53 protein-coding genes and 1 pseudogene (2 of these 54 running past the window's edge) are annotated in these 57,268 nt (G+C 59.3%); 28 read left to right on the top strand and 26 right to left on the bottom strand.

Translation table 11 applies throughout. The annotated features are described in order from the left end of the window. The 4 genes from VJU77_13415 to metG form a co-directional block, all read left to right on the top strand. Positions 1–1,386 carry the 3' portion of an amino acid permease gene (locus VJU77_13415; GenBank protein ID HKP04345.1) on the top strand. Its footprint begins 441 nt before the window's first position, so 1,386 of the gene's 1,827 nt are visible here — the last part of the coding sequence; its start codon lies beyond the left edge, outside the window; the stop codon is at positions 1,384–1,386. An 8-nt stretch (positions 1,387–1,394) separates the two neighbouring features. Next, positions 1,395–2,066, top strand: coding sequence for a class I SAM-dependent methyltransferase (locus VJU77_13410; protein HKP04344.1), 672 nt, complete (start codon positions 1,395–1,397; stop codon positions 2,064–2,066). Between the two features lie 171 nt (positions 2,067–2,237). Continuing rightward, positions 2,238–4,034: a M2 family metallopeptidase gene (locus VJU77_13405; GenBank protein HKP04343.1), complete on the top strand. Its 1,797-nt coding sequence runs from the start codon at positions 2,238–2,240 to the stop codon at positions 4,032–4,034. Between the two features lie 77 nt (positions 4,035–4,111). Beyond that, the gene (gene metG, locus VJU77_13400) at positions 4,112–5,803 is read left to right on the top strand and encodes a methionine--tRNA ligase (protein HKP04342.1); all 1,692 of its coding nucleotides are present in this window, start codon (positions 4,112–4,114) and stop codon (positions 5,801–5,803) included. Positions 5,804–5,814: 11 nt separating this feature from the next. On the opposite strand, the gene VJU77_13395 is transcribed toward metG, so the two are convergent. The 4 genes from VJU77_13395 to VJU77_13380 form a co-directional block, all read right to left on the bottom strand. Then, positions 5,815–6,093: a hypothetical protein gene (locus tag VJU77_13395; protein ID HKP04341.1), complete on the bottom strand. Its 279-nt coding sequence runs from the start codon at positions 6,091–6,093 to the stop codon at positions 5,815–5,817. Positions 6,094–6,129: 36 nt separating this feature from the next. After that, the gene (locus tag VJU77_13390; protein HKP04340.1) at positions 6,130–8,955 is read right to left on the bottom strand and encodes a fused MFS/spermidine synthase; all 2,826 of its coding nucleotides are present in this window, start codon (positions 8,953–8,955) and stop codon (positions 6,130–6,132) included. 80 nt (positions 8,956–9,035) lie between these two features. Then, positions 9,036–12,029 carry a TonB-dependent receptor plug domain-containing protein gene (locus tag VJU77_13385; protein ID HKP04339.1) on the bottom strand — a complete coding sequence of 998 codons (2,994 nt, stop codon included), beginning with the start codon at positions 12,027–12,029 and terminating at the stop codon, positions 9,036–9,038. A 78-nt stretch (positions 12,030–12,107) separates the two neighbouring features. Further along, the gene (locus VJU77_13380; GenBank protein HKP04338.1) at positions 12,108–13,184 is read right to left on the bottom strand and encodes a hypothetical protein; all 1,077 of its coding nucleotides are present in this window, start codon (positions 13,182–13,184) and stop codon (positions 12,108–12,110) included. Between the two features lie 1,196 nt (positions 13,185–14,380). Between VJU77_13380 and VJU77_13375 the strand changes: the two genes are divergently transcribed. The 3 genes from VJU77_13375 (at position 14,381) to VJU77_13365 (ending at position 18,342) form a co-directional block, all read left to right on the top strand. Then, positions 14,381–16,081 (top strand): FAD-dependent oxidoreductase, encoded by a 1,701-nt coding sequence (locus VJU77_13375; GenBank protein ID HKP04337.1) that lies wholly within the window; start codon positions 14,381–14,383, stop codon positions 16,079–16,081. Positions 16,082–16,633: 552 nt separating this feature from the next. Further along, positions 16,634–17,350 (top strand): dipeptidase PepE, encoded by a 717-nt coding sequence (pepE, locus tag VJU77_13370; GenBank protein ID HKP04336.1) that lies wholly within the window; start codon positions 16,634–16,636, stop codon positions 17,348–17,350. Next, positions 17,347–18,342 carry an ornithine cyclodeaminase family protein gene (locus tag VJU77_13365; GenBank protein ID HKP04335.1) on the top strand — a complete coding sequence of 332 codons (996 nt, stop codon included), beginning with the start codon at positions 17,347–17,349 and terminating at the stop codon, positions 18,340–18,342. Before pepE ends, VJU77_13365 begins: the two co-directional genes overlap by 4 nt. A 758-nt stretch (positions 18,343–19,100) precedes the next feature. Here the strand turns inward: VJU77_13365 and VJU77_13360 are convergent. The 7 genes and pseudogenes from VJU77_13360 to VJU77_13330 form a co-directional block, all read right to left on the bottom strand. Further along, positions 19,101–19,613 (bottom strand): EamA family transporter, encoded by a 513-nt coding sequence (locus tag VJU77_13360; GenBank protein ID HKP04334.1) that lies wholly within the window; start codon positions 19,611–19,613, stop codon positions 19,101–19,103. A 15-nt stretch (positions 19,614–19,628) separates the two neighbouring features. Beyond that, positions 19,629–19,814 (bottom strand): annotated as a pseudogene (locus tag VJU77_13355) (EamA family transporter). Positions 19,815–19,829: 15 nt separating this feature from the next. Next, entirely contained in the window at positions 19,830–20,045 is a 216-nt protein-coding gene (locus VJU77_13350; protein ID HKP04333.1) for a hypothetical protein, read from the bottom strand. A gap of 64 nt (positions 20,046–20,109) precedes the next feature. Further along, positions 20,110–22,776, bottom strand: a complete 2,667-nt coding sequence (locus VJU77_13345) for an ABC transporter permease (GenBank protein HKP04332.1) — start codon at positions 22,774–22,776, stop codon at positions 20,110–20,112. Continuing rightward, positions 22,773–23,114 carry a PadR family transcriptional regulator gene (locus tag VJU77_13340; protein HKP04331.1) on the bottom strand — a complete coding sequence of 114 codons (342 nt, stop codon included), beginning with the start codon at positions 23,112–23,114 and terminating at the stop codon, positions 22,773–22,775. Before VJU77_13340 ends, VJU77_13345 begins: the two co-directional genes overlap by 4 nt. Positions 23,115–23,159: 45 nt before the next feature. Further along, a complete protein-coding gene (locus VJU77_13335) occupies positions 23,160–23,633 on the bottom strand; it encodes a DUF1203 domain-containing protein (GenBank protein ID HKP04330.1) in 474 nt (157 codons plus the stop codon). A gap of 60 nt (positions 23,634–23,693) precedes the next feature. Further along, positions 23,694–24,716 (bottom strand): hypothetical protein, encoded by a 1,023-nt coding sequence (locus tag VJU77_13330; protein HKP04329.1) that lies wholly within the window; start codon positions 24,714–24,716, stop codon positions 23,694–23,696. A gap of 51 nt (positions 24,717–24,767) precedes the next feature. Here VJU77_13330 and VJU77_13325 point away from each other — a divergent pair, with 51 nt between their 5' ends. Further along, complete coding sequence (locus VJU77_13325; GenBank protein ID HKP04328.1) at positions 24,768–25,661, top strand: aminotransferase class IV; 894 nt, start codon at positions 24,768–24,770, stop codon at positions 25,659–25,661. Between the two features lie 23 nt (positions 25,662–25,684). Here VJU77_13325 and VJU77_13320 read toward each other — a convergent pair whose 3' ends face one another. Beyond that, positions 25,685–25,897 (bottom strand): DUF2283 domain-containing protein, encoded by a 213-nt coding sequence (locus VJU77_13320; GenBank protein ID HKP04327.1) that lies wholly within the window; start codon positions 25,895–25,897, stop codon positions 25,685–25,687. A 13-nt stretch (positions 25,898–25,910) separates the two neighbouring features. Further along, entirely contained in the window at positions 25,911–26,054 is a 144-nt protein-coding gene (locus VJU77_13315; GenBank protein HKP04326.1) for a hypothetical protein, read from the bottom strand. A 409-nt stretch (positions 26,055–26,463) separates the two neighbouring features. On the opposite strand from VJU77_13315, the gene VJU77_13310 reads away from it, so the two are divergent. From VJU77_13310 to VJU77_13295, 4 genes are all read left to right on the top strand, one after another. Next, entirely contained in the window at positions 26,464–26,712 is a 249-nt protein-coding gene (locus tag VJU77_13310; protein HKP04325.1) for a hypothetical protein, read from the top strand. Between the two features lie 63 nt (positions 26,713–26,775). Then, positions 26,776–27,165, top strand: a complete 390-nt coding sequence (locus VJU77_13305; GenBank protein HKP04324.1) for a hypothetical protein — start codon at positions 26,776–26,778, stop codon at positions 27,163–27,165. Then, positions 27,162–27,596, top strand: a complete 435-nt coding sequence (locus VJU77_13300; GenBank protein HKP04323.1) for a hypothetical protein — start codon at positions 27,162–27,164, stop codon at positions 27,594–27,596. Before VJU77_13305 ends, VJU77_13300 begins: the two co-directional genes overlap by 4 nt. A 130-nt stretch (positions 27,597–27,726) precedes the next feature. Beyond that, positions 27,727–30,597, top strand: coding sequence for a hypothetical protein (locus tag VJU77_13295; protein ID HKP04322.1), 2,871 nt, complete (start codon positions 27,727–27,729; stop codon positions 30,595–30,597). 47 nt (positions 30,598–30,644) lie between these two features. Here the strand turns inward: VJU77_13295 and VJU77_13290 are convergent, their stop codons facing one another. Continuing rightward, positions 30,645–31,001 carry a VOC family protein gene (locus tag VJU77_13290; GenBank protein HKP04321.1) on the bottom strand — a complete coding sequence of 119 codons (357 nt, stop codon included), beginning with the start codon at positions 30,999–31,001 and terminating at the stop codon, positions 30,645–30,647. Positions 31,002–31,063: 62 nt separating this feature from the next. Here VJU77_13290 and VJU77_13285 point away from each other — a divergent pair, with 62 nt between their 5' ends. The 3 genes from VJU77_13285 to VJU77_13275 all read left to right on the top strand — a co-directional run bounded on the left by VJU77_13285 (position 31,064) and on the right by VJU77_13275 (position 32,808). Beyond that, positions 31,064–31,516 (top strand): SRPBCC family protein, encoded by a 453-nt coding sequence (locus tag VJU77_13285; GenBank protein HKP04320.1) that lies wholly within the window; start codon positions 31,064–31,066, stop codon positions 31,514–31,516. Positions 31,517–31,525: 9 nt separating this feature from the next. Beyond that, positions 31,526–32,137, top strand: a complete 612-nt coding sequence (locus VJU77_13280) for a hypothetical protein (protein ID HKP04319.1) — start codon at positions 31,526–31,528, stop codon at positions 32,135–32,137. Positions 32,138–32,256: 119 nt separating this feature from the next. After that, a complete protein-coding gene (locus VJU77_13275) occupies positions 32,257–32,808 on the top strand; it encodes a DinB family protein (protein ID HKP04318.1) in 552 nt (183 codons plus the stop codon). A gap of 80 nt (positions 32,809–32,888) precedes the next feature. Here VJU77_13275 and VJU77_13270 read toward each other — a convergent pair whose 3' ends face one another. Next, the gene (locus tag VJU77_13270; protein ID HKP04317.1) at positions 32,889–33,452 is read right to left on the bottom strand and encodes a YceI family protein; all 564 of its coding nucleotides are present in this window, start codon (positions 33,450–33,452) and stop codon (positions 32,889–32,891) included. Positions 33,453–33,560: 108 nt separating this feature from the next. Further along, positions 33,561–34,460, bottom strand: coding sequence for a transcriptional activator NhaR (gene nhaR, locus VJU77_13265; GenBank protein HKP04316.1), 900 nt, complete (start codon positions 34,458–34,460; stop codon positions 33,561–33,563). Positions 34,461–34,547: 87 nt separating this feature from the next. Between nhaR and raiA the strand changes: the two genes are divergently transcribed. Together raiA and rnk are read left to right on the top strand one after the other, a co-directional pair. Continuing rightward, positions 34,548–34,928 carry a ribosome-associated translation inhibitor RaiA gene (gene raiA, locus VJU77_13260; protein HKP04315.1) on the top strand — a complete coding sequence of 127 codons (381 nt, stop codon included), beginning with the start codon at positions 34,548–34,550 and terminating at the stop codon, positions 34,926–34,928. A gap of 226 nt (positions 34,929–35,154) precedes the next feature. After that, positions 35,155–35,616, top strand: a complete 462-nt coding sequence (rnk, locus tag VJU77_13255) for a nucleoside diphosphate kinase regulator (GenBank protein ID HKP04314.1) — start codon at positions 35,155–35,157, stop codon at positions 35,614–35,616. A gap of 80 nt (positions 35,617–35,696) precedes the next feature. Here the strand turns inward: rnk and VJU77_13250 are convergent, their stop codons facing one another. Continuing rightward, a complete protein-coding gene (locus VJU77_13250) occupies positions 35,697–36,299 on the bottom strand; it encodes a C39 family peptidase (GenBank protein ID HKP04313.1) in 603 nt (200 codons plus the stop codon). A 202-nt stretch (positions 36,300–36,501) separates the two neighbouring features. Here VJU77_13250 and VJU77_13245 point away from each other — a divergent pair, with 202 nt between their 5' ends. From VJU77_13245 to VJU77_13235, 3 genes are all read left to right on the top strand, one after another. Continuing rightward, positions 36,502–38,253, top strand: a complete 1,752-nt coding sequence (locus VJU77_13245) for a DUF885 domain-containing protein (protein HKP04312.1) — start codon at positions 36,502–36,504, stop codon at positions 38,251–38,253. 374 nt (positions 38,254–38,627) lie between these two features. Beyond that, positions 38,628–38,798 (top strand): hypothetical protein, encoded by a 171-nt coding sequence (locus tag VJU77_13240; protein HKP04311.1) that lies wholly within the window; start codon positions 38,628–38,630, stop codon positions 38,796–38,798. Between the two features lie 124 nt (positions 38,799–38,922). Next, positions 38,923–39,408, top strand: coding sequence for a hypothetical protein (locus VJU77_13235; GenBank protein ID HKP04310.1), 486 nt, complete (start codon positions 38,923–38,925; stop codon positions 39,406–39,408). A gap of 646 nt (positions 39,409–40,054) precedes the next feature. Here VJU77_13235 and VJU77_13230 read toward each other — a convergent pair. From VJU77_13230 to VJU77_13210, 5 genes are all read right to left on the bottom strand, one after another. After that, on the bottom strand, positions 40,055–40,879 hold the full coding sequence (locus tag VJU77_13230) for a hypothetical protein (protein ID HKP04309.1): 825 nt from the start codon (positions 40,877–40,879) through the stop codon (positions 40,055–40,057). A 209-nt stretch (positions 40,880–41,088) separates the two neighbouring features. Continuing rightward, on the bottom strand, positions 41,089–43,161 hold the full coding sequence (locus VJU77_13225) for a M13 family metallopeptidase (GenBank protein HKP04308.1): 2,073 nt from the start codon (positions 43,159–43,161) through the stop codon (positions 41,089–41,091). Positions 43,162–43,241: 80 nt separating this feature from the next. Continuing rightward, positions 43,242–44,492, bottom strand: a complete 1,251-nt coding sequence (locus VJU77_13220; protein HKP04307.1) for an MFS transporter — start codon at positions 44,490–44,492, stop codon at positions 43,242–43,244. A gap of 195 nt (positions 44,493–44,687) precedes the next feature. Further along, on the bottom strand, positions 44,688–45,146 hold the full coding sequence (locus tag VJU77_13215; protein HKP04306.1) for a DUF5069 domain-containing protein: 459 nt from the start codon (positions 45,144–45,146) through the stop codon (positions 44,688–44,690). A gap of 18 nt (positions 45,147–45,164) precedes the next feature. Continuing rightward, positions 45,165–45,914 carry a glucose 1-dehydrogenase gene (locus VJU77_13210; GenBank protein ID HKP04305.1) on the bottom strand — a complete coding sequence of 250 codons (750 nt, stop codon included), beginning with the start codon at positions 45,912–45,914 and terminating at the stop codon, positions 45,165–45,167. A gap of 132 nt (positions 45,915–46,046) precedes the next feature. Here VJU77_13210 and VJU77_13205 point away from each other — a divergent pair, with 132 nt between their 5' ends. From VJU77_13205 to VJU77_13170, 8 genes are all read left to right on the top strand, one after another. Continuing rightward, on the top strand, positions 46,047–46,421 hold the full coding sequence (locus tag VJU77_13205; protein HKP04304.1) for a helix-turn-helix domain-containing protein: 375 nt from the start codon (positions 46,047–46,049) through the stop codon (positions 46,419–46,421). Next, on the top strand, positions 46,405–46,689 hold the full coding sequence (locus VJU77_13200; protein HKP04303.1) for a helix-turn-helix domain-containing protein: 285 nt from the start codon (positions 46,405–46,407) through the stop codon (positions 46,687–46,689). The genes VJU77_13205 and VJU77_13200 overlap by 17 nt, the downstream gene beginning before the upstream one ends. A gap of 176 nt (positions 46,690–46,865) precedes the next feature. After that, complete coding sequence (locus VJU77_13195) at positions 46,866–47,960, top strand: DUF2971 domain-containing protein (GenBank protein ID HKP04302.1); 1,095 nt, start codon at positions 46,866–46,868, stop codon at positions 47,958–47,960. 335 nt (positions 47,961–48,295) lie between these two features. Beyond that, on the top strand, positions 48,296–48,694 hold the full coding sequence (locus tag VJU77_13190) for a cupin domain-containing protein (protein ID HKP04301.1): 399 nt from the start codon (positions 48,296–48,298) through the stop codon (positions 48,692–48,694). 245 nt (positions 48,695–48,939) lie between these two features. Beyond that, positions 48,940–50,055 (top strand): response regulator, encoded by a 1,116-nt coding sequence (locus VJU77_13185; protein HKP04300.1) that lies wholly within the window; start codon positions 48,940–48,942, stop codon positions 50,053–50,055. 392 nt (positions 50,056–50,447) lie between these two features. Further along, complete coding sequence (locus tag VJU77_13180) at positions 50,448–50,957, top strand: universal stress protein (GenBank protein HKP04299.1); 510 nt, start codon at positions 50,448–50,450, stop codon at positions 50,955–50,957. A 7-nt stretch (positions 50,958–50,964) separates the two neighbouring features. Next, a complete protein-coding gene (locus VJU77_13175) occupies positions 50,965–51,453 on the top strand; it encodes a cyclic nucleotide-binding domain-containing protein (protein HKP04298.1) in 489 nt (162 codons plus the stop codon). Continuing rightward, complete coding sequence (locus VJU77_13170; protein HKP04297.1) at positions 51,450–52,412, top strand: helix-turn-helix domain-containing protein; 963 nt, start codon at positions 51,450–51,452, stop codon at positions 52,410–52,412. Before VJU77_13175 ends, VJU77_13170 begins: the two co-directional genes overlap by 4 nt. Positions 52,413–52,783: 371 nt before the next feature. Here VJU77_13170 and VJU77_13165 read toward each other — a convergent pair whose 3' ends face one another. The 4 genes from VJU77_13165 to VJU77_13150 form a co-directional block, all read right to left on the bottom strand. After that, a complete protein-coding gene (locus tag VJU77_13165; GenBank protein HKP04296.1) occupies positions 52,784–54,262 on the bottom strand; it encodes a NapC/NirT family cytochrome c in 1,479 nt (492 codons plus the stop codon). Positions 54,263–54,283: 21 nt separating this feature from the next. Beyond that, complete coding sequence (locus tag VJU77_13160; GenBank protein HKP04295.1) at positions 54,284–54,595, bottom strand: cytochrome c; 312 nt, start codon at positions 54,593–54,595, stop codon at positions 54,284–54,286. A gap of 110 nt (positions 54,596–54,705) precedes the next feature. Next, positions 54,706–56,610, bottom strand: a complete 1,905-nt coding sequence (gene ccsA, locus VJU77_13155; GenBank protein ID HKP04294.1) for a cytochrome c biogenesis protein CcsA — start codon at positions 56,608–56,610, stop codon at positions 54,706–54,708. After that, positions 56,607–57,268, bottom strand: the 3' portion of a protein-coding gene (locus tag VJU77_13150; GenBank protein HKP04293.1) for a cytochrome c biogenesis protein ResB. The gene runs 493 nt beyond the window's last position; 662 of the gene's 1,155 nt are visible here — the last part of the coding sequence; the start codon falls outside the window, past its right edge; it ends in the stop codon at positions 56,607–56,609. Before VJU77_13150 ends, ccsA begins: the two co-directional genes overlap by 4 nt.

The raw sequence follows: 57,268 nt of genomic DNA, 5'->3' as shown, positions 1-57,268 counted from the left end.
AGCGTTTCCATCTGGCTGGCGATCCCGGCGGTGATCGTGGTCGCGACAATCATCCTTTTGGCGGCGCCCCATCTCAACACGGACTACCTCGAGCCGCCCCACGAAAATCTGGCCCACACCTGGGTCGCGTTTGTCGGCGTAATCCTGGCGCTGAGCGGTGTCGAAGCCATCGCCAACATCACCGGCGTGATGAAGGCCGATCCGGATTCGACCCCGGAGCACCCGAAGGTTACCCGCACCGCGACCAAGGCGATCGTGCCGGTCGCCATCGAGGTGGTGGTGGGCACCGCGCTCCTCGGCTGGGCGATGCTCTCGTTTCCGCGAAATCTTTTGCCGCAGTTGACGGCGCACAAGGAAGACATGTTGCGCTACCTCGGCGAGGTCTACGGCGCGATGGCGGGAGGGCTCGTCGTCGGCCACGTCTTGAGCGTCATCGTCGGGATCGTGTTCGGTTTGCTCCTGCTGAGCGCGGTGAACACGGCGGTGGTCGCACTGATCGGCGTGATTTACATGATGGCGCAGGATGGCGAGATGCCGCGGCCGCTCGCTAAGCTCAATTCGCACGGCGTGCCCCAGATCCCGTTGCTGATTGCCGTTGTGATTCCGATCATCGTCCTGGCGGTCACGAAGGATTTTGAATCTCTCGCCGGTCTATACGCGATCGGGGTCGTCGGCGCGATCGCGGTCAATCTTGGATCGTGCACGTTCAACAAACGGCTCGGCCTTCCCTGGTATCAACGCCTCATCATGGGGGCGACCTTCGTGGTCCTGGCGGCGGTCGAAGTGACCATCGCCAAGACGAAGCCCGAAGCGCTTTTCTTCGCTGCATGCGTCCTCGGCGCCGGGTACGCGTTGCGGGCCTATTCGCATAAAGTCTCGGGGCTACGAACGATGATCGTGGCGAAGCAGGTCGCGGAGATGGTGACACCCGATCTCGCCGCGACGATGGCGCCACGCTTGTCCGAGGGCCAGAAAATCATGGTGGCCGCACGCGGCGTCACGCCGGCGCTCGCCTTCGCCCTCGAGGAAGCCCAACTGCGCAAGGCGACTCTCTGTGTTCTCTACGTGAAGGAAATCTCGGTCTATTTCACCGGCGCACCGACGAATCTCGGCCGCGCGAAATGGCAGGACGATCCCGCGGCGAACGCGATCATGTCGTTGACCATGCGCCTCGGCGCCGAGCGCGACATACCGGTGCAACCGGTTTACGCGGTCAGCGAAGACGCTGCCGCCACGATTCTCGATCTTTCGGCAACGCTGGGCGTCGATTACCTGATCATCGGCGCTTCGCAACGCACCGCGATGGCGAAACTGCTCGGCGGCAGCGTCGTCACGAACGTGGCGCAGCAGTTGCCCGATTCGATCCGGCTCGTGATCTACGGCTGAGCCCCGCCATGAATCCGCGCGACCAGGTCGCTGAATCCTTTGAGCTGATGCAAAAGCTCATCGGGTATCGCTACGAGAAGGCGTTGCACCACCAGATTATGAAGGCGGCCGACTACTCGATGCTGTCGGAGGATGTCCTCGTCCTGATTTATCACATGGCTAAAGTCTGTGAGGGCAGCATTCTCGAGATCGGATCATTCCTCGGCGCGTCGACCGTGGCCGCCGGCATGGGCGCGCGCGATTCCGGCCGAGTGAAAAAGTTCGTCAGCATTGAGCCCGGCGGTGCACTAAAGGATCACAAACTCGCCACGAAAAACATTTTCAAAGACCTGACAAAGCATGTCTCCCGAGCCGGCTTATCCGACGCTGTTACTCTCCTGAATGGCTCCTCGTTCGATCCAAACATCGTCGCGACGGTCAAAGCAAAGCTGGCTCCGGGAGAAGTTGGCTTTTTCATTTTCGACGCCGACGCAAACGTCCGGCGCGACATCGATTGCTACGGCGACCTGCTCGCGGACGGCTGCTGGGTGGTGATCGACGACTACATCAGCGCGACCGACAAAGCCGGTCCGACCCGCGCGCAGGTGGACGAGCTCGTCGGGGCTGGGCGCCTGGTGCCGCTCGGGTTTTACGGCTGGGGCACGTGGATGGGCCGCTGGAGCAGCGGAGCTGTTCTGTAGCCGCTTCGCTGTGCGAAGCGCTGTAGTGTCCGCTGTCTCAGAGGATTCTCGTTGGATGCGCTGGTGCCAGCGCACGCTACAACGTCGCCCACAGGGCCAGGCTACAGAAAGGCACGCACGAAGCGAAAAGCGGCGCTTCACAAGCTCGCGCCGCGCCGCTAGGTTGCGCCCATGCATTACCGATTGCTTTCGATCTCCAGGACGATTGCGCTCCTCTGTGTGACCGGCGCGGTCGCCGCGCTGGGCGCGCCGTCCCAGGTTCAAGACCGGGCTGACCGGTTTCTCTCCCTGGCCAACGCCGGTTACCAGGGTTTGTATCGCGTCTTCAACGAAGCGCAGTGGCTCGCTGTCACCGACGTGACGCCGGAGCACGATGCCGCTGCTGAAGCGGCAGGGAAAGCTTACGCGGCGTTCAACGGAAACCCCGCCTTGATCACGGAAGCGCGGGAGCTGCTGACGCACGAGAAGGCGTTGAATGAGATCACGGTCCGGCAGTTGAAGCAGTTGTTGCTGAACGCGGCTGAGGGACCGATGACCAATCCCGAACTGGTCGCCAAACGAGTCGCGGCGGAGACGAAGCAAGCGTCCATTCTCAACAGCTTTGAGTTCAAGCTGAACGGGAAAACGGTCACCGCGAACGACATCGACAATTCGCTCGAGAAGAGCACCGATCTGGCCGAGCGCAAAGCCGTCTGGGAAGCGTCGAAGCAATCCGGCCCCGCGTTAAAGCCGAACCTGGTCACGCTCCGCGACCTCCGGAACGGCGTGGCCAAGGAAATGAAGTATCCCGATTACTTCACGCTCCAAGTTTCAAACTACGGGATGACCACCGACGAGATGCTCAAAATGCTGGAGAGCTGGATGACGACACTTCGCCCGCTCTATCTCCAGCTCCACACCTGGACGAAATACAAACTCGCTGAGAAATATCACCAGCCCGTCCCGAAAAAGATCCCGGCGCACTGGATCAACAATCGTTGGTCGCAGGAATGGGAAGGACTCGTCGAAGCGGCGAATATCGATAAATTCTTTGAGGGCCGGCAACCGGAGTGGGTCATCAAGACGGCGGAGCAGTTTTACACCGGGCTTGGGTTCGGCCCGTTGCCGCAAACTTTCTGGGAAAGATCTGACCTCTATCCGCTGCCGGCCGACTCCAAGCGGAAGAAAAACACCCACGCCTCCTGCTGGCATATCGACCTGGAGAACGACATCCGTTCGCTCCAAAGCATCGAGCCGAATTCGCGCTGGTTTTATACCGCCCACCACGAGCTGGGACACGGCTATTATTTCAAGGCCTACACGCGGCCAGAGGTGCCGCCGCTCCTGCGCACCGGCGCCGCGCCTGGCTTCCACGAAGGCATCGGCGATCTGATCTCGCTCGCCTCCAGCCAGGTGCCGTATCTTCAGTCCCGCGGAATTTTGCCGAAAGATTTCAAGGCGGATACGACGGCGTTCCTGCTCGACGACGCGCTTTCCCGCGCCATTCCGTTCATCTTTTTCTCGTGCGGGACGATGCCGCATTGGGAAGCCGATGTGTATGCAGAGAATCTTCCAGCGGACCAATGGAACGCGCGCTGGTGGAAATACGTTTCCGATTTCCAGGGAGTCGAGCCCCCCGCCCCGCGCGGCGAGGAATTCTGCGACGCGGCGACCAAGACGCATATCAACGACACCCCGGCCTACTATTACAACTACGCCTTTGCCACCGTGTTCAAATTTCAACTGCACGACTACATCGCGCGCAAGATCCTGAAGCAGTCGCCGCAATCGTGTAATTACGCCGACAACAAGGAAGTCGGGAAATGGCTGGATAACATTCTCAAGAAAGGCAGCACCGAAGACTGGCGAAAAGTGTTGAAGGAAGCGACCGGCGAAGATATTTCGACCCGCGCGATGGCGGAATACTTTAAGCCTTTGCAAACCTGGCTCGAGGAACAAAACAAAGGCCGCCAGATCGGGTGGGAGTAAACAAGGATGGGCGCTTTCCAAACCGCCCTTCTTTGGCGGTCGCCGCCGCTCCTTGATCGCGAATTCCGACTAACCGAATGAACCGCTACCTCATCACGTCCGCGTTGCCCTACATCAACGGGGTAAAGCACCTGGGCAATCTGGTTGGCTCAATGTTGCCGGCAGATGCTTATGCGCGCTTCCAGCGGGCCCGCGGCCACGAGGTCCTGTTCATCTGCGCCACGGACGAACACGGCACCCCGGCTGAGCTCGCCGCCCACGAGGCCGGTCTTCCCATCGACGAGTACTGCGCGAAGATGCACGCCGTCCAGAAAGACCTGGGCGATCGCTTCGGCCTTTCTTTCGATCATTTCGGCCGTTCTCACTCACCGCAGAACCACGAAATCACCCAGCATTTTTATCATGTGCTCGACCAAAACGGCCTGCTCGAAGAGCGCACCACGCGACAGGTCTATTCGATCGACGACAAGCGATTTTTGCCGGACCGCTACGTGATCGGCACCTGCCGGCATTGCGGATACGAACGCGCCCGGGGCGACCAATGCGAAAACTGCACCCGCGTGCTCGATCCGGCCGACCTGATCAACCCGCGCTCCGCCGTCTCCGGTTCGACCAACATAGAGCTGCGCGATTCGAAACACCTTTTCCTGAAGCAATCGCAGATGGTCGGACGATTGCGCGAGTGGATCGATTCCAGGAAAGACTGGCCCGTGCTCGTTACGTCGATTGCGCGCAAATGGCTCGATGAAGGATTGAAGGATCGCAGCATCACCCGCGACCTGGAATGGGGAATCCCGGTGGCTTACCAGGGCCAGGTTCGTCCCGGCTTCGAAGGAAAGGTTTTCTACGTCTGGTTCGATGCTCCCATCGAATACGTCGGCGCCACGATGGAATGGAACGACCGCGATTGGAAACGCTGGTGGCGCGAAGACCAGGGCGCCAGCGACGTTCGCTACGTCGAGTTCATGGGAAAGGACAACGTGCCGTTTCACACCGTGGGCTTTCCGGTCACGTTGTTCGGCTCCGGCGAACCGTGGAAAGTCGTCGACTACATCAAAGGTTTGAACTGGATGAACTACTACGGCGGCAAGTTCTCCACCTCGGGCCATCGCGGGATTTTCATGGACCACGCCCTCGAATTGTTGCCGGCTGATTACTGGCGCTGGTATCTCCTCGCGAATGCTCCCGAGTCCGACGACTCCAATTTCACCTGGGAACATTTCCAGGCGACGGTAAACCACGAGTTGGCCGATGTGCTCGGCAACTTCGTCAACCGGATCGCGAAGTTCTGCCATGCGCGTCTCGGTGGAGTCGTCCCGGCGAGCGGCGAATACGGCGCGCTCGAAGCGGAAACGACTGCGGCTCTCGAGCAACGTCTCAGCACCCTCACCGCGCAAATGGAAGCGATGGAGTTCCGCAAATCGGCGATCGAGCTGAGATCGATGTGGGTAATCGGGAACGAATATCTCCAGAAGGCCGAACCGTGGATGAAGATCAAGTCGGACCCGGCCGCGGCGGGAGTGTCGATTCGCTACGCCTTAAACCTGGCGATGGTGTTCGCCGCGCTGGCTGAGCCTTTCATTCCGCACGCGTCGGCCATAATCTCCGGCGCCCTCGGGAAAAAGAAGAGTTCGCTGCCGTGGCCTGACAAAATAGCAGATTCACTCGAACCGGAGGCGGCCATCACGGTCCCCGACGTCCTCTTCGCCAAGATTGAGCCCGAACAATTAACCGCCTGGATCGAGCGCTTTGGCGGAGCCGACAGCTAGGTCATCCCGCCTCAGGGGCCGGTTACGCGAATGGAAGGATCTACGACCAACACTCCCCGGATTGTCTGACGTCCAGTCGAGTCTATTTCCCGACGATCGATAATTCGGATTGGTGAAACCGTGTTTGTGCCGACCGCCTTCAACCTGACCCGCTGCGGAATCAGCGAGCCAGTCACGAATACCGCGCGTTCGTTGGACTGTTGCTCGATCGGCTTTCCGGCAAACACAGCGGGAGCAAGCAAGAGAGCCGCGGTGAGACCCATGACAAAGACAGGAAGCCTGATGATCACATCTGACTTTACAACTCGTGGGACGGAGCGCAAACCTCAACGCGGAGGTCGAAAGCCAAATTCCGCCTGCAATTCTCCCCAGAGCCAGCTAACAAAACCGTCCCTGGAGATTGAGCCCGCCTGGCTCTGCGCGAGGCCTTCCGCCTCCTCCACTTTCCCCGTGTGACAGTAGAGATAAATGAGAAGGAAGCAGTCGTTGATATTCGAGAAACCTCGATCCCTTTCTCCCTCGAGCAATCGAATGGCAGCGCCAAAATCTCTCTGGGCGAGCGCGTCCGCCACGAGATCACGGACGGCCTCGGCCGGCAAGGAAGACGAGGTGGCCGCTAATTTTTTCGCGAGGGAAACGCGAAGTGGATCTGTTTTGAGGACCTCCAGGACCGGGGCCCGGAGTTGCGAATGCCGCAGGTAAAAATCAAGCTCGGCCAACCAGTTGCTGCCGGCGAGCTCCGCGCGAAACCGCACTTCACGAATGAGGAAAAGCGGCTCCAGCGCCTCCTTTTGTTCGTTAGGCCACAGCTCACGGATGAACGAGGAGGCAAAGAAGCGCTCCAAGGCGGCAGGGCCCAGAAGATAATCGTTGGCCAGCCGATAAATCGGTTTCATGTCCGGCTGGGCATCAGTCAGGCGCTTGGGATAAAAGTCGTCCAGCGGGGCGACCCCCTGGGTCAACCGGTCGATTTCCTCACCGTCCATCAGGAACAAAGCGGGTATTTGCTCGGGGACTTCGATGCCGGTTCGAGCCAGGTCCGGTCCCAAAGCGGCGTCGGTAAGGAGTTTCCGGGCCAGCGCTTCATCGGGCTTTCCGATTGGCGGTTTCATTCCGATCATGACCCATTCCAGATCGGAGGTCGCCCAAAGTGAAGCATTCGGGAAAACGTTGTGGAAAGCCCGAAGGATTGCCTTGGTTTCGTCCACCGTGACCTGGTAAATGGGCAACCAGAAGCTGACGATTCCGCCCTCCTTGAGCCGCGCCTTCATCAGCGAAAAGAATTGCTGAGTATAGAGATTGACGGCTCCTGCGACCTTCAAGGGCGGCGGTTCCCCCGTGATGATGTCATAGCTCGTCGGCGAAGCCTGGAGAAAAAAGCGGCCATCCTGGACAAGGGGCGTGACCCGGGAATCACGCAGCGGATTTGGATAGCCTGCGCCTGGGTATGAATCAGCGAGGTCGAAGATCTCCTTCGAAATATCGACGATGTCGAGGTGCCTGAGATGTGGATCGCGCGTAAAGGCATCCGCCGTCACGCCGACGCCATAGCAAATCAAAAGGGCATTCTCGCTTCCGGGCCGCAAGATAAGAGGCAAGTAGGCAAACATCCGCATGTAACGTTGCGTGCGCGGCGCGGTTCCCGACATGGAATACGAGTTGGTGACCAGCCGGTAGGAGTAGGGTTGACCGTGAAGATCGCGACGGAGCAGCTGGTAGGTGTCCGCCGTGCCTTCGATCTTCCGGGAGAGGACCGAGCCGTCGCCTTCGTAGAGGCGACGCGCATTCGCGAGATGGGTATCGTCGCGATGGTAGGGAAAGATCGCGAGGATCAAAATGAAGAGGGCGCTGAACGAAGGCAGCGCAATTCCAGAGAGTCGTCGCAGAGACCAGCTCTCTTTTTTGCTCACGAACACAGCGAGCGCGGCGTAAACGGCCGCGCAAAGAATCAAACTCGACTGAAATCCGAGCCGAGGGAGAAAGACGAATCCGGCGAGCAAAGGGCCGCAGGCCGCACCGATGGTATTGAAAAGGATGGTGAGGCCGGTGCTATTCATTCGGCCGGCCACCTCGAATTGCACACCGGTGGCGATCGCTGGGAGCAGAGCTCCTGAGAGAAAGGCAACTGGAAACATCAAGGCCAGAGAGAGGAGCCCGACTTGCAGCGCGAAAGCTCGGTCGAAGGTAGGAATGTTAGGTGGGCGAACTGGGACCGGGAAAAAGACATAAGATAGAAGCGTCGCGCTGGCAGCGAGGATCAGGAGCAGGGGCATCAGGTGCTGTCGGCGAAGGGCCCGGTCCGGAATCAGGCTGCCGGCAATGCTCCCGAGGCCGATACCGGCCAGGACGACCGCGAGCACGATAGAAAAGGCGATGGAAGTGGACGCGACGTAGAGACGGAGGAAGCGAACCCAGATTACTTCGAGGCCAAGAAAAACGGCGCCGGCCGCCAGGCTAACCAGGAGTACTTTCCAAGGCGGCCTGGATTCGAACGAAAACCGGACGCGCAGCCGCATTCGAGCTTTCCTGGCCGACTTCGGCTCAGCCCGGGCGAAGATCCAGGCCAGAGCGGCTGCCGCACAGCCCAAGGCAGCCGCAGCCCATGCGGTTCCCAAAAGTCCGAACCGCTGGACCAGATAGATTTCGCCGAGCAGCGCGCCGGCCATGGCCCCGAGCGTGTTCCCTCCATAAAGCAAGCCGATGCCGCGGCCGAACTCCTGGCGTTTTAGAACCGGATCTTCCAGCAACACGGGCAGGGTTAAACCCATCGCCGTCGTCGGAAGAAGGAGAATCAGAAACGAGACCGTGAAACGAATAACGTTGAGCAATTCCTGGTGATCCCAGAGGGCTTGAAATCCCGCGCGCATCCATTCCCCCAGGACGGGGATTCCAAAAACCAGGGTGCAACCAAAAATCGCCACGCTCATTTCCAATCCGGCATAAACCCGCAGCGGGCGAAGACGTCCCAAGGTACTCGAAGCCGCGACGGCACTTCCAAGGGCGAGGCCGGCCATGAAGCTCGAAAGAATCAGGGCGGCGGACCAAACCGAATTTCCGAAAGCCAGACCGCTCAGCCGGAGCCAGAGAGTCTGGAAGAGAAGCGCGCTACATCCTGAAAGGAAGAGAATGGCGGAGACAATCGCGACACGCACTTATCCAAGCCCTATACGTTCCCCGCTGGCGCCGCAAGAAGGGCGCTACGGGGCGTCGCTGATTATCGTCCGTTCGGCGCTCAGAATTTCTTCGTCAGACGCAGGTAGTAGAAACGGCCGGTCGCATCGTAGGTGAAGCCGGGATAACCCACTGAGTTTCCACCCTGACCGGATGCGAACGGCGGATCGGTGTCAAAGACATTGTTACAGCCGACCGTAAACGTAGTGCCCTTCAGGAGGGTATCCCAGAAGCTCAGCCGGCCGGACGCCGATGTGGAAACGGTGGTTTTGCTGTCTTTTGAACTGCTCGGGCTTTCCGAAGTTTCGTGAACCAGAGAGCTGAAATCGTAGGAGGCCTGAAGGTCAAAGAGCCACCGCCGGTCCACGTTCCGGATGTTCAGGTCGGGATCCTGCTCGATAAAGCCGCTAATCAAGCGAACCCTTCCGAGGAGATCGAATCCGTTCCAGGCCCAGTCGAGACTGGTGTTGCCTCTCCACCGATAATAACCCTCCTGGGACTGTCCCGGATCGGTCGTCACTCCGGCCAGTTGTTCCGTCACACCGCCTTCGACCCGCTGGATTTCAAACGAGTTGAGATAGGTGAGCTGGGTTATCGAAGTAAAGGTGCCGAAGCTCGAGGGGTATTGATATTGCATCCCGAAATCGACGCCGTTGGCTTTCTGGGACGCTTCGTTTCGGTTCGAAACGACAATCCGGGTGATGGTGCCGTCTGGCAGGCGTTCCACTCTTTCCCCCGGCAACAACATGCCTGCGAACTCGCGCGCCAAAACCGCATCGAGAAACGCGGACTGGACCACGCCAGTCCGCTCGATCTGCCAAAGATCGGTCGAAATGGTCAGGCCGGGAACAAACTTCGGCGTCCAGACAATGCCGCCGCTGAATGTCTCTGAATCCTCCGGCGCCAAGTCCGGCGTGCTCTGGATGAGAGTAGTCGTTTCCGGCTCGAACGCGCCTCCATTCATCGGATCATGCGACGGCTGGATATCGGAAATGGGAGCAGAATAGAGTTCCTCCAGCGACGGTTCCCGGAACCCGAGCCCCCAGGTGAATCGCACCGTGAACGAGTTGTCAAACGGTTGCCAGCGCACTCCTATCTTCGGCACGGCGACATCCGTATCGTTGTTCAGGAACGCTTCGTAACGCCCGGCGGCGTTGATATCGAGAGCGTAAAATCCGGGGATTGCATTTTTCTCGCTGAAGATGGGAATGCTCGTCTCGACAAAGATGGCGTAGGATTTTCGTCCGCCGTGCGCCGTGGCAATCGCCGAATTACCGGCGATATCGCCGTTGATGTTGAGCTGGTCGGGATTTTCGTCCAGCGTTTCCCGCCGGAACTGACCCCCGAGGGCAAATCCGATTCCACCCGCCGGCAAATCGAACAGGGCGGTCGTGTAAATGGTCGCATCGATGGTAGCGAGCTTCGACGTATCCAGGTCTACCGGATGGACGCGAGCAAACTCGACCGAAGCGTCATTCGACGGAATCGGAACGCGGAAATCGCCGAAGGGATTGAAGGCGACCGTTGTTCCAATGAATTCCGGCGAGTTCGGATTAAAGATCGGGTCCGCCTGGTTCAGGATGCGGTTAAAGCGCGAGATCGAGACCTGCTGCCCCGTGGTGGTGTTCTTGATCTGGCTATAGCGGAAGCCGGTGTCGTAACCCCAGGTGCCATTGAATAATTTATCGCCGCGAAAGCCGAGGGTAGCGAGCCAGGCTTCACTCTCATTGTCGAAGAGGCGGTTGCCGAATTCCGCGAGGCGCGCTCGCGTCCCGCCGGAAATGATTTGGTTGAATGGATTAAAGGGATTGAACGCGCCGGGAGCCACGCCGGTTTCGGCATAAGTGGGTCCGCCGAAGGGAGTCGTTCCCGCGGGATTGGCCACCCGCGGAGGGATAGCGATGGTGACAAACCCGGGCGTCTGGAAGTTCCCCGTGGCCGGAGCCGCCAGCTCATTGTGCGTCTTTACATTTTGATACATCCCGTCGGCATAGATGACGAGTTGTTCGCCGAAGATCTTGTGATCCATCGCGACATAACCGCCATACCGCTCGGATTCCGGAAACGAGAGCGAGAATTCGTTGAAGTTAAATCCATTCGGACCCGACCTCGGCCGGCCCGCCCCGTAGAGATAAGTGTTGGCCGGAGCCAGCCCGTTCGTGCCGTTGGGGGCGCTCGCGAACTGGTTGCCATTGGGGGCCGGAATCACGGTTCCGCCCGCTTCCGCCACGGCGGCGTTGGTGACCTGGAGATTGTATGGACTCGCGTTGCTGCTTAGAAACGGCGGCACCGCGGAATAATCGCGGTCGTGATTGAAGATCGAATTGCGATGGTAGTAATTGACGGTCCCGGAGACGTTCGTCTTTCCGTCGCCGACCCCAAAGGTCAACGCGGTATTGATCGAGCCCGAGTCTTTGTCGGTCGTGTTGCCGTATTCGAATTTCGCTTCCGCGCCGCGATAGTCCTTCCAGCGCTTGATGTTCACCACGCCTGCGACTGCATCCGCGCCGTAGGTGGTGGACGCGCCATCTTTCAAAATCTCAATGCTTTGGATGGCCGATTCCGGAATCGTATTCAAATCGACGAAGACGACGCGGCGGTTGCCCGTGGGATAAGGCGCAACCCGGCGGCCATCGAGCAGGATGAGGGTCGCCCGGGCGTCGAATCCGCGCAGGGCGATCGTGGCCGCGCCCACCGCGGTGTTCGAGCCGTTCTCGTTGTTGGAGACAGGCACCCCGTTCGCGTTCGACACGGTCAGGTTGCGGAGAAGTTCCTCCGTATTGCGTTCTCCGGACTTGTTAATCAGGTCGCGCGTCACATTGAGGACCGGGTTTGGCCCCACTTCCGCCGCCGTCGGAATCGCGGACCCCGTAACGAACACGCGTTCCGTGCTGGCTTCCTCCGTCCCGTTTTCGTTGAACGAACGGACCGTGGTCGATTCAGTCGTCGGAGGCGACGTTTCCTGGGCAAGGACGCTGGTCGCGAGGACGAGGGATAGATTTAGAGCGAGGAATGTCTGGAAAAATCCGAACATCCGCAATTTTGGGTTGATCATAAGGAACTCCTTCGGTTCCCGAAGGACTAGCAAGATGATCGTGGGATGCTCAAGACAAATATTTCGCAGGGTTAACGCCTATTTGACGATTGTTACCCTCACCGTCTCCTCCAGCTCATCGTTGATGTAGAACTCGACCCGATATTTCCCTTCCGCCCAGCCGTCCGGCGGCCGGGCCAGGGTGAAGCGAGCGCTGGAATCGGGAGCGGGAGCTTCGGTCTCGGTTTCGTCGATAACAAAGTTCGGCTCGACCAGATCGCCCACGTCTTCCGCAATCCACGCCACGCGGACTCTGGCCTTATCCGGCAGACCGCGACCATGCCAACGCACGTAAATATTTTCGACATTGGATTTGAATTCAGTTTTCGATCCGCCACCCGCGTCGGTCGAAACTTCGACAATTAACTTTTTTCCCACCTTGGCCGGGTCCGTTACAATCGCGGGGCCGCTGATAGGCGGCGAGGCCGTGGGCGTAACCACGGCTGCCACCGTCGCTGTCGGGGATGGGGCGGGAGTGGCCGTTGGTTTCGCAATGACCTCAGGCTTCTTTTGCAGTTCGAGAGTCACGCGCTGCAATAATCCGCCGGTCGGACCGCGCACCACGGTCGTCTCTTTCACAAATCCAACCTCAGGAGAGAACCACCGGTCCAGAGTCGCTGCCATGAGGGAAGAATCCTCGCAGTGAATGCGAAAAGCGCGAAACGTCCCGGCCGCCACGATCACCGTCTCTTCCTTGGCGACTACGAAATGCTGGTGCATCTCCATTCCGGCCACTTCGCCATCCGAGTCCCACGCATCGCCTGCCTTCAGGCTCGCTGGAACAATCGTTTGGGGCGGATCGAGCTTCGCCATCCGACCGTCCCTGCCCCCTCGGGCGTGGCAGACTAAACCGTGATCGTCGAGTGTCATCAGCTCGGTTTTGGTGAGGACCCCGTCGGTCCTCGTCTCGAATTTCAAGAACTCCTTCCCCTGGAAAGATTGGCGGCCGACCCTGATTTCGACGGTCGCAGTCACCGGGGGCGCCGCCGCCGGTCCGTTGAACACCTCGTTCGATTCGTATCGCCACGTGGTTCCCTCCGCGACGGGAAGAAGCGGATCCGCGCGCGCAACGGCCATGACCAAAAAAAGTGCGGCGGTCAGGGATAATTTTCTCATTCGCATAATGGCCGTGCGGCGAAACATCAAAGCAGGATCAGGATCAAGAGCAAGAGCAGGCAATGGGAAGAGACGTTTCATTCAAGTTTGGAAGCCAAGCGACCACACGAGAGGAGAATGAAACGAAGTCCACCGGTTCCAAGCCCGACAATCCTCCTAACCGGCAGTCTTCTGTCCGAGCGCGGACACCGCAATTTGGGAATCAGAGATCGCGATAATTTTCACTTCGCCGGCGCACGGGGAATGGCTAGGAGTCGGCGGGTGTGCCGTTTTCGGCGTCTAGGTGCGCTGACCTTCGAGGCATCAACGACGCTAGAGGAAGTCCGGCTGCCTGGAGGATTCTTCGATGCGGCCCAACTCTTTCTCCGATGCGGTTCCGCTTAGCCAGCGGTGCCGATGAGCCCGGTCTTCTTGTTCACTTCCTCCGCTGCTGGCATGAACAAAGATTTAGCGCAAGTGGAGGACCGGCAAGACCGTCAGATTGGCGAAAAAAGAGTCTTGCTAATCGCCTCGACTCAACCGCATCATGCCGGCGAAGGGGCGAAACCTTTCGAACCCAGGTGATCCCCTCACCCCCATGCCTCTGAACTGGAGAATCGGTTGCCGCGCCCGGCACGGCTGGGCGCCTGTAATTGTCAGCATTAGTCTCGGTCTCGTCTTGGTGCTGTTATCGAGGGCTCGAGCATGAACTTGGACGGTTTCGAAAGGTTTCGTCTCGATTGTCTGAAGAGACCACTGCTTATCATCCGCGGACGCAAGGGGTTTCTGGCCTGCGCCTACATTGACGTAGCGACATGCGACATAACCGAAGAGGCCTGCGCAATAGTGACCGGCGTCTCTACGTTCGAGCAAATGTTGAGCGCAAGGGTTGTTAAGGTTTCGAAAGCCGCGGGTGCCCTTGGAGTGAAAGTGGGAGTTACCGGAGCGGAAGCTCTGGATCGGCTAAAATGACGGCTCGATGCGCTGGAGCGAATTTATTCCGGGCGCCTGGAGGCGTACTTCCTGGCACTTTCACCCCTCGCCACCGGGGCATGGTGTCGAATCGGTCCCGATCAAACCTCATTGAAAGGAAATAGTCTATGTCGCGAGAACCGAAATTCAGCAAAGCACCCGGGCAGACGGACTCGCTCGGCGAGACCGCTCCCCTGAGGAACGAAGAAGGAAAACCGCCGCTGACGCGGCGCAGATTTCTTGAAATGGTGGGGGCTGCCGGAGGCGCGGCCGCGGTCTACGAGACCATGGTGGCCATGGGCTTGCTGGCGACGCCGACGGCGTTTGCCGGGCCTCCGAATACCAGTGGGGCGCCCGGCAAAGGAAAATCGGTGCTTGTGCTGGGGGCGGGCGTTGCCGGTTTGGTCGCCGCCTATCGATTGCGCCAAGCGAAGTATTCCGTCACCGTGATCGAAGCTTCGAACCGTATCGGTGGCCGAAATTTCACGGTCAGCACCGCCACTGCCAATCACGGCAATGTCATTGTCGAAAACGGGTCGAGTCAGCAATGCAAATTCGTCGGAGATCCGTCCAAGCAATATTTCGAAGCCGGTCCCGGGCGCATTCCGTACCACCATATCGCTCTGCTGGAGCTGTGTCGCGAGCTCACCATTGCGCTGGAACCGTACATCATGGAAACGCGGACCAATCGTTTCCAGAAAAATGGAGCCTTCGACAATGCCGCAGTCGAGAACCGCCGGATCGCCAACGATACCCGGGGTTATATCGCATCGTTGCTGGCCAAGGCAGTAGATAAGGGGGCGCTGGACGAGGAGCTGACGCCCTTCCAGCTAGGGGATCTCGGCAAGACAAGGCTGTTGAACTTGCTGGGCACCTTCGGCAACATCGGATCGAAGCCTTTCGATTACACAGGATCAACGCGCAGCGGCTATATCGTCGATCCGGGCGTGACCGAGGCGGGCACTCAGCCGCCCAAACTCGACCTGGCGGCGCTGTTGGAATCCGAATTCTGGACGCACAGGTTCTATCAGCCGGAAGACTATCTGTGGCAGCCTACCTTGTTTCAGCCGAAGGGCGGCATGCGATTCATCGTCAGTACGATTGTCAACGCTTTTGACAGACTCCCGCAAACCGATCCCCGCAGTGAGATCATAACGGGAGCTCCAGTGACAGAAATCAAAAATGGCAACGACGGCGTTGTCGTCACCGTGGGCGGCAAGCCTCGTGCCGCGCATTATTGCTTCAGCACGATTCCGCTGCCGTTGCTCTCGGGGTTGCCCAAAACTGGTTTCACCGAGAAATTCCTTCAGGCGGTCAGGGTCGTCCAGTTTGCCAAAACCTGCAAAGTCGGCTGGCAGGCGGAGAGCCGGTTCTGGGAAGAACTCCGGCTCAATCCGGGGGCTGGCCCACCGGATCGAAAAAACGGCCCGCAGATTTTTGGAGGCATCAGCTGGACCAATCATGACATTACCCAGATGTGGTATCCGTCGGAGGGTTTCTTTGGAAAAGGGCCGGCCATTCTCACGGGGGCTTACAACTACGACGCCGTAGCAGACGCGTTCGGCAACCTGTCGCTAAAAGAAAGACTCGAGCTTGCGCAGCAAGGCGGGCAGCTGTTGCATCCTGAATTCAAGCGCGAAGTGCCGTTGGACAGAGGCCTGTCCATCGCATGGCAGCGCGTGCCGTTTATTGGGGGCGGGTGGGCGAACTGGAATCGAAATGACCCGCAACACAGGGATGCATACAATCAACTGCTCAGCCCCGATAAGCGATTCTATGTGGGCGGCGATCAGGTATCTTACCTGCCAGGCTGGCAGGAGGGCGCCGTCTTGTCGGCCTATCACGTGGTCAAACAAATAATCGAAGGCCGCCCAACGTTGGCCGCCCTGGAGAAGGGCGAAGAGTTGCCCGCACCGGATACCGCGAGCAGCGTCGGATCGCGTTGATGGATCGTCTGAAATGCAGCGGCCTCCACTGCCGGATGCGATCCTCCGGCGGTGGTCGCTTTAGAAAGCAATTCCTAACACACAATGAGCTCCATTTTTCGCCGATGGTTCCGTTTAGCCGGGCCAGCGCTTCTGCTCCTGCCAATCACTGCAGTGCAACCAAGCGCCCGCCGATTCCAATCCCGGCGTGGTCCAGATCGACGACCTGAAGCCGTTTACCCGGGTCCTCGCGATGAGCGACGCGCATGGGGAGTATGCCCACCTGACCAGGCTACTGCAGGCCACCGGGTCACCGGCGGCCCCGCGGCCGGTCCGCCGAACTCCTCGGTCGACTCGTAGCGCCACGTGGTCCCGTCCGCGACAGGCAGGAGCGGTTCTCAGTGTGCGAGAGTCGCCGCCAAAAGGAGCGCGACGCTGAGGCCGAGTTTTGTCATGGACCGCCACTCTCGACCACCTGCTTTCGCTTGGCGAATGCGAGATGGCTGGCCCGAGCAAAGTTAGGTTTTGCGCGCCGGGGCATAGTTCTATATCTCTTCGTCATACCCTGCCGTCATGGCTGTTCGGCGCATCCTTCTCATTAGTAACTCCACCCTTCACGGACGTGGCTATCTCGACCACGCCGAGGACGAAATCAGAGACATCCTCGGCCCCGCGAAGCGGATCCTGTTTTTTCCATTCGCACTCCACGATCGCGACGGCTACGCGGCCAAAGCCCGCGAACGATTTGCCGCGATGGGTTATGAGCTCAGCTCGGCTCACAACGCGGCCGATCCGCGGAAAGCCGTCGCCGAGACGGATGCATTCTTCATTGGCGGCGGAAACACCTTCCGGCTGCTGAAAGCGCTTCAGGATTCCGAGTGGCTCGACCCGATTCGCCAGCGAGTCAGGGGCGGTGCGCCCTACATTGGCAGCAGCGCCGGCTCGAACGTGGCCGGTCCCACAATCAAGACGACGAACGATATGCCGATCGTGGAGCCACGGAGTTTCGAGGCGCTGGGGCTGGTGCCATTTCAACTCAACCCGCATTTTCAAGATCCTGATCCGAATTCGACGCACATGGGCGAGACCCGCGAGGAACGGATCGCGCAGTTTCACGAGGAAAACGAAACGCCGGTGCTTGGCCTGCGCGAAGGCGCCTGGGTGCGCGCGAGCCAGGGAACCGTTCTCCTCGGCGGAACCAGGGGCGCCCGCATTTTTCGGCGCGGCGAACCGCCCGTCGAAAAAGATACCGGCGACGAACTTTCCAGCCTGGTTGGAGCGCCCGAATGAAATCGGAGCCGACGCTGCTCCTCTCGCGGAGCGAAGTCGCCCAGTTGCTCATGATGCCGGAGTGCATCGATGCCGTGGAAAAGATGTTTCGGCGCCTCGGCGAAGGGAAATTGCCGCCGCCCGGCATTCTCGGGATCAAATCGAAAGAGGGCGGCCTTCACATCAAGGCCGGTCTCCTTCCGGGAGAACGCGATTTCATCGTCGCGAAGCTGAACACAAATTTCCCGCACAATCGCGCCAGGCACGATCTGCCCACAATCCAGGGATTGATCGTGGTCTGCGACGGCGAGAACGGACGTCCGCTGGCGGTGATGGATTCGATCGACATCACCATCAAACGCACCGCCGCCGCTTCCGCCGTCGCTGCGAAATATCTGGCCCGTCCGGATTCTTCCACCGCGACGATCTGCGGCTGCGGCCAGCAAGCCGCCGCGCAAGTGTCCGCGATCTGCGCGGTGCTTCCGCTCCGAAAAATCTACGCGTTCGATGCAGACTTTGCTGCCGCGGAAAATTTCGCCGCCACTCTCACAGCGGAATCCTCCATCTCCATCGAGCCACTTCGTGATCTGTGTTCTGCGCTAGAGCGCAGCGACGTCTGTGTCACCTGTACTACCGCCACTCAATTCTTCGTCAGACGAGAAGACGTTAGGCCCGGCACCTTTATCGCCGCCGTCGGCGCCGACGATAGTCATAAACAGGAAATCGAGCCCGCCCTGATGGCGTCTGCAAAAGTTGTCGCCGACAACCTCGACCAATCCTGCACCATCGGCGATCTCCACCACGCCATCGCCGCCGGCTTGATGCGAAAAGAAGATGTCCATGGGGAGTTGTCCGAACTCGTCGCTGGCAAGAAGCCTGGGCGGGCCGGCGACAACGAGATCACCATCTTCGACAGCACCGGCATCGCTCTCGAAGACGCCGTCGCTGCGGTAGCGGTCTATGAAAAAGCGTGCCGGCAAGGAATCGCGACGCGCTTCGACTTCGTCCAGTAGCCGTCCACCCTCCGAATTATGTCAACCCGGCCGGCCCGATTGAGAGTCGGTAAGCAATCCACCGCCATCGGGAATGACATACGTGATTCACGTATACGCTCTTCCGCTCGCCCAGATTGAATTGCGAAGCGGCCGAAATCCGCTTGACGCGAGCCGGAGCACATTCGGCGATCGAATCGCAACCCGCATAACCGCCCGGAGAGAGCCGCGCGCGCAGACGACCTGCGGGCCTCCCATCCAGGGCTCCGTTGGCGGATCGGTCCGATCTGTTGCATTGTTGACAGCGAACCCAGCTTCGATGCTATACGTGAATCACGTATGTCATTCAGTAGTCAGTTCTGGAGAGGAGAGAATGAGTTGTAGAGCTCGCTCGCGGAAGAAACGCGGGGCATCCGTGAAGATGGACTTGAAGGAAAGACTTTATGACTGGCGAAGACGAAACGATTTTTCACAGAGTGAGGCTGCGCTGAAATTGCAGATTTCCACCCGAACGTTACAAGAATGGGAACAGGGCCGTGCCCGCCCGAGACACCTCGCCCTGATCGCGATCAATAAAATAATCGGCGGCTAATAAATCAGCCCGTAGTTTTGCCGCGTTTCCAGCAAGGATGACATACGTGATTCACGTATGTCATGCTTCGACGTCATTTGAAACAGATCCCTGCGGCACCCCGACGACGACGCGAGCGGGAGAAGCCTGTCGCGCCTTGAACGATCCGGCCCAAGTCCGAGCCGACGACGATCCCTGAAACATCCGGTTAGTCGACTTCGACGACGGCCTGAGATTTCTGCACCATCGCGACGGCGGCTATTAAAATAATACCGGCGATGATCTGATGGGGCCGGAGCGCGGCGTGAAAGAAACCCCAAGTGATGCAAACCGCTGCTAGCGTTTGCATCATTTCAAAATAACCGGCGGTAGAAGCGCGCGTCAGGCGCAGCCCTTCAAAATAGATGAGCAACGGAACCGCGCCTGAGATCGATGCGAGGAGAATGAGCGCGATAATCGCGGTCCCGGCGTGCGCCTGGGCGGCAGCGGGCCAGAGCGATGGGAGGTTGAGTTTTCCATACGCAACGAGAATGCCGGTCATACAGATCAGCCCGACGACAATCCGCAGGCTGGCGGCGAGCCGAAGTGGGATGCCGATCATGACGCCGCGGCCCGCCACGGTGGAGAGTCCCCAAAAAAACGCGCAAACCAGGGCGTAGGCCGTGCCGAGGTTCAACCCCGCTTGCGCAAACGAAACGCCGATGAGCGTCGGATGTTCCACTGAAAGAAAAATGCCGGCAATGACGGCGGTGCTCGCGAAGAGGAAAAATCGTGGCGTGAGGCGGTCCCCAAAAATGAAGAAGGCGCCGACGGTCGAGATCACCGGCTGAATATTCAGGATGACATTGACCACGGTCGGGTTCCCGTTTTTCAGGGCGAGCGTGAAGAAGATCGTGCCCACGGCCGAGCCGGCGAATCCGGAGAGGAGAAGGTAGCCTCAGCTGCGTTTGTCGATCTTGCGGATCTCGCCGAAGTGCAAAAGAAGAATGGGCAGGAACATCAACAGAATGAGGATGTGCTCCCAAAAAACGATCACCTCCGCATCGAAGAGATCGTTGAGCAGAATGCGCCAGGCGCTCTCGGTTCCCCAAAGGGCGGCGCCCAGCCCGACGAGCCAGGGCCCATAACTCGACCGGCGCGTCCGTTGATTCACGCGCCCGTTCTAGCGGGCTCGTCCCGAGCCGTCAAAACCTGTTCGTTGTTCGAAAGCGCGCGCCCTAGTCGGATCGCAGAGCAACGATCGGATCGACTCGCAGGGCGCGGCGCGCCGCGAGCCAGCACGCCAGGAGGGAAACCATCGCGAGCAAGAGAGTCACGGCGGCGAAACTGAGTGGGTCGCGTTCGCTCACTCCGTACATTTGATTCGCGAGGAGTTTCGCCATGCTGAGCGCAATCGCGACGCCGGTGGCAGTGCCGACCGCGAGGAGGAACGTTCCCTCTTTGAAAATCATTCCCAGGATACTTCGATGCGTTGCGCCCAGGGCGAGGCGGACGCCGATCTCGCGCGTCCGTTGTTGAACGCCGTATGAGATCACAGCATACAGCCCCGCCGCGGCCAGAAACACCGCCGCGCTGGCAAAGCATCCAATGATTAAGAGACTGAATCGTCTCGCCGCCAGCGCCGCGCCAACGACTTCGCTCATGGGCCGGGCGCGGCTCACTGCTATGTTTGGGTCGACCTTGCGGATTTCCGTCTGCAAAAACTGGTCGACCTCCCTCTCTCCGGGCAACATTTTCATCACCCAGTAGGTGCTGTTGCGCAGGAATGGAACGCCGTCCTTCGGGACTTGTCGCAGCGGCAAATAGATGTCCGCCTTCGCTGGCATTTCCAGGTTCGTCTGTTTCACCGCGCCAACTACTCCGACGATCTCTACCGGTCTCGGTTCGGCGTCGGTATCATCGATCAGAACACGCTGTCCGATCGGCGACCGATCGGCAAAATGGTTTTTCGCGAGCACCGCGCTAATGATCGCAACCGGAGGACGCTCGCCGTTGTCTTCCTCGGAGAAATAACGGCCGCCAAGCAGCGGAATCCCCATGGCGCGAAAGTAATCGGGACTAATGATCCGGTAATTGGTCGACGGCGTGTCTTCTGGTTTTCCCGGGGGCAAATCGGGGCGGGTGAAGTGAATGAAAGAAATGCTCTTGGGTGCAAGCGGCAGAATCGAGACGAGTCCGGTCGCTTTCACGCCGGGCATCGCGGCGAGGCGAGGTTGCAGCTGTTCGTAGAATTGCACGATCGCCGCGCGATCGGTGTACCCGACTTGGGGCAGAGAAAAGCGCGCCGCCATCAGATCGGAGGAATCGAATCCCGGTTGTTCCCGGCTGACCCGGACAAAACTCCGGAACAACAGACCGGCATTAACGAGGAGAACGAGCGCCAGAGCAATCTGGCCGATAACCAGGCCCGTGCGGAGGCGGGATTGCGTTTGCCCGCCGACGGAGCCGCGGCCTCCCGAGAGAAGCGAATCACGGAGGTCGGAGCGTGAGAGCAACCACGCCGGCGCCAGACCGCAGACAAGCGTGGCCAGCAAAACGAGAAGACTGGTGAAGGCAAATACCTGCCAGTCGATGGAAAAACTTTCGATCCTGGGCAGGTCCGTGGGAACCAGGCGAAGAAGGCCGCGCTGTCCCCAAATTTCGAGGATCACGCCTAACGACCCGCCGGCCAGGACAAGGATGAAACTCTCCACCAGCAGAAGCCGGGTTAGTCGACCGCGGCTCGCTCCCAACGCCGTGCGCACGGCCAGCTCCCGCTGGCGCGCAGCCGCGCGCGCCAGGGAAATTCCGGCAATGTTGATGCAGCCGATGAGAAGAACAGCGCCGGCCGCGCAGAAAATCGTGATCAACACCGCCCGGATGTTGGTGACGATTTCCTCCGTCAGCCGGACCATCGTTATCCCAATTTTTCCCGTGTAAAAATCGGGGAACTGCCGGTGAAGATTCTGCCGAATGGAATCGAGCTCGGCGTGCGCCTGTTGCGACGTGACGCCTGGTTTGAGTCGGCCCATCATCCGCAGAAAATTTACCGAGTTCCGCGCGTTCCGGCGCGGATCGGAATCCGGCTGCAAAGGAACGACAATGTCGCTGTCGAGATTAGGGAGGGCGAAACTGTCCGGCAGCACACCGACGATCTCCCTCGTCTCGCCGTTCAAATTCACGCTGCGACCAATCACTCCCGGGTCTTTGCCATATCGCCGCGACCAGAGGCCGTGACTGATCACGACGACCGGGGGCGCGCCACTTCGATCGTCGGCCGCAACGAGCGTCCTCCCGAGCAAAGGCCGGATCCCGAAAAGACCGAAAGCGTTCGCCGTCATTCGGACCCCCTGGACCCGCTCGGCGCGACCTGCGTCCGCCAGACTCGGATTGAATGAAGCGACGGCGGCCAAGCCCTCGAACGAGTTGTTCTGGTCCCGATAATCGCAGTATTCGGGTACGGAAAAATTCGTGCGCGGATTATCCGGCCGTTGCGAGTAGATCCACACCAGCCGATCCGGCTCCAAAAAACCGAAGGGGCGCAGAAGGACAACGTTGACGACGCTAAAGGCCGCCACGGTAGCGCCGATTCCCAAGGCAAGGGTGAGGACCGCGATCAAAAAGAATCCCGGCGCCCGGCGCAAGGCGCGAAAACTGAAACGCGCGTCTTGAATCACGCCCTCGAGAAAATTCCCGCCGAGCGCTTCGCGGCATTCCTCCTTGAAGCGTTCGTGACTCCCAAATTCGATCCGCGCCTGGCGCTCAGCGGCGGCCCGGTCCAAGCCGGACCGTTCCAAGTCGGCGAGGCGATGTTCGATGTGCGAGCGAAGTTCCTCGTCCAGCTCGCGATCGGTTTGCGAGCGACGGAGGAATCTCGTGGCCAGCGAACGAAAAGACGCTCTCATGCTTTCTCAGGTTCCGCCGCCAGGACCGTAGCCACTGCCGCCGCCAAACGATTCCACCACTCCGTTTCTTCGCGCAGACGCTTGCGGCCTTTCGCCGTCAACTCGTAATACTTGGCGCGGCGATTGTTGTCCGACTTATCCCACTCTGCCTTGAGCAGGCCCTGCCGGACCAGCCGAAAGAGAGCCGGGTAAAGCGCCCCCTGCTCGATCAGAAGTTTTTGCCCCGAGATTTGCCCGATGCGCAGGAGGACGCCGTAGCCGTGGAGCGGCCCGAGGGAGACCGCCTTCAAAATGAGAAGATCCAGAGTTCCGGGCAGAAGTTCAGCTTCGTCGCTCATGTTTCCTAAGATGCTTAGGAGAATAGCGGCCGCTCCCCTAAGCTGTCAAGGAGAAGCCCGCTCGACTCTGAAGGTGAAGCAACCGCGCGTGGCGCTGCGGGCCTGGAGAAAGGCCGCCTCCGGATTCTGGAATAATTTCGCGATCACGGCTTCGGGTTCCTCGCCCTCCACGACAGAGGCATCGATCATATTGTCTTGCGAATCGTAAGCCCGCAGAACGCGGCCCTGGCGAAAATCGGGCGGGTAGTTGTTCGTCGCGCCATACGATTCACAAGGCGCTTCGTGGACGAAGATCGGCCCGCTTTCGGTATAGGGACGATCGGGCGGAATGGAAGCGTAGGGAAACAGGATCACGCGCTCGCCTGGTTGCGCCCAGCGCAAACAATGACGGCAGGGAGCGGTGTGCGGTGCGGCAACGTTAACGATGGCGTGGTCGCGCGCACCGCGCCTGGCCGCTTCGCGCGCAGCGTCGGCAACGTCGGTCGGCAAAGGAACAATACGAAAGTTGGAAGTTGTCATGCGATCCGATGAAATCATCACTCTGCCCGGTCCGCATCGACGAATTTCGGGCAGCGAATCCTAGCGCCTGGGGCTTTCCGTTTTCGCTTTGCCGGCCTCCTTGATGAGGTCGTCCAGGCCCGGGCCGAAATCCTGGCCGCTGAATTCCTTGATGATCGCGATGCGCCGGCGCAGCTCGCGCTGGTAATCGGGATCCAGATAAATCGCCGGAGAAGGATACCGCGGCGTTTGTTCGCCCACGAAGAGGATCCCATCGACCACTTCGCCCAGCGGCGGCCATTTCTTCGGAGGCACGACGGTGGTGATCGGGCCAAAGTCGGCGCGCTCGAGTTCGCTTCCCTTCACCGCTTTGAAACTGGGCGCGCGTGCCAGATGCAAAGCTTCGGCCACCGGCGGCAATGGGGCGACAATGCAAAAAAGGGCGCCGGGATGTTTGCGTTCGATGATCTGCGCCGCGCGCGGCCCATCGTTCTCCCCTTCTGGAAGCTTTTTCACGACGTGATATTGCCCGGCCAGCAGGAACGCGCGGTGATGCTTCGCCAAAACCTCTCGCTCGACTACCTCGGCATAGCTCGCGTCACGATTGGTCCAGGGCCCGTAATCCTTTGCGGTTTTGATCTTCGACCAATCCAGGGGCGGATCGCCCAGCACGATCCTGATCGGATGATCGCAGAGCTTCCGTTGGTTGATGTCGCGAATGGTCTCGAGGAGTTGCCGGTAGATCGGCGAATTCCAGGTGAACGGCACCGCGGTTTCCCGCCAGAGACTTTGGAGTTGAGCGTCGGAGATGTTGCGTCCAAAGGCGTAAGCGTCCGCCACGCTTTGCAGACGCGAGTTCCCAAATTCGATCACGATGTCGTCCGCCCGGCAGACAAACTCGCGATCGCGGAGCATCTCCCGGATGAAAGCGTGCAACTGCTCCCAGCGATGCAATTCGCCGATCATGATTAGCGGATGGTCGTCGAATTGTTTCGCGATTTGCGCGATCGCCTCCGTGGAAGCTGGCGCCTCTGCTCTCGCGCTGACACCGAACGCGTTGAGCGCGATGACGGCCGCCAGGAGAAACGGACGATTTATTGTCACAAGTGAGGTTTAGAGACTTTCCTCCCGCCTCGTCCACCACCATTCTCAGGCATGGCTGCGACCGTAAATGTAAATGGACGAATCTCCGGCGAGCACGAAGCCGTCATTCCTGTCTTCGACCATGGGTTTCTTTACGGCGAAGGAATTTACGAAACGTTGCGAACCTATGATGGCCGCCTGTTTCTCTTCGATCGCCACCTGCGCCGGTTACGAAATTCGGCGCGGCTGATCGATCTGCCCCTTCCCTTCACTGACGACGAGCTGGCGGCGCGCATCCAGGAAACGATCGCCGCCGCGAACCTTCCTCTAGCACCGCGCTCTGGCCGCCCACAGGAAGCCTACGTCCGCGTTCTCGTCACCCGCGGCGTCGGCGAGCTGACCTACGACCCAAAAGCGACCCCGACGCCTTCGTCGGTCATCATTGTCAAACCGCTTTCCCCGCCTTCCGCCGAGACCTACGAAAAAGGAGTGCGCGTTGTCCTGACCGGCGTCGTCCGGAACCACCCGCAATCGGTGAACCCGATGATCAAGAGCAATAACCTCATGAATTCGGCCCTCGCCGCGCAGGAGGCCTTGAAGCGGGGCGGCTTCGAAGCTGTGATGCGAAATTATCGCGGCGAGCTCACCGAGGGCACGCAGTCCAATTTGTTTATCGTCAGCAATGGCTCCGCGCTCACCCCGCCTCTCGCATGCGGGCTGCTCCCCGGAATCACGCGCGAGTTCCTGTTCGAAATCGGCCCCGAAATCGGAGTTGAGGTTCGCGAACAGGTCCTGCGCGACGACGATCTCTTCGCGGCCAATGAAGCCTTTCTCACCAGCACCACCCGCGAAGTGTTGCCCATCGTCGCTGTCGATGATCGAGCAATTGGCGCCGGCAGACCTGGCCCCATCACGCTTCAGCTGCTCGACGCCTTCCGCGCCCGGATCTGTAGCGGCGGTCTCTGACCGTCGAACCTGTAGCGTCAAATCTACGCTCCCGTGACCAGTTCGAATTCAAGCGGGCGATCCTTCTGGAATCGGCTCACTCCAAACACGCTAAAACCGATCACCTTGCCTTCCTCGTCCACGCGCTTCATTACCGCGCCACTGTTTGTCGGCCGCATGTAGCCGTGCGCGTCCGAAAAAGTCACTTCGAGGTAATCCGCTTCTGGGTAGAACCAGAGTTTCAGTTTATCGCCCATGATGCTTCTTCGCTCAGTCAAACCACTCGGACCCCGGCAAACCTTTCCATTCCGCTGCGCCGCGTTCCAGCTCAACACCCACGATCACCCCGATCGTGTCAACGTCGTCGACCGTGATCGCGAAGAACCCCTCCTTCGCTGTCGCCGCCCTGATCACACGGCACCTCCAGCCGTTGGAACGCGGCGCGTGCGGGACACTTGAATGGGGGGACCAGCTCCCATATCGGCGACCCAAAAGCGCGCGGAAAGCAAAGTTCAAACTCCGGCATTTGCCGCCAGGAGAGGCAGATTCAAGCAGCTCAGCGTTCATGGCGGGAGTTGCGCCCTCGGGCGCCCTCGAGTTCGCGGCGCAAGGCGCGCCGGATGAATTCAGCCAGGCTCAGCTGCTCACGCCGCGCTCTCTTTACCAAAGCGTTCTTGGTCTGGAGCGGAAGGCGGAACGTCAGCGGGGCACTGCCTTTCGGCAGCTTCGTTCTGGGCATAAGGCATCTGTATTATTGTATCATACACAGTGTCAAGACCGAATTTTCTTGCCGCTTCATCGTAAATAGGACACGGTCGGCGACGTGCGGGACAAGGAATCCACAGCTATCACGATCACTCTCCCTCTGGCTCTTGACCGGGCGCTCCAGGCATTGGCCGATCAAAAACATTGCGGGAACAAGTCGGCCGCGATTCGCGAAGTGCTGTACAAGGAGGCTGGGATGAAGGCCAAGCTTCGCATGAACGAGAAGACGGATAACGCCGCGATCGCCAAGGCCGAGCACCGCGCCGTCAAATACGGTTCCCGCAAGAAAAAGAAGAGCCGGAAGTAAGTTTCTGGCTGGAGCCGCTTCGCCATGCGAAGCACGCTTCGTTGCGAGCCGTCCCCGAAGCCGATGAAATTTAGCCGCGCATTAGCAATTATCTTTGGCGTGGGAGCACCCGTGGCCGAGACGGTCCGGCGCTGGGGAACCTGGCGGGAATATCCGCCGGCGCTGTTCGATGACTATATCATGGGAGCGTTGCTTCTCGCGGGCGCGTGGCTGGTCGGCCGGAGATTTGTGGCGGGCCAGCGCCTCCTCGCTGCCGCCTGGGGATTCACTTGCGGACTAGGCTACTACAGCTTCTTCGAACAGCTTCGCCAATATCGCCTCGGAGAGATCGATCCGGCGCCAATTCCATCGAGCGCGATCCTGGCCATCAAGGGAATCGGCGTTCTGCTCGCCATCGTCGCGCTGATAGCGACTCTGACCGCGAAACAGCCTGATCAACTGGCGTCGCGATGAGCCACCAGGAACGTTGTTTTCGTAAAGCGATCGTTTGGACGCTTGGGCTTTCGCTGCCAATGCTGGCCGTCACCTGCGTCCTCGTTCTCGGGTTGCGAGATGCGATTCATTTGGTGGCAACTCTTCCCATTCAGATAGTTTGCGGCCTCCTCATCACGGCTCTCTTTGGATGGATCGTCGCGCCGCGATGGGGTTCAGCGTGTACCGACCGTCTAATTCTCGCCGGCTTTTTCGGTGTCTTGAGCTTCCTAGTGGGCGTACTTTCCGGATCCACTGTATCGATGTTTCTCGAACAAAACTTCGATCTGTTCGCCTACATCCTGAAACCGCTTTTCTGGGTAGGCATAATCGGTTTCATCCCGGCGTTCGTCATGGGCATTGTCGGGGCATTTATTTCCCGGCACCTCCTCGGCAGAAATGCAAATCTTTGATCGACCGAACGCTGTTTTGGCGTGATCGACTGAACTAGCGAGCGACTCAGACCGGGCCGCGGGTCGCACCACCAGCGCCGTCATCGCTGGCATAACGACTGCTTGGTTTCCACGCTCTTCCAATAAACCCATGAAATCCGCCCGTTCCTCTCTTTCGTTCCTTTCGGCCGTGTTTGTTCTGGTCGCGACCGGCACAGCTCTCGCCGGCAATCTGACCGTCAACATCACGCCATCCGCCGCGGTGAGCGCGGGCGCCCAATGGCAGGTCGACGGCGGCGCTTGGAAGGCGAGCGGAGCAACCGTGAAAAATCTCAGCAACGCCGCCCATACCGTTGCCTACAAAACCATCACCGGTTGGGTCGCACCTGCCCCAGCAACTGTCACTCTCGTCAATGGTGTAACCACAACGGTAACGGGCACGTATGTCCCGCCTGCGTCCCTCGTCGTAACGCTTAGCCCGACTTCAGGACAGTGGCAGCTCGATGGAGGCGTCTGGCGCAACAGCGGGACGACGGCGACCGGCCTCACGCCGGGGGCGCACTCGATCAGCTATAGCGCGCTCGCGAACCAGATCGCCCCGGCGACGGAAACCACCTCCCTGGTATCAGGCCAAACAACCTCGATCTCACGCTCCTATACGCCGGCTGGTCAGGTTGTGGTAATGCTTTCCCCGAATACCGCGCAATGGCGGGTTGATGGTGGCGTGTGGCGTCCCTCCGGGACCTATAGTGGATTGCTCCCGGCCGGTACCCACACCATCGACTACTCGCCCGTCGCGACCAAGCTCACGCCGCCAACGGAAACGATCACCATTGTGGCGGCTCAAAACCTTACCCTCAGTCGTTCGTACACGACTGAATCCGGGCTGGTCATCAATCTGACCCCGGCCGTCGGACAATGGCGCGTGGACGGCGGCGCCTGGCGCAACAGCGGAGACCGCGCAGGCCAGCTGACCGGCGGCTCTCATTCGGTCGAGTACACCGGGGCCAGTGGCTACACCGCGCCCCCAAACGAAAGTGTTTTCCTGAGCACGGGTCTGGATCAGACCCTGTCCCGGAGCTATCTCTTGCCCGGCTCCATCACAGTTTTACTTTCGCCAACTGAAGGACAATGGCGTTTGGGTACCGGTTCCTGGCAGGCCAGCGGCGCTACTTTAAGCGGGCTCAGACCCGGCAGCTACGCCATTCAGTTTTCGAGTGTCCCCGGTTATTTTCAAATTCCGACCTACGGGGTCACGCTGGCGGAAAGCGAAAACAAAAATCTCAGCTACAGCTATTCGAGGCACGCTTCCATCACAGTTACTACCGCGCCCGGGAGCGCAACCTGGCGGCTAAACGGAGGCGCCTGGCAATCGAGCGGCTCAACGCTGGGCGCACTTTCGAGCGGTAATTGCACAGTCGAATACTCGGCCGTGGCCGGGATGACCACGCCGCCAAGGGACACCTTTTACCTGGCGTCCGGCGAACAAAAAGTTTTGAACCGCATCTATGGCGGCGCGCCCTCGCTGACCGTGAACCTCGCCCCGGCCGTAGGCCAGTGGCGCGTGGACGGAGGAGCCTGGCAGCTCAGCAGCAGCGTTCTCTTCAACCTGACCCCCGCCGCCCACACGCTGGAGTACACGCCGGCTGCGGGCTACATCGCGCCGCCGACCGAGACAGTTTGGATGCGCAACAACCAATCGGCCAATCTGACCCGCAACTATCGCGACGCCTCAAACGCTTACCTCCACGTCAAAACCATTCCCGCATATCTTTCCGAGATTGGTCTCGCGCAGTGGCGGGTAGACGGTGGCGCGTGGAATCGCGCCGGTGACCCGGCGGCGGCAAGTGCAGGCACGCACACCCTCGAGTTTCAGCCCGCCAGCGGACTGGAAGTCCCACCGCCGAGTAGCGTGACGGTCACAACCGGTGAGGTCCAGGTGGTCGAAGCCACCTACCATATGACTCACCGCCTGCGTTTCTTCCTCCATCAGGATCTCGTCGCCGGGCTCTCGACCGCTGATTTGCAAGCACGCCTCAGTCAATACGTGGCCCACCTCCAGACAATCTGGCATCGCCAAACGCTGCGCCGGTTTACGTTCGATCCGACGACGGACATCAGCATCGTGACAGCGTCGCCTTTTTCGCACAACGCGTTTCCGCCCTTGCCGGAGTACGGTTTCGAAGTGTGGGCCTATGCGGACTGGTCGAACGGAAGCGTCTTTGGAAGTTATGGGGGCAACGGTGGTCTGGACGTAAGTGGCGCCGGCGGGGCGGATGGGATGCACTGGACGCAGATTTACGATCCCTCGACCCTGATTGATGGCTCAACCGAGCTCTTCGAGTATTGGAAGCAAATCGACCACATCACCCACGAGTTCGAACATACCTTCGGCGGCGGGTTGGGCGAATACTACAGCTTCACCGGCTTCAAAGACCTGACCGGCATTGCGCCGGTCTATGATGTTGACTACTTCGCGCCGGCGGACCCGTTCTTTAATGCGCACAGCGACTTTTGGGCGGACCCGCTCCTTCGCAACGTCTGGGACAACTATCGCATCGGTTCACCTACGACGCTCACCGGCCTGCTCGACGCAGTGAATTTCTCTCTGACCAGCGGCGGCGTCATCAATGGTTGCTATCGTAACGCGGACGACTCCCGGAGCGCGCGGACTACACTTCCGGATTTGTCGCACGTCCGGGTGACGATCGTTGATGCTGTAACCGGGCAGCCCATCGCCGGATCGGCGCTGCGGATGTGGCATCGCCCCACCCCAAGCGGCGTTGCAGGAGCAGAGGAACCGGTGGTGGATCTTGGCTCCGGAGCATTCGAGTTCAGCTGGATGGCAAACCCGACGCAGAATCCGTTCAACAACTATGATAACGGCAAACTGCTCAAGGCGTCGGCCAACGGTTACCAACCGGCCACCGAATGGGAGTGGGTCTATGACGCGCAACGGGTGAAGACCGTGGAGGGCGCTGACGTCTGGGAGATCACCATCCCGCTTAATCCCGCGCCGTAATTCATCTTCACGGCCGCTGTCCTCACCGAATCTGCCGCCGCTCGGGGTTAACGCGCCATGGTTGAATCGATCACTTCGGCAAACGCAAGGTGGTTCCCGTCAGGATCGGTAATCATCACCGTTTTGACCTTTTCCCCGGCCGTTCTCTCACTCGTGTCGATGCCAAGAGCTGCCAGACGCTGGATGACGCTCTCCATATCCTTAACGGCAAGCGTGCACGAGCCCTGGCCGGCACGTTCCGGCAATTGATACACCTGCAGCCAGCCACCCCGCTCGAACTTCCATTCCGCGACCTCTGGCATCGGGGTTGAGTCGGGCCCGCGCTCGAAAAGTTTTTCGTACCACGCCGCCGCCGACTTCACATTCTTAACGGCAACGCTCGCGATCGCGTTGTGAATGTTCATTGCGAAAACTATCGCTTCCAACGTTGCATCGCAATCGGAGCGAGGCGAAAGAACGGGCAATCATGGCTACCAACACGATCCGACTTCACCGCGTGATCCGCGCCGACTCCGATAGAATTTACCGCGCCTTCCTGGACCCAGACGCGATGGTGAAATGGCTGCCACCTAACGGATTCACCGGCAAGGTGCACCACATGGATGCCAAAGTCGGCGGCGGCCACAAAATGTCGTTCACGAATTTTACCACCGGCCAAAGCCACTCCTTCGGCGGCACCTATGTTGAGCTCACGCCTAACGAGCGGATTCGCTACACCGACAAGTTCGACGACCCGAATCTGCCGGGCGAAATGCAGGTGACGGTAACGTTGAAGAAGGTCCTCGGTGGGACGGACGTGAACATCGTGCAGGAAGGCGTGCCTGACGTTATCCCGGCCGAAATGTGTTATCTCGGCTGGCAGGAGTCGCTCGTTCTGCTCGCAAAATTGGTCGAGGCCGAAATTCCCGATCAATCTTAAGACCAAGCAATGCGACCCACGGCGCGAAAAATCGGGAAATGGACCGCCGAATTGCTCCTGGTTTTCATCGGCGCCTACGCGGCCTTCTGGCTCAACAGTTATCAGGAACGTCACCGCGACGCGCAACGCCGTGACGTGCTTCTGGCATCGCTCGAGGAAGACGTCCGCGGCTCGATCGGTGTAGCCCACGAACGCGCCGAGAAGTTAGGGCAGGACGCCGCCGCCTTCCGCGCGAAGGTCGACGCGGGGGAAATGCCCCCGCTCTATCCCTTTGTCTTCATCACGGACTACAACCCGACTGATGTGGCAACGCTTCTCCAGGCCGGCGGGGTGGAATTGCTCGACCCGAAAACGCTTGCCGCCCTGCGCAAAGTCGAGTCCCGCGTGCGGGCGTGGCTCGGCTTGATGGAGCGATACCAGAAACTGAGCGACCAGCTCATCGTGCCCAACGTCGACCAGGGGCCGGAGTTCTTCTACGATCCTGCGACGAAGAAATTGCGAAAGCGGTTCGAGAAATATCCGCAGAGCCTCGAGGATGCCGGAAAGTTCTTTGAGGAATTTGAGAAACTCGAAAAGGAATTGCTTCAGCAAATCCAACTCGAGCGCCAGAAACATAAGTAGCGTGCAGCTCTGAAGCACCAGCAGTCAGCGCCGCGATTTACCTTGAGCAGCCGCTAGTCAACTTCCTAGGATTCAGTATCGCTGCACCACTCGAGGCGCAGCTTCACCGAAGGAAAATTATGTATTCTGCTCGACTCCTGACCCGGCTTTGTCTCACCAGTCTTTTGCTTTCCGCTTCGATGGCGGCCGCCCAACCCAGCCCGGCATCCCCTACCCTCAAGTCGGTTCTTCTCGAGCAACTAAAAACCACCCATAACCAGGAAGACTGGTTCGTGCCGGTGAAGATCGCCATTGAAGGCCTCACGCCGGAGCAGGCCGCGTGGAAGGATCCGAATGAGAACCATTCCATCGCGCAACTGGTGAATCACCTGATCTTCTGGAATCAACAGCAGCTCACCAAGTTCAAGGGCGAAAAGCCGGCGCCATTCAGCGGCGATAACAAGGAGACGTTTGCCGGTTTGGACAAGGCGAGCTGGGAAGCAAGCGTGAAACAGATCGACGAAGTCCTGGTCGCCTGGGAGAAAGCGATCGAAGAAGCCGACGACGCGAAGCTGGCGAAGTGGTATTCCATCATTGCCCGGATCAGCACCCACAACGCCTATCACACCGGCCAGATCATCTACATTCGCAAGATGAAGGGAAACTGGGACCCGGCGAAGGGCGTCAAGTAGGCGAACCTTCCTTCGCCTACGGGCCGGCACCGCTGCTCGGCCGGCGTCAGTGGTTTGTAAAAGCGATGCGCCTCGGGCGACTATTGCTTAACGCCTTCCACGCTTAAGACGATATTGATCTCGTCCGCGATCGCGTTCGCCATGAACGTCATCCCGAAATCGCTCCGCTTGATGGTGAAGCGCGTTTCGCCGCCACCGCGAACTTCTCCCTGCATTCCCTTTCCTTCCGGCCCTTTCTTAAACTCGACCGTCAACGGCTTGGTCACGCCGTGGAGCGTGAAATCACCGGTCACTTTGTAATTGTTTCCCCTCCCCTCCACTTTCGTGCTCTTGAAAGTCATGGCCGGAAATTTCTGGGCATCAAAAAAATCCGGACTTTTTAGATGCGCATTCCGTTTGTCGTTGCGCGTCTCGATGCTTTCGATCGGGACCGAGATATCAACCACGCTTTTGGCGGGATCCGCCTGGTCGAAGGTAACCGTGCCGGCGATGTCCTTGAAGTTACCGTAAAAGTTCGTCACCCCGAGGTGGACCACGCTGAAGGCGACCGACGAGTGGACGGGATCAATTTTGTAAGTGTCCGCGGCGCTCGCCGAAAAGACGAACAAGGCAGCCAGGGCAATTGTCAGGATGATTGATTTCATGAATTTGTTTCTGTTTTGTCTTGTGAGGTTTCGGAGTGGAATAAACCACGCTTTGAAGGCCTCGCGACCGATGATTCCTCTTTTCCAGTCCACGCGAATTGCCGCGGCCTAAGCAAAAAGATGCGAATAGGCGTGCTCCGTGATGGCGACGGCGGCCGGATGTTTCACTCGCCGCTCCGCGGTGATGGCATAGAAGTCGGTGCCGCACTCCTCCACCTTGGCAATGACTCGGAGTCCGTAGTGTTTTAGCGCGGTGCGATCGACGACCGTATGGACGATGGTGAAGCCACGGCCCTCCGCGGAACAGACTTCCATCAGGGCCGAATCTTCGAACTCCCCGATGAGGCGGGGGCGAATGCCGTGGGCGTCGAACCAGGTCTCGAGCGCGGCCCGCACCCCCATGTTTTCGCTCGGGAGGAGCGCGGGCGCACCGTGCAGCGACTGGGGAAAATTGCGACGCAGTTTTTTCGCCAGGGCCGGCACGGCGCAGAAGGTAATGCCGGAGCGTCCAAGGCGATGATTGAATGTCTTTGTTTTGAGACTGCTCGAGGCCGGTTCGTCGGCGAGAACAATATCGAGCCGGTGCGCCTGCAACTGATGAACAAGCGGTCCGAGTTCCCCCTCGCGGCAGACGACATGGATCGCGTCGATGTTGCGAAACGCTGCCCGGAGGATCTCAAAAGTAATGAGTTTGGAGACGGCATCTGTTATTCCGATATTAAGGCGCAGCGGCCGCGTGCCGGCGCCTTTCTTGATTGAGCTCATCAGTTCGCGGGCCGCGGAGAAAATTTCATCCGCGTAGCTAAGGACGAGATGACCGGCCTCGGTGAGAACGAGACTGCGGCCGGTGCGCTTGAAAAGTTGCTCTCCCAGCGACTCCTCCAGGAGACGCAATTGCGCACTAATCGATGGCTGCGAAACGTGCAGCGCCTCGGCCGCTTTTCGGACGCCGCCTTTTCGGGCCACCATCCAAAAGTAGCGGAGATGATGAAAATTCAACCATTCCATGGCTGCATAGTAGGTTAGAAAGAAGCTATCAGTCTAATCGATTAGTAGTCTTGGTCGCTCGAATAACCACGGGTGATTTTGGGGCAAATGAAAACCATCCCGCTCCATATCACCCCGCATCATCTGAAGGTCAGCAACGCTGTTCGCGAATTCGTGCGGATAAAAATCTCCTCCTTGGCGCGTTTTGCTGGAGATATTCTCTCCGCCGAAGTCGTCCTGCGCGGTCCCTCCGGTGCGTCCCATGAGTTTTCCGTCAACGCCAGGCTCGCGTTGCCCGGCCGGGACGTGCATGGCGGCGCAACCCATCCGAGTCTGTATGGGGCGGTGAATCGACTGGTGGACCGCCTGGGCCGGCTCTCTCGCAAACGCAAAACCCGCCTCTCGCGGATGGCGCGTCGCCCAACAAAGAAGCCCGGTTCAATAGATAACGATAACCTATCGAACCGATCGACTATCAGTCTTAGCTGAATGACTCGAAACCAGTACGATACGACATGACACCAATAGATTATCTCCTGCTTGCCGGAGCCGTAGTTGCCGGCGGTTACGTTGTCGCCCGGCTGTTTATGGGATGGCTCCGTTCATCGGCCGGCCAGCCCGAAGCAGCACGCGCTCATGAACTCCACCCGCCCGTCGCTCCCGAGCGAATCTTTGGGCGCGTCGAAAAAACAGACGCCTCTTGGCCTTCCCGGAAATGAAAACGCGCGCCATCGATATGAAAAAGCAAGCCATCATCATGAGCGCGGCGGATCACGAGGAACTTCGTTGTGTCGTCGCTGCCGCGGGCCGGCTAAGCCAGCGCGGCCTGGAGGAAATCGCCGCTTTGGAACGCGAATTGACGCGGGCTGAAATCGTCCCAGCCTCCGACATGCCTGCGGATGTGATTACGATGAACAGCCGGGCGGAGTTGCTCGACCTGGAGACGGCGGAACGCATGGAATTTACCCTGGTATATCCAGCGGACGCGAACATCGAAGAAGGCAAGATTTCGGTCCTGGCGCCCTTGGGTGCCGCCATGATCGGGTATCGGGTCGGCGATGAATTCAGGTGGTCGGTTCCTTATGGTGAACGCCGGCTTCGAGTGGCCGCAGTGCGCTTCCAACCCGAAGCCCAATTCAACCGTCTAAGGCAACGCCCGAGTGCGGTTGCAAATTGACCAGAGCACAACTCGCCACTGTCGCGTAAACCGGCGCTAATCCTTCTTGTTACGCGCTGAGCCAGCGCTCCGAGGGGTGGTTATCTTTCGCGGGCGGCGACCCGCGAATCGACCGCGCCCAGCGGTTCGTAAAAGCGGAGCGCCTCTATGTTGCTGCCGAGTTCGCGCAGCGGGTAGAGGCCTTTTTTCGCGCCCGCGCCGGGGTCGCGGATGAGGTAATCGAATCCCTCCTTCCCGGCGATGACGACGAAGTGGGTGATGCCGCTCGGGAAACGCACGCGCACGATGACGGGATTGCCCCGCGCGAGGTTCGAATCGATGAGCTGATACGACGGCAAATCTTCATAGACATGGCGAACCCGGTCCGGCGCCCACCAGGCGGCGCGGTCCCAGTAAAGCCAGCCTTGCTCGGTGTAGCCGCTGGTGTCGGTGAGGAACCAATTCAACTGCTGCGGATCGACGTTGATGCCATACGATCTAAAGACCATGGCCGCGGAAGCGACCGCGCACCCAGCGCTGCCCATGGTGCCATTCTCTTCCATGCCGCCGAGCGGATCTTCGCTCCACTTTTCATCGCCCTGGCGAAAGGAAGGCACTGCAATCTCCACCCGATGAAAAAAGTAGCGGCCACCGCGCGGCGCGAGCGGCCGTTTCCAAATCCAATCGATGTAAACGCCCGTCACGGCGCCGAGGACGAACAGAACGAGAATGAAAAAGAAGCGCTTCAGAGTTTCGTACTTAAGTCCAGACGCAGCGTAGTTTCAATTGTAGCGGCGATCTCAGACCGTCGATCCGGTTCGGACAGGAACGAGGCGACGGTCAGAGACCGCCGCTACAAATCTGCTTTCTTCCATGCGCCGCGGACGTGCTCTGCTAGGTTCACCCATGCGACATCTTATTTCGGCAATTGTTCTCGCGCTGGCCTCGTCCGCGTTCGCTCAAACGGCTCCTCTGGAAGAGCGGGTGGCGAAGCAAAACGCGCTCTTCGACGAATTCTATGAAAACGGGCTGAAGAATTCACCCGAGCGCGCCACGGCCGTCGGCGATTACCGCTACAACTCGCAGCTCGGGCAATATTCGCTCGCGGACATCGCGCGGATGCACGGCGAAGCCAACGAATTTCTCAAGCGCCTCCAGGCAATCCCCACCGACGGGATGGGCGACAAGGACCTCCTGAGTCATCGGCTCCTCGAGCGGCAGCTCGAACGCGAAAACGTGAATTACGACCTGAAGAATTTTGAAATGCCGATTAACCAGCAGAACGGCGTCCACACCCGCCTGGCCGATTTGCCGCTGAGCGTTCCGCTCGATTCCGTGCCGCACTACCAGGATTACATCTCGCGGCTGCATCAAGTTCCACGCGTCCTCGACCAGGTGACTGAAGTGCTTCGCCAAGGCATGAAGGACTCCCTGATGCCGCCGAAGCTGGTGCTCGAGAAGTTGCCCGGCCAATGCGACGGCATCATTTCCGCGAACCCGTTCCTCCTGCCGAGCAAGAAGTTCCCGAAAGAATTCTCCGAGGAAGACAAAAAGCGGCTGACCGATGAGATGACGAAAGCAGTCAACGACGACGTCATGCCGGCGTACAAGAAGTTCGCCGAATTCCTGCGAAGCGAATACGACCCGAAAGGCCGTCCCGATATCTCCGTCGAGACGTTGCCCGACGGCAAGCGTCGTTACGCCGAAGCGGTCAAGATGATGACGACGCTGGAGGTGACTCCGGCGGAGGTGCACGAGCTCGGACTCAAGGAAGTGGAGCGCATTACGGCGGAAATGACCAAGCTGGCGAAGGCGCAGGGGAAGAACGACCTCGCAAGCTTCCGCGAAGCGATCAACAACGATCCGAAGTGGAAGCCGAAAAGCGAACAGCAAATCGTGGACGATTTTAAGAAATACATCGATCAGATGCAGCCAAAGCTCCCTCAGCTCTTCGGCCTGCTGCCGAAGGCGCCGGTGACGGTGGAACCGATCCCAGACTTCGCGAAGGCCGCGGCTACGCATTACGTCGGCGGAACACCGGACGGCAAACGCCCTGGCCGAGTGGTCGTCGCGGTGTCTGATCCGACGAAGCGTTCGCTGATTGACGACGAAGCCGTGGCCTACCACGAGGGCGTTCCCGGACATCACATGCAGATCAGCATTGCCCAGACGTTGCCTGACCTGCCGAAGTTCCGGCTCCACGGCGGTTACTCTTCGTATGCAGAAGGCTGGGCCTTGTATTCGGAAGAGCTCGGCAAAGAGATCGGGTTCTACAAAGACCCGGTGTCCGATTACGGCCGGCTGAACTCGGAGCTGTTCCGCGCGGTCCGGCTGGTCGTCGATACCGGCATTCACGACAAGAACTGGAGCCGCGAAAAAGTGATCGACTACATGCACGCCAACGACGTGGTCGATGCCGTCGCGCAAACCGAGACCGATCGCTACATTGCCTGGCCGGGTCAGGCGTTGGCCTACAAGATGGGACAGCTGGCCATTCGCAAGCTCCGCGAGAAAGCGAAGACCGAGCTCGGGGCAAAGTTCGACATCAAAGCCTTCCACGATGAAATCCTGAACGGTGGCTCGATGCCGCTCGATCTCCTCCAGGAACGCGTCGAGCGCTGGATCAAAGACCAGGGGACAAAGACAGCGAGTAAATAACCCGCGCTCTTGGAGCGGCGGTCTCCGACCGTCGACGACTCTGGCGCGCGTTCCAACGCCGCCCCCAACTTCGCTCGCTTCGCCTTGGCAGTCAGGCCGCCGGCAACGGACGTGGTAGGGACGCCGCGCCGCGGCGTCCGCTGCCTTCGATACCCGCGCGTCCAGAATCTTGACGGCTTAAAGCCGTCAAGATTATCCGGCTCTCGGCAATAACGAACTCTTGACCAAAGAAGGGCGCTTTCCCGTTTCGACAGGCTCAAGGCCCTGAGTCCAACCGAAGGGCAAACCGCCCATCTTCCATTCTGCCCGTGGCAAAACCAGGCGCGCAGCGCGAAAGGATTGACACGCTCACGCCTTTCTGAGAATCACCATTCATGAAACTCGCTCGTCGCACCCTCGCAATCAGCACGCTCGGTATTATCCTGATCATTCTTTTGATCCTCGCCCTCGGCGGGGGCTTTTATGGTGGTGGCGGCCTCTACTACGGCCCAGGCGGATTGCTCCTTCTCATCCTGATTATCCTTCTGGTGATGGGGAAACTGTAGGCCGCGCAAGCGAAACCGCACAGGCAAAAAGTAGTTTGCTGCGCCGTAACGGCCAGCAGGCCACGGCGCGTCGCGCTCTCTCTGTGCTCGCGGCAGCGCGCGCGTCGCGAATAGACTGCTTTTTATGATTTACCACTGCATTCGTCACACGACATTTTTGACTGTGATCGTCGGCCTTGGTCTGACGCTGGCGTTAGCCTTTCAAAGGGCGGAAGCCCAGTCGGCGAAGAAAGTGCCGGCCAAGGAGGCTTCGCTGATTGCGCATCTTGTGAAAGAAGCCAACCACCCGGATTCTCATGGGGAGGAAGACTTTTATCTCGTGGTCACGATCGGGAAAACCGAGTACACCGCTGAGCTTGCCTCCGGCCGGGTGGTTAGCCAAAGCAAGACGGAAAATCCGAGCGGCGGATTCGCCGGTGCGTATGCCGAAGTGGGTCTGAGTCTCATGCACAAAGACAAGCGGAAAAGCACGCAGAGCACTGCGCAGATATTGAAATTACGCGGGACGGAATGGAAGAGAGTTGCGCTCTCCGAAGGCGATTATCAATGCGAAGACCTGAAAGGAATCCCGAAAAGCATTCTTAAAGCGTTGAAAGTTGAGTGTAATTGAGGTGCTGAGCGCCAAGCTGTAGCGGCGGTCTCGGTATCACTGTGATAACCGCGGATTGCGCGGATGACTCGGACGGGCAATTTGCTGCCTCGCATGGTGTTAAAGTCACCCCGGGTTCGACGATCCATTTCTCTTGTCTCCATACGACGGATACCAAGACATCGCTTTCACACGGGAATCGGAACTTATTGTCGTGTGGATGGCGTTAATGAGCGCCGAGAGCTCCGGCTCTTCGCCCGCTCCAAATAACCGCGAAAGAAAACCGAGCGTTCGTGGACAGCTTATCTCCCATGTCTGACCATCAACGAAATCAAAAGCGACCATGATCTCGTATTCACGCGGACCGGAGGGGCACCGCACGAAATGAGCGAACTCCTGATCCTCCGGCTCTGTCGGGTTGAAGCCTTGGGCGCGGAGACCCGCAACGAGCACCATCGCCACGGACCCAGCACCAGATTGGCCCGGCTGAGGAGTTGGATAGTCCGCCTTAAATCGGAGATACGTGCGTGTTCGAATAAGGAGAATTAGACGGACGGACTCATCGAAAGCGAACATTTTTTCCTCGCCCTGAGCAACGAGCGAAACGACAGAAGCCGCCCCGGCGGACCAGGGCAGCTTCATCGCGTGGTTGATGTTTGGTTAGGGTTTAGTTGTTCGCCGGACGGCCGGTGAGCCGCAGGCTTTCGAAGTTTTGCAGGAAAAACGGCTCGAGGGGGGAGCCATCAGGCTTGCGGGTGTAAGTCAGGAATTGATCGGGGGCGATGCCACCGTCCCGCGGGTCGTTGATGACCGGGCAGAAGGCGTAACGGACTGGATCGTTTTCCGGCCGGAGCGTTTTCGTGATGTAACCCTTCGAGTAAAGGTTATCAATGTCGCTCACGGTGCGAATGATCGCGGTCCCGTCGAGGTCGCGGCCGTTCTTCGCGGCGAGGTCGTTCATCATCTTGATCCCGTCACGGGTATTCAGCGCCTTATCGGTGTAACTGATCCAGACGTGGACCCACATGCCGAGGTGATTGTTGCTGAAGTAGCCGTTGCGCATATCGAGAATAACCGACTGCCGCGCGGCCCCGAGACCGACCGGGTTTGTGCCGCGCTTCGGGAACACGTATTCCCGGCTGGCGTCGGCAATCTGCCGTTCGCGCTGCCCGGCGGCATCCGCAGTGAAGGTAGCGACGCTGGCGCCGCCCATCACGCTGAAGTACCAGATATTGCCGCTATGATCGTAAGCGGGCGAAGTACTGAGCGCCCGGACATTGCGCTGGTACCAGAAGATCGGCGTATCTTCCGCCGCGTTGGGACCTGGCTGCCGGCGGCCGGAGATAGCGGCGGGGTTGATGCCGTTCTGCATGTAGTAGGCATCCGTGAAATCGTAAAGACGATCCTCGACGTCGGCCTGAGTGATAGTGGGAATCGCGAGGAGCGCGAGCGCGCCTAACGACAGGTTTTTGAGCAGTAGTTTTGGTTGCATGGGGGCGACAAATACACGCCTGACATTTACCTGGCTATCCGTGAAAAGTAACCCAGTTGTTACCCTGCGAATTTTTCGTCTGGCGTGTGCCCATTAAGGTTCTAGGCGGCCCACAGGGCGCGGCTACAGAAGACGGCGGTTTGGAAAGCGCCGCTCCTTGGTTTGCCTCGTCGAGCAAACATCGGAGCGCGAACGCCACAGCAAGCCCCCTACCAGATCTTTACCCGCACATCATCGGCGCGGAACATCTTGTCGCCGGGTTTAATGTCGAAGGCTTCGTAGAAGGGGACCATGTTGGTGACGGGGCCGGTGACACGGAGGAAGCTCGGGGCGTGGACGTCGGTTTTGACGCGGACGGCGAGGTTCTCGGGGCGGATCTGGTTCATCCAGCTTATGGCCCAGCCAATGAAGTAACGTTGCGCAGGGGTGAAGCCGCCGATCGTTTTGCCGCTCTTGTATTGCTCGGTTTTCTTGAACGCGTCCCAGCCGATGGTGATGCCGCCCAAGTCGGCAATGTTTTCGCCCTGGGTGGCGCTGCCGTTGACGTGGATCGTGCCGGTGGCGATGTAGTCGTTGAACTGTTTCACGATCCCCTCGGCGCGCTTCTTGAACTCGTCGGCGTCTTCTTTCGTCCACCATTCCTTGAGATTGCCGCGCTCGTCGAACTGGCGGCCTTCGTCGTCGAATCCGTGGGTGAGCTCGTGCCCGATGGTGCTGCCGGCGGCGTAACCGTAAACGATGGCGTCGTCGATTTGTGAATCATCGATGCCCGGCAGGATGAAGGCGGCGGCGGGCAGGATGATCTCGTTGTTGGAGGGGTTGTAGTAGGCGTTATAGGTCTGCGGGGTCATCTCCCATTCGGTGCGATCGACCGGTTTGTGGAGCTTGGCGATCTCGTACTCGGTCTGCCAGATGTTGCCCCGGACGCAATTCATCAGGTACGACGTGCGATCGACGTGGTAGGTGGAGTAATCACGCCACTTGTCGGGGTAACCGACCTTTTTCACGACGGTGGCGAGCTTGCCGAGGGCGCGTTCCTTGGTCGGCGGCGTCATCCAATCGAGGGCGCGGATGTGGTCGCCCATGACGGTGAAGACTTCGTTCGTAAGTTTCGTGTAACGTTCCTTGGCCTGCGGAGTGAAATACTTCTGCACATAGAGCTGGCCGAGGGCGTAACCGAGATGCTCTTCCTCGGCGTCGAGCACACGTTTGAAGCGCTCCCGCTGTTTCGGCGTGCCGTTCAGGATCGTGCCGAAGAAATGGAAGTTCTCGGCGTCGAACTTGCCACCGGCCTTATCGGCGAAGGTGTGGGCGAGCGCCCAGCGCAGGTAAGTTTTCCAGTTCTCGAGCGACTGGCTGCCGAGGGACGATTCGACCTGCTTGAAAAACTCAGGTTGTCCCACGATGACGCCGTCGATGCCGGTGATCCGCGCGGCTCCCAGGAATTCCCGCCAGCGAATCGAAGGCGTGATCGCCGTGACCTCGTCGAGCGACATGGCAATGTAGTTCTTCTGCGGGTCGCGCAGGTCTTCGAGCTTGCGGGAGGCGCGGGCAAGCTCGGTCTCGAGACGCATAACGGTGTCGGCGTTAGCTGCGGCCTGTTTAGCATCGTCACCGAGGAGGGCGAACATGCGGGCGACGTGTTTCACATATTCCGTCCGCAGCATGGTGGCGCGGCTGTCCGTATCGAAGTAGTAGTCGCGATTCGGGAGCCCGAGGCCGCCTTGGAAAAGGTGAAGGACATATTTGTCGCTGTTCTTTTCATCCTGGCCGATCGCCGGGGCGAACATCGCGTTGACTCCGATGTACTGGAGGCGCGCGATCGTTTCGAGGAGGCCATGCTGGTCCTTGATTGCGGCGATCCGTTCGAATTCCGGCGCGAGCGGCGTAAATCCCTGCTTCGCGTTTCCGGCTTCGTCCATCCCGGCCGTCCAAAAATCGCCGATCTTCTGCTGGTTCGAACCGGCCGCCGCGGCTTTGTCGGCCGCCGCCTCTTTATTCAGGGCGACGATCCGATTGTAGGTTTCCTCCTGGACGACGTGAGAAATTCCCCAGGATTTCTCGGACAGCGGAATCGGATGCGCTTTGAGCCATTTGCCGACGGCGAAATGAAAAAAGTCATTCCGCGGCGAGACCGAGCGGTCGATGAACTGGTCGAGGTAGTTCTCGGCCGTGGCGGGCTTCGTTGTCTTGTCAGGCTTGGGGGAAGGCGCGGGTGGTTTAGCCTGAGAAGAAACGGAGAAGAGCGCGGTCGCTATCGCGACGAAGAGGATCCTTTGCATAGATTTGGTGTGTTTTTGCAGCCAGGGCGAGCCCGCAGTCGCGCACGATACCAGCGCGCCAGCCGCGCGCGAGAACTGATTCAGGCGCGGAAACGCCTGCCCAAGTCCGGCAGGAACGCGGTGAGGAGGCCGATGAGCGGCAGGTATGAGCAGACCTGGAAAACGAACGAAACGCCATGGTGATCCGCAAGCGCGCCAAGGACCGCCGAACCGATGCCGCCCAAGCCGAAGGCGAGACCGAAAAAGAGGCCGGACATGGTGCCGACTTTGCCTGGCACGAGCTCCTGCGCATAGACGAGGATGGCCGAAAAGGCTGAGGCCAGGATGACCCCGATGACTGCGCTGAGGACGGCGCACCAGAAGAGATTCGCGTAAGGAAGCGCGAGGGCGAACGGCGCGACGCCGAGGATGGAGACCCAGATGACGGCTTTGCGCCCGATGCGGTCGCCGACTGGGCCCCCGAGAAAGGTGCCGGCAGCGATAGCGGCGAGGAAGATGAAGAGATGCAACTGCGAGTCCCGCACCGAGAGGTTGAATTTTTCGATCAGGAAAAACGTGTAGTAGCTGCTCATGCTCGCGAGATAAAAATACTTCGAAAAAATAAGCACGATCAGGATGCCGAGGGACAAAGCCACGCGTTTGCGGGTCAGGCCGGTCTCGCGATGCAGGGAAGCGGGCCGCCTGGCGGCATGATGACGGCCAAGATAGTCGCGATACCAGACACCGATCCGCGAGAGGACAATAATGCCGGCGAGCGCGAGTGGCGAAAACCAGGCGATCTGGCTGCGATAAACGACGATCGCCGCGGCGAGGAGTGGCCCAAGAGAGCTGCCGGCATTCCCGCCTACCTGGAAAACCGATTGGGCAAAGCCGAAGCGTCCGCCTGAGCTCAGGTGCGCGACACGCGACGCTTCCGGATGAAAAACGGAGGAACCGATCCCGACGAACGCGACGGCTATGAGGAGGAGCCCAAGATTCGGTGCAATCGAAAGCAGGACCAGACCGGTCAGCGTCGAAGCCATTCCGAGCGCCAGGGAAAAAGGCTGCGGATGTTTGTCAGTGAATGCGCCGACGAACGGTTGGAGCAACGACGCGGTGAGCTGATTCGTGAGGGTGATCAAGCCGATGTGGCTGTAGTCGAGCCGCAGCTCCATTTTCAGGATTGGATAAATCGCGGGGATCAGCGACTGGAGAGTGTCGTTAACGAGGTGCGCGAAACTCAGCGCGAAGAGAACGCCGAAAACCGGTGCAGCCGGGACCGCTGCCGGCTCGACATCGTCGTCGACGCAAGCCGGCGGGCTGTTCGCCGGCGCTTCAGTCGTGGGACGCATCGCGATACTCTGAACGCGCTCGCGCTCCGCGTCGCTGGAGAAAATGATCGCAGAACAAGGCTGGCCCGGCGTTCAACTTCTCGCGCGTCTTCAAGCAGACCACCGGCACGTCCCCGCTTCAGTTTGTCACCCGCGAAGGAATCACCCGCGCCCGTCAAGAACAACAGCGGCTCGCGGGCGGCGCGCTTTTTTCGGTCAGGGTTGGCCGCCGAAGGTGACGTAATCGTCGAGATCGAGCAGGTCGAACCACGTCTTGATGTCTTCGCGGGTGGTCGAGAATTTGGCGACGGCTTCGGCGAAGAACTGCAGCGTTTCGGCGTCGCTGTCGGAGCTGCGCTGGATCTGGTAGTTGCTCCATTGCGCAACTTCCCACGGCTCGCGTGGCGTCTTCGCGTTGGCTTGCACCCACGCGAGCATTTCGCTGTCGCTCTTGCCGGTGGCGACTTCGGCCTTCAGGGCAGCTTCCTCGATGCCGGTGAAGTTCAGGAAGTGCCGGTCCATGCTTTGGGCGCCGAAACGGAATTCGCCTGACTTACCTGCAATAGTCGCGCGACATTTATCGAGGATGCGGGGCAGCAGAACGTAGCCGCCGAGCGTGACGCGCGGGCTGCGGGGTGGGCGTTGAGTGAGATCGAGAGAGGTAAGGTTGCTCATATGTTTGCAGGTTTCATTTTACTTCTGTCCGCCGGAAACGAGCACGGCCTGGCCGGTGATCCAACGGGAGTCTTCGGAGGCGAGGAAGACAGCGACGGGGCCGATGTCGTCGGGCTGCCCGATGCGGCCGAGTGGCGTCTGCCCTTCGACGATTTTTTGGAAGTCGCTGCCGGCGATGCCGGCGGAGTGGAAACCTTCGGTTTCGACCATTCCGGGATTGAGCGAGTTCACGCGGATCTTGCGGGCGCCGAGTTCTTTCGCGAGCGAGTTCGTGATCGCATCGACGGCGGCTTTGGTCGCGGAGTAAACCGCACCGCCGGGCTGCGGACTCACAGAGACAACGGAGCTGATATTAATGATGCTGCCGCCTTCATCGCCGAAAGCTTCGGCGGCCTTTTGCGAGGCCAGGAGAAGACCGAGGACGTTTACGTCGAACTGCTTATGGAAGTGCTCCTCCGTGACTTCCGTCAGGGGCTTGAAGTCGAAGATGCCGGCGTTGTTGACGAGAATATCGACGCGGCCGAAGGCACTCTTGGTTTCGGCAAAGAGGCGGTCGATGTCGGGTTTCTTCGCCACGTTCGCCTGCACCGCGGTGGCTTTGCCGCCGCGCTTGATGATGGTATCCACGACGCGGCCCGCGCCTTCTTTGCTCGATGAATAATTGACCACGACGGACGCGCCGGCCGCGGCGAGATGGGTGGCGATGGCTGCGCCGATACCTTTGGAAGCTCCAGTGACGATGGCGACCTTGCCGGTGAGTTTGCTCATGATGATTGGGTTCTTTCTTCTGCCGGACGAACCGAGGCGCCGCACCTTGCGCCGCCTGCTTGATCTTCCGCTATAGTTCTGAACTTACGAACAATGGAACAAGTGTCAAACTGTGATATCCTTACCGCATTCATGAGGCCTCTTTTTCATCCTTCGATCGAGGACGTGACCGTGGAAGCAATCCTCCACGCCCTCTCCGATCCGGTGCGCGTCGCGATCTTTTCGCAGATCGCGAACTCGCAATGCTCGCAGCGTTGCTCCGACTTCCTGACTGTAGTCGACCGGGACATTCCGAAGTCGACCCTCTCGCAGCATTTCACGGCCTTGCGCCACGCCGGCCTGATCCGCGGTGAGCGCCGCGGCGTCGAGATGCAGAACACCTCACGCTGCGCCGAGATCGAGCACCGTTTTCCGGGGTTGATCAAAGCGATCATCCACGCGCATAAGATCCAGTCCCGCGCCCAACGACCAAGCAAAAAGCCGCGGAGCAGTGCGCCAAGTCGTTAATCCGCACGTGAATAGTCGAAGCGGGCGTAACCGAGGGCAATCGTTCCTTGCAACGTCTGCTGCGTCGCGCCTTGCCATGATGCGGATCACCCGCGCCCAGCAACTCATCCGCGCCGTAACGGCTGCGAAGCAACGGCCGGGCTTTCCAACCAGGCGCAGCCTGATCGAGATTGGCCTCGACGTCGGCTACAAGAACCCAAGCCATTTCGCGCAGGTTTTTCGACGGATGGTCGGTGTTAGGCCAACGGACTTTCGGAGCGCATTATAGTCGGGGTCGTAGGTTGCTTCGCTATGTACTTCTTCAAGTATCGCACCGCCGGACACCTCGAGTTTAGCATGCTCCGCAGGGGCGAAATTTACTTTCCGTCGTATGCGGAGCTAAATGACGCAAACGAGTTTCGTCCCCACTTCGTCCTAAACGGGACCGAAGAGCTCTGGCGCCGATTGTCGAAGTTTGTGTTGGAGCGAGTTTGCTTTGGTCCAGACTTTTATCGTGAAGAACGCTCGCGAGCTATCGGCGAACTGCTGCGCTTGAGTGAACCGATCGCGCACCAGCTAAAGAAGTTCGCCCGTAACCGAGATCTAAGCATCGACGTATTCAGGAAAGCGTTTCTCGCCGCACTAGCTGAGGTTTCGCGCGATACGGCTCTGGAAATTAACTGGACATTGTTCACAGAGCTGGCTGCGGATGTGATCACCAAGCAGCTACCTCGATCACTGGAAGAACAGCAGTACGTCGCGTCATTCTCTACGGACGCGACTAACCCCACGATGTGGGGCCACTATGCATCGGCCGAATCTGGCTTCGTCGTTGTCTATGAGAGTACGGACTGCACTATTCACGTGAACTCTCCGATTACGGTCCTGTCGGGCAGTCGGCCGTCGGCGAACGTGATCGGGGCAACGGAACTCGGGTTCTATCGAGACGAACACCTCAAACTCCATCGGGTCGTCTATCGGCACATGCCGCCGAAGGTGAACGCCTTTCACCGACTGATACATCAGTTCTCATACTCTGAAGAGGAAAGTCATTACGACGTCCCGGAGCAGCTGTACGGCGATGCTCCGAAAAAAAAGGATAGCATCATCGGTCTAGTGAAGTTCACGGATTGGTCGTACGAGGACGAGGTTCGAGCTTTTTTCCCGAATTGGGGCGTCGTTCCCCCGGACATCCGAGTGCTTCGAGTTTCGCCACGGCAAATCCGCGGACTGATCTTTGGACCCAGAATGTCGCAGTCCGATAAAGCGAGAGCCGTCATTTGCTGTCACCTGATGGTTGCATCAGCTCCGCGAGAAGCGGGCGAAGTGGAAGAACAGGGGGAGCTTAGCTTTTTCCAAGCACGTCAGCTAACCGACCGCTTCGCGTACAAAATTTTACCTGTCGGTGTCCTTGAAGGGTCGTTTTTTCACGACATTCTGCCGATCAAGGAGATCAACGAATTGGACGAACCGCGCGCGGCGAAGCTACGCGAAATGGCAAGCGTTCTCGAGACGTCGCGATTGTCGCGTCGCCGGCGGAAGGCGCTCGAAGCGTCGTAAACCACGCTTCGCTAGTTTCCCGCAAGAACGCAACAGTCGGCGCAATAACGCAAGAGCCGATTCGGTCACGCGAGCGACGGTGTGATCAATGAAACCGCAGTCGATCAGGCCCCTGAAGACCAGCGTTCTGAGCACGGCGGGCAAAAAGAAAACTCAAATGAGATTGGTCCCGGAAGCGTAACGGTTACCTGCGAATTGCCCTAGAACCAAAAGGAACCGAGTATGCAGCCATCTGCATTCAGCGATGCTTTCTCCCCGCACATTTCTCAAGAGTCGGAAGCGCAGCTGCGTTCGCCCTCCGGGCGAAGGCAGTGACGAAACGAAAGGAATCCCATATGGAGATCAAAAGAGTTGGTTCGCAATCCTCCCGACAGGGACCGGACGACTGGTTTACCGGGAAAGTTCGAATTGATCCGTTGTTTTCGGCGCCGGCACCGGCTCGCGTCGCCGGCGCGAGGGTGACGTTCGAGCCGGGGGCCCGAACGGCGTGGCATACCCACCCCCTGGGCCAAACGTTGATCGTGACCAGCGGCTTCGGCCGAGCCCAGTGCGAAGGCGGACCGATTGAGGAAATCCGGCCCGGCGACGTGGTTTGGTTTGCGCCCAATGAAAAACACTGGCACGGCGCATCCCCCGACACCGCGATGACGCATATCGCGATTCAGGAGTCGCTCGACGAGAAACTTGTCGAGTGGATGGAGCAGGTTACCGACGAGCAATACTCCGCCGCCTGATGGCGGAATTTCCAAGGTCCAAAACCCAAGCTCCAAATAAATTCCAAGTTCCAATAGATCAATTTCGCAGCGTCGCCGTTTCGAGATTTCGTCCTTCTCTGTTTCACACCGTTGTTTCGAATTCGAATTTCGATATTCGAGTTTCCTCCCGTCTTGAGATTTTCGCTTTCCCTGGGATTTGGGATTTCTGCTGCCGCTTGCCGAGAGCGGCAGCAGTGCTACACTCCGCCCCGGGCCGCTTCCTCATGGAACCCGAACTGAAAAGAGTCGTCCGGCGCTACGCGATCTTTCTCGTCCTCTTTTCCATCGCCGTCTATTTCTTCACCGTTTACGGCGCCGAGATCTTCGCGGTGCTCCTCCACAAATCGCGCGCCTACACCCCGCCGCAGTTCCTCACCTGGCTCAGCCTCGCCTCCAGCCTTTCCGTGGCCGCCGCTTTCTGTGCCATGCCATTTCTTCTTTTCCGCATCGTCCGGGAACGCTCCGACGTTCCCTTTGGCTGGGTTGTTCTTTGCCTCGCGGGGTTTCTCTTTCTTTCCGGCGCGTCCGCGTTCCTCGGACTGCTCAACATCTGGTTCCACGGGCCCATCGCCATCTGGACACTCGTGCTCACTCATCTCGGGAGCGCGTTGCTCGCCGTCGCCACCCTGCTCATCCTCCAGGCGCTCGTCCCGCGCATCCTCACCATTCCCACTAAAGCCGAGTGGCTCCACCTCCAGAAGGACGTCATCCGGGCCGAAGCGCGCGCTGAAGAGAAGGATAAACTCCTGGCCGCTGTGAGCCACGAGTTGCGCACGCCGCTGGCGCCGCTTCTCGCTTCGTTGACCGAGCTCGAACACCGGCTCGCCTCCTCGGCCGATACTGAGATCAAGGACTGTCTCCAGGTGCTTCGGACCAATGTCCAAAAGGAAGCCCGGCTCGTGAGCGCCCTCATCGAGCGTCTGGAGATTCCAGGCACCCCGCCACCATCCGCCGATCTCGAGCTGCCGGCGGCGGACCTCGCTCGTCCGCGGCTCCTGTTAGTGGAAGATCATCTCGACACCCTGCGAATTTTTGCCCGGTCCTTGCGCCGGCAAGGATTCGAGGTCCAGGAAGCCAGCTCCGTCTCCGAAGCCGCGGCGGCGGCGCGGCGCGGTGATTTCCTCATCTCCGACATCGCGTTGCCCGACGGGGATGGCTGCGAACTGATGCAACGCCTGGCGCCGCTCGGCGTGGTAGGCATCGCTGTTTCCGGGTTCGGAACCAGCCGCGACCAGGAACGCTATCGCAACGCCGGGTTCGCCGAATCGTTCGTCAAACCCGTCGAGATCCCACAGGTAGTGAGCGCCATCACCCGCGTCCTGTCGCTCGCCAAGCCCTGAGCCCGGTCGAAGCTGACAGCGCCACGCTCTTTCGGGGGGACAGGCAACCCATTACCCTCGAGACATGCCCGCGATAAGAAATCGTCAGCGTGTTCTCGGCCTGGTCGAGAGTGACGCGAAACATTGCTATTTCGTTTCGCTCAAGGCGCGCCCAACAAGGCAGGCGTAACCGGCAATCATCAACATCGTAATAAGCACAACCAGGTAATCCATATTTTGATCTCCTTTCCCAGGAAGAGTCTCTCTTCCGGGCGGCCGGGAGGCTCACCGCGGGTTGGCTTTGGTTGGGCAAAAATTGCGAACCACGAACAAGTGACGTCGGGAACAAGAAACGCCCAAGTTTTCCCAAGCCCGGCGCAGCAAAGCGCCCGTCCCGGCGGCAAGATGGTCGCATGACAACGACGACTTTATCGGGACACGAAGTTCGAAAAGAAATCACGACCCCGACTCTGCGATTCAAGAAAATCCTGGCGCCGCTCGATTTTTCCCCCGCCTCCGAAAACGGTTTCAGATATGCGATGCGCTGCGCGGAAGAGTTCGGGGCCAAGCTCACCCTGCTTCACGTCGTCGAGCCCCTGCCGTCTGTCCGTTTCGCCGCCATGCCTGGCGTGATCCCCTTTCCAGAAATCAATTTTACCCAGGCCGAAAAGAACCTGCGCGCGCTGACTGCTGCTGAACGCACAAAAAATTCCGGGCGACCAGACTGGACAATCCGGACCGGCGTTCCGGCCCACGAAATCGTGGAAGCAGCCAAGGAAGCGGACGTCGACCTCATCGTGATCGCGACCCACGGTTACACCGGCTGGAAGCATTTTTGCATCGGCAGCACCGCCGAACGCGTCGTTCGCGCCGCGCCCTGCCCGGTGCTGGTGGTGCGCGAAAAAGAACACGAGCTCTCCTGATCACTCCATGAAAAGACACACTGACACCGAACCAATCGCTCCCCGGGTGGCGTTGCACCCTTTTCTCGCCGGCATGAATCGGAAGGACCTGGCGCTCCTGGCCGACTGCGCCATGGTGGTCCGGTTCGAGCCGGGGCAAATCATTTTCCAGGAAGGCGAAAATGCCAATCGGTTTTACCTTATCGAAAGCGGCCGGGTTGCCCTGGAATCGACGGGTGCGCCGGCTGGAACGGTCGAGATCGAGACCGTCCATGCGGGCGAGTTGCTCGGCTGGTCGTGGATGTTTCCGCCCTACGCGTGGCATTTCACAGCGCGTGCGATCGAGCCGACGGTCGCGATTTTCTTTTACGGCACCATCCTTCGTGATTACTGCGAACGGAATCATTCTCTCGGCTATGAGCTCTTCAAGCGGATGACCGCGATGATGGTGAAACGATTGGAGATGGCCCGAACGAGAATGCTGTCTCCGGAGCGGCCGTTGGTCGAAGCACGTTGACACTTTATCCCGACAGCGAGAACATCGGCGGCATGCCGGAAACGAAGGCCGCGGACGGCACGATGGCGAGCAAGCAACTGGTCGAGACATTGCTGAGGTCTCGTTTGTTTCGGGATTACGAAAACGTTTTTACCAAGGCGACCGGGCTGCCCCTCGCGTTGCGGCCCCTCGAATACTGGCAGCTCGAACATCATCAAAAAACGAACGAGAACCGCTTCTGCGCGTTGCTCGCGGAAAAGCCGGCCACACTCGCCGTGTGTCTGCAATCGCACGCCGAGATCGTCCAGCACGCCGGGGCCAGGCCCTGCACCGAAACCTGCCCGTTCGGCCTCACTGAGACAGCGGTGCCGGTCCGGTTGGGCGAAAAGACAATCGGCTTTCTCCGGATCGGCCAGGTTCTCCGACGTTCGGCGATCAAAAGCGACAAGGAGCGCGCCGCCTCCAGGCTCAAGGAGTGTGGAGTTCCCTTTGCCGGCACCATTCGCAAAGCCTGGAAAATGACGCCGATCATCCCGAAGGACAAATACAGCGCGATCGTGCGGTTGCTGACCTTCTTCGCCGAACAACTCTCAGCCTTGATCAATCAGATCGTCCTGGAGCAGCAGAACGCCGAGCCGCCGCTCGTGCAAAAAGCGCGCGAATACATCGAGCGCCACAAAATGGAACCGCTCTCCCTTGCCGCGGTCGCCCAGGCCTCCGGCGCGAGCGTCTTTCACTTCTGCAAAGTCTTCAAGAAAACGACCGGACTAAAGTTCACGGATTACGTTGCCCGGGTCCGCCTGGAGGACGCGAAGAATCAACTGGCCAACCCAAGCCGCCGGATCAGCGAAGTCGCCTACGACGTCGGGTTCCAGTCGCTGACCCAGTTCAACCGGATGTTCAAACGCGTCTTCGGTCAATCCCCCACGGAATTCCGCGCCCGACTGCACAGCGGCCAGCGAAAACCCCGGGCAGCCTGACGGTCCGGGCTTAACGGGCAGCGCAGGTCTGGCAGTTACCACTGCATTTGCCGGATCCGGATTTTTGTTCAGCGGGATGAGGATGACCCCACACATCGCAGCTGCACGATTTTGAATTGTGGGACGCGGAATCAACGTTACCGGCACGCACGAAACCTTCTGCCGATTTGGTAACGAGCGAAGCCGAGTCGGCTGTCTCAGCTGCGAACAAAGGCGCAATTGCTTTCATAAAGCAAATTGGAGCCTGAGCCGGGCGAGCTTACTGCGCCGTAATTGTCATTTGATGCGCAGAAATTGCGGAGTTCGCGATCGCTTCGATCAGCGAGCGGAAACAGGCTGGCTTCCGTCAGGCGTCGCCGCGGGCTGGCAAATTATTTCTGGATGCCGCCGGTGTGACACTCGGCGCAGGAGAAATCGGAGTAATCGGAATCGATGTGAAAGAAGTTGTGTCCTTTAAAGTTGATTTGATCGAGCTGCTCGCCCGCGCCTTGGGCCAGGATCAGGTGACACGAGCGGCAGTCGTTGGCGCTGATCGAAGTCTTCCCGTCCCCCGCCATGTGTTTGCCGTCGTGACAGCGGAAACAGCCGTTCCAGTTCTTGTGGCCAATATTGTCGGGATGGGTTCGCCAATCCGTCTTCATCTCGGGAAAGAAATTCTGGTGATAGATCGCTTTCGCCGTGCGGATGATGGGCTCGGAGACAGCCGCGTCCGGATAGGCTTCGCGGAGGGATGCGGTAATGCCGTCGTCGGCCTCCCTGGAGGTGTTGTAGGGTTTCACCAGGGCGGCAACGACCTTGGATTTCACCCACGGCGTTTTTGAATTGAGGTTGCCGGTGCTCAGCGCGAGATCCACGGCGTCGTTTGGCGCCTGGAATTGGTGTGCCGGGCGAGTATGGCAGTCCAGGCAATCCATGCGCTGGACTTTATGTTTGGCGGGATCATCGGTGAACTCTGCCGTCCGATATTCGGTCACCACGCCCTGCTTGTTCGTCAGGCGGACCCAGGGAATTGTTTCGAGCGTCTTATCCGTGGCGATGTACTCGATCTTGTTGGCGATGTTCATGTGCCAATGGATTCCTTCCGCGGGGCCGCTGGCCGGATCGTTGCCGCCGACGTTCAGGAGCATACGGACGGTGAACGGAGTGTTCTGCTCATCCGAGAGGTAATGAGGATAACTCCGAACGATGTTGCCGACGTAACGTTGCGGCCAGTGGCACTGTTCGCAGATCATCTGGGGGGGTCGCGGGTTGGCTTCGCTCACGAAGATCGGCCGGGGGAAATCGCCCAGGGTCCAGTGATAAAGCTGCTTCACCCCGTTCAGCTTTGTCTTGAAAAAGGCCGCCGCGCCCGGTCCGACGTGGCAATCGACGCACTCGACATTGGCGTGGATACCATGCTGCGAGGCGACCCATTCCGGCTGCATCGGAACGTGGCAGGCCTTGCCGCAAAACTCGACCGACTCCGTGTAATGGTAGGTCTCGTAACTGCCAAGCGCAGTGAGGAAGAGAAACACCACCGCGCCGCCGGAGAAGAGCAACAGCATCCGGCGATCCCGTGGCCGGGCGAAGTCGATATGAATCTTGAGCGGGCCTTGTCGAGCCAGCCGTTCTTGCCGTCTGGCCAGGAGCGCACCGAACAAGGCGACAATCGATCCGAGAATGAAAAAGAACGGTGCGACGACGTAAGCGAGAATGCCGACGTAGGGGCTCGAGCGCACCGCGAACAGATCGACGGCGAAGAGAAACAGGAACGCGAACGTCGCGCTCGCCGCGAGCAACAGCCCGCAATAGCTGGTCCAGTTGTGAAAATGCCGGGTAAAAGAACGACGAGGTTCTTCAGCGTCCGCCATTCACGCAGGCTCTTTTGAAGATTATTTCTTCAGGCCACGCACGTAGGCGACGAGCGCCTTCGCGTCAGCCTCGGACAGTTTGTCCTTGAAGCCTTTCATCTTGCCGCTGCCACTCATGATCGCCTTCATGGCGTCAGCATCGCTGAACCCTTGCTCCTTGGTGTAATCCTTCACCCCGAGCTTTTTTCCCATGGTGGTGGCGCCGTTGCCGTTTGCGCCGTGGCAGGAAGCGCAATGCTGGCTCCAGTTGGCCTTTGCGTCGGCTCCGAACGCCATGCTCGCGCAAAGCGACATGGACGCGATTAACAAAGCAGTCTTACTCAATGTTCTCATCGTTAGGTCCCCTTGGTTAATGCTGTCAGTTCATTCTGGAATGAAAACCGCCTGCGGGGCAAACCAAAAGACTGCGCAATTCTTCCGACGCCAGAGACCGCCGCTCGGAATTAGTCGTTCGTTGTTTCGATGGCCAGCTCCGGAGACACGAATTGGTCTCGAGCGCGTTTCCGGCGCGGCCCATCCGGAACAACGCGAAAACTGCGCCAGCGCTCGAGGGGCATCGCGGCGGCAACCATCAGCGCGAGCTGGCTGGCGATAAAGCCACAGAGCCACGGGAACGCCTTTTCCATGAATCCGTAGGAATGCAGGCCGACGCCGAGCATGTTGACGCCGAACCAGGAGAAACTGGTCACTATATTGCCGAAGATGGCCATGATCATCAGCCCGCGCGCGCGGACGAATCCACCCCAGCGGGCGTGCAAAATGATCGCGCACCAGAGAACGATCAGGACCGCGCCGTTCTCCTTTGGGTCCCAGCCCCAGAAGCGGCCCCAGGATTGGTCGGCCCAGATCCCGCCGAGGACGGTGCCGACGAAGCTGAAGAGAGTGGCGAAACAAACGACGCCGTAGGTCATTCGAGCGAGGGAATCGGCGGTCTGCTTTTTGAGAGAAGAAGTGAACACACCCCGGACGATGTAAATCATGGCCAGCATGCCGGCGAGGAACATGGCGGAATAACCGGTGGTGATCGCGACCACGTGGGTGGCGAGCCAGATGTTGGTGTCGAGGACGGCCTGCAACATTTCGAGGGTGTCGCCGCTACCCGCCAGGTGATGCGCAATGATAAGAGTGATGAATCCGATCGCCCCCGCGCAGGCCGCGCCGATTCCGTCACGGAAAATGCGTTCGAGAATCAGCGAGACGATGACCGCGCCCCAACCGATGAAAATGGCGGACGAATAGAGGTTCGTGACGGGTGGGCGTTCCTGGAGATACATCCGCGAAATCAGCCCGAAGGTGTGGACCGCGAGCGAGAGAAGGAGGAGATAAAACGCGGCGCGATTCAGCGGGCGGTTCCAACCGAGCCACGACCCGCAGGCCAGGAGAAACGCGAGCACGTAGAGATACATGCTGTGGGTGAACGGATCGACGTGGTTGAAGAGAAACTCGAAAGAGGACCGCTTGGTTGCCGTGGCCTGATCTTTCGCAAACCAGTCCCGAAGCGCGGCGACACGCTGATTGAACGCGGCTTGATCGCCGGCGTGATAGGCGTCGCCGATCTGGGCATACGTCTGCACGACTGGATGGATTTCACCAGTCGCCGGGGCCAGGGAGAGAACGGCACCGACGGATTGCCACTGCGGGCCCTCCGGGGAGGGAACGGTGAGGATATAGGCCATGTTCGAAAGGGTTTCGTAGCGCTCCATGAATGCCGCCACCGCTTCGAGCTTCGACTTGTCGAAATTTTCTCCCATCTCCCGCTGCCGCGCGGCCTCCGCCGCGGGAGAAATGGCGGCGGTGTAAGCGGCGAGCTCCTTGGAAAAATCATGCGCGTCTTCCGGGCGCAGACTGTTCTTTAACTTCTGGAAAAGGATGAGCGCGTTCCGCAGATTCATGACGGCGCTTTGATAGGCTGAGCGCTGGACCGACTCGAGCTTCTCGGATTGCTGGCCCTGTTCGTCGATCTGGCGGAAAAATGGCGAGAGCTCCACGAAGCTGAAATATTTCCGGTCGCTTTGTTCCCAGCCGAACAGGCCGAGGACCTCGGCGTTCTGGATAACAAAAAGCGGATACTCATCCGCTACCGCCGGCTTGAAAAGAAGGTCGGCGAGCCATTCCATCGCCGTGATCGTTTGGCCGTTCGTTAGCTGGAGTGTCTGTTTCCCGTGAATGATGAGCAACGAATTGCGCGCCACGGTGTCGATCGGCTTAACGCGGCCGCCCACGAGCACCGGAATTTTCCCAAAGGCCACGAGGTCCGGCTGATTGCCGGTTGTTTTCGTCGGCCACCAGCTCGTCACGACCCAGAGGGCCGCGAAAGCCAAAACGAGCCATGGAAAATGTCGTTTCATGTGGCAAGGGCGCGGCGGCGTCGCGAGAAGCCGATCAGGTGCGATCCGAATTGCACGAGCAGACCGATCCCCACGATGATGCAGGCGAGATAAGGCGCGAGAAAGCTGGGATTACGCACAACCTGCAGAATCGTAGTGCGATCGTCCCGCTCGAATCCAGCCTGGTAGTAGGTCTCACCGCGATAGCGGAGCGGGTGATTCATATAAATCAGGACGTTTCGATTCACATCCCGCTCCGGATCGATCAACGTCACCGTGCTCGCGAAGTTTTTTGGAATTTCGGTTCCGACATAACGCTCGTGGGTAAATTTCTGGAGTGTCACGCTATATGGTTTGTAATAACGCGCCGGCCGCATCGCGATCTGCCAGGTCTTTCCGCCAGCCGTAAATGTTTGCGGCGCGCCGAGAGCATCGGAGACCAGCCACGTTCCCAGCGAACCCTCCGGCCCGAGAATTTCAATCACCGCGGTGACGAGATCGCGGTCGTTTACGCCGGTCGCGCGCGGAGCCGGCTCGACCACGACCTGCGCGCCCGGCCCTCGATTCGCGATCGGCTTCCGGCCTTCCCCTGCTTCACTCGCCATCTTTAAACGCGAGTTTTGAAAGAAATTCCGGACCGCGATCCGGAAGGGCAGGCTCTTGTGTTCGATGGTTCCGC

The organism is Chthoniobacterales bacterium (assembly GCA_035274845.1).
GTDB lineage: Bacteria > Verrucomicrobiota > Verrucomicrobiia > Chthoniobacterales > UBA10450 > AV80.
This window is presented reverse-complemented; position numbering and strand designations above follow the sequence as displayed.

Excerpts from the sequence above, each read along its gene's own strand:
- VJU77_13215 (HKP04306.1), bottom strand. The coding sequence starts at position 45,146 with ATGAGCAACCTTACCTCTCTCGATCTCACTCAACGCCCACCCCGCAGC.
- VJU77_13295 (HKP04322.1), top strand. The coding sequence starts at position 27,727 with ATGAAATCCGCCCGTTCCTCTCTTTCGTTCCTTTCGGCCGTGTTTGTT.
- VJU77_13405 (HKP04343.1), top strand. The coding sequence starts at position 2,238 with ATGCATTACCGATTGCTTTCGATCTCCAGGACGATTGCGCTCCTCTGT.
- VJU77_13320 (HKP04327.1), bottom strand. The coding sequence starts at position 25,897 with ATGGGCGATAAACTGAAACTCTGGTTCTACCCAGAAGCGGATTACCTC.
- VJU77_13230 (HKP04309.1), bottom strand. The coding sequence starts at position 40,879 with ATGCAACCAAAACTACTGCTCAAAAACCTGTCGTTAGGCGCGCTCGCG.
- VJU77_13210 (HKP04305.1), bottom strand. The coding sequence starts at position 45,914 with ATGAGCAAACTCACCGGCAAGGTCGCCATCGTCACTGGAGCTTCCAAA.
- VJU77_13220 (HKP04307.1), bottom strand. The coding sequence starts at position 44,492 with ATGCGTCCCACGACTGAAGCGCCGGCGAACAGCCCGCCGGCTTGCGTC.
- VJU77_13280 (HKP04319.1), top strand. The coding sequence starts at position 31,526 with ATGCGACCCACGGCGCGAAAAATCGGGAAATGGACCGCCGAATTGCTC.
- VJU77_13190 (HKP04301.1), top strand. The coding sequence starts at position 48,296 with ATGGAGATCAAAAGAGTTGGTTCGCAATCCTCCCGACAGGGACCGGAC.
- VJU77_13185 (HKP04300.1), top strand. The coding sequence starts at position 48,940 with ATGGAACCCGAACTGAAAAGAGTCGTCCGGCGCTACGCGATCTTTCTC.
- VJU77_13300 (HKP04323.1), top strand. The coding sequence starts at position 27,162 with ATGAGCCACCAGGAACGTTGTTTTCGTAAAGCGATCGTTTGGACGCTT.
- VJU77_13235 (HKP04310.1), top strand. The coding sequence starts at position 38,923 with ATGATTTACCACTGCATTCGTCACACGACATTTTTGACTGTGATCGTC.
- VJU77_13225 (HKP04308.1), bottom strand. The coding sequence starts at position 43,161 with ATGCAAAGGATCCTCTTCGTCGCGATAGCGACCGCGCTCTTCTCCGTT.
- VJU77_13245 (HKP04312.1), top strand. The coding sequence starts at position 36,502 with ATGCGACATCTTATTTCGGCAATTGTTCTCGCGCTGGCCTCGTCCGCG.
- VJU77_13160 (HKP04295.1), bottom strand. The coding sequence starts at position 54,595 with ATGAGAACATTGAGTAAGACTGCTTTGTTAATCGCGTCCATGTCGCTT.
- VJU77_13385 (HKP04339.1), bottom strand. The coding sequence starts at position 12,029 with ATGATCAACCCAAAATTGCGGATGTTCGGATTTTTCCAGACATTCCTC.
- ccsA (HKP04294.1), bottom strand. The coding sequence starts at position 56,610 with ATGAAACGACATTTTCCATGGCTCGTTTTGGCTTTCGCGGCCCTCTGG.
- VJU77_13270 (HKP04317.1), bottom strand. The coding sequence starts at position 33,452 with ATGAAATCAATCATCCTGACAATTGCCCTGGCTGCCTTGTTCGTCTTT.
- nhaR (HKP04316.1), bottom strand. The coding sequence starts at position 34,460 with ATGGAATGGTTGAATTTTCATCATCTCCGCTACTTTTGGATGGTGGCC.
- metG (HKP04342.1), top strand. The coding sequence starts at position 4,112 with ATGAACCGCTACCTCATCACGTCCGCGTTGCCCTACATCAACGGGGTA.
- VJU77_13365 (HKP04335.1), top strand. The coding sequence starts at position 17,347 with ATGAAATCGGAGCCGACGCTGCTCCTCTCGCGGAGCGAAGTCGCCCAG.
- VJU77_13165 (HKP04296.1), bottom strand. The coding sequence starts at position 54,262 with ATGGCGGACGCTGAAGAACCTCGTCGTTCTTTTACCCGGCATTTTCAC.
- VJU77_13410 (HKP04344.1), top strand. The coding sequence starts at position 1,395 with ATGAATCCGCGCGACCAGGTCGCTGAATCCTTTGAGCTGATGCAAAAG.
- VJU77_13275 (HKP04318.1), top strand. The coding sequence starts at position 32,257 with ATGTATTCTGCTCGACTCCTGACCCGGCTTTGTCTCACCAGTCTTTTG.
- rnk (HKP04314.1), top strand. The coding sequence starts at position 35,155 with ATGAAAACGCGCGCCATCGATATGAAAAAGCAAGCCATCATCATGAGC.
- VJU77_13325 (HKP04328.1), top strand. The coding sequence starts at position 24,768 with ATGGCTGCGACCGTAAATGTAAATGGACGAATCTCCGGCGAGCACGAA.
- VJU77_13335 (HKP04330.1), bottom strand. The coding sequence starts at position 23,633 with ATGACAACTTCCAACTTTCGTATTGTTCCTTTGCCGACCGACGTTGCC.
- VJU77_13345 (HKP04332.1), bottom strand. The coding sequence starts at position 22,776 with ATGAGAGCGTCTTTTCGTTCGCTGGCCACGAGATTCCTCCGTCGCTCG.
- VJU77_13180 (HKP04299.1), top strand. The coding sequence starts at position 50,448 with ATGACAACGACGACTTTATCGGGACACGAAGTTCGAAAAGAAATCACG.
- VJU77_13305 (HKP04324.1), top strand. The coding sequence starts at position 26,776 with ATGAAATTTAGCCGCGCATTAGCAATTATCTTTGGCGTGGGAGCACCC.
- VJU77_13340 (HKP04331.1), bottom strand. The coding sequence starts at position 23,114 with ATGAGCGACGAAGCTGAACTTCTGCCCGGAACTCTGGATCTTCTCATT.
- pepE (HKP04336.1), top strand. The coding sequence starts at position 16,634 with ATGGCTGTTCGGCGCATCCTTCTCATTAGTAACTCCACCCTTCACGGA.
- VJU77_13175 (HKP04298.1), top strand. The coding sequence starts at position 50,965 with ATGAAAAGACACACTGACACCGAACCAATCGCTCCCCGGGTGGCGTTG.
- VJU77_13380 (HKP04338.1), bottom strand. The coding sequence starts at position 13,184 with ATGAGAAAATTATCCCTGACCGCCGCACTTTTTTTGGTCATGGCCGTT.
- VJU77_13375 (HKP04337.1), top strand. The coding sequence starts at position 14,381 with ATGGTGGGGGCTGCCGGAGGCGCGGCCGCGGTCTACGAGACCATGGTG.
- VJU77_13290 (HKP04321.1), bottom strand. The coding sequence starts at position 31,001 with ATGAACATTCACAACGCGATCGCGAGCGTTGCCGTTAAGAATGTGAAG.
- VJU77_13240 (HKP04311.1), top strand. The coding sequence starts at position 38,628 with ATGAAACTCGCTCGTCGCACCCTCGCAATCAGCACGCTCGGTATTATC.
- VJU77_13285 (HKP04320.1), top strand. The coding sequence starts at position 31,064 with ATGGCTACCAACACGATCCGACTTCACCGCGTGATCCGCGCCGACTCC.
- raiA (HKP04315.1), top strand. The coding sequence starts at position 34,548 with ATGAAAACCATCCCGCTCCATATCACCCCGCATCATCTGAAGGTCAGC.
- VJU77_13205 (HKP04304.1), top strand. The coding sequence starts at position 46,047 with ATGAGGCCTCTTTTTCATCCTTCGATCGAGGACGTGACCGTGGAAGCA.